General features: G+C 58.3%; 44 protein-coding genes and 3 pseudogenes. 19 read left to right on the plus strand and 28 right to left on the minus strand.

All coding sequences use genetic code 11. The annotated features are described in order from the left end of the window. Window positions 1–348 precede the first annotated feature (348 nt). The 4 genes from AC1Q6I_RS28540 to tal are packed head-to-tail and all read left to right on the plus strand — an operon-like array spanning window position 349 to window position 3,871. Entirely contained in the window at window positions 349–1,113 is a 765-nt protein-coding gene (locus AC1Q6I_RS28540) for an SDR family oxidoreductase (protein WP_102625121.1), read from the plus strand. A gap of 10 nt (window positions 1,114–1,123) precedes the next feature. Then, a complete protein-coding gene (locus tag AC1Q6I_RS28545) occupies window positions 1,124–1,924 on the plus strand; it encodes an SDR family oxidoreductase (RefSeq protein ID WP_069076475.1) in 801 nt (266 codons plus the stop codon). A gap of 45 nt (window positions 1,925–1,969) precedes the next feature. Then, window positions 1,970–2,923 carry a sugar-binding transcriptional regulator gene (locus tag AC1Q6I_RS28550; protein ID WP_102625120.1) on the plus strand — a complete coding sequence of 318 codons (954 nt, stop codon included), beginning with the start codon at window positions 1,970–1,972 and terminating at the stop codon, window positions 2,921–2,923. A gap of 24 nt (window positions 2,924–2,947) precedes the next feature. Then, complete coding sequence (gene tal / locus AC1Q6I_RS28555; protein WP_024076082.1) at window positions 2,948–3,871, plus strand: transaldolase; 924 nt, start codon at window positions 2,948–2,950, stop codon at window positions 3,869–3,871. 10 nt (window positions 3,872–3,881) lie between these two features. Here the strand turns inward: tal and AC1Q6I_RS28560 are convergent, their stop codons facing one another. From AC1Q6I_RS28560 to AC1Q6I_RS28575, 4 genes are all read right to left on the minus strand, one after another. Then, window positions 3,882–4,778: a hypothetical protein gene (locus AC1Q6I_RS28560; protein ID WP_102625119.1), complete on the minus strand. Its 897-nt coding sequence runs from the start codon at window positions 4,776–4,778 to the stop codon at window positions 3,882–3,884. After that, window positions 4,775–5,470 (minus strand): hypothetical protein, encoded by a 696-nt coding sequence (locus AC1Q6I_RS28565; protein WP_024076084.1) that lies wholly within the window; start codon window positions 5,468–5,470, stop codon window positions 4,775–4,777. Before AC1Q6I_RS28565 ends, AC1Q6I_RS28560 begins: the two co-directional genes overlap by 4 nt. Window positions 5,471–5,628: 158 nt before the next feature. After that, the gene (locus AC1Q6I_RS28570; RefSeq protein ID WP_024076085.1) at window positions 5,629–6,819 is read right to left on the minus strand and encodes a sugar transporter; all 1,191 of its coding nucleotides are present in this window, start codon (window positions 6,817–6,819) and stop codon (window positions 5,629–5,631) included. Between the two features lie 500 nt (window positions 6,820–7,319). Next, window positions 7,320–8,318 carry a bile acid:sodium symporter family protein gene (locus tag AC1Q6I_RS28575; protein ID WP_024076086.1) on the minus strand — a complete coding sequence of 333 codons (999 nt, stop codon included), beginning with the start codon at window positions 8,316–8,318 and terminating at the stop codon, window positions 7,320–7,322. Window positions 8,319–8,404: 86 nt separating this feature from the next. Here AC1Q6I_RS28575 and AC1Q6I_RS28580 point away from each other — a divergent pair, with 86 nt between their 5' ends. Further along, on the plus strand, window positions 8,405–9,193 hold the full coding sequence (locus tag AC1Q6I_RS28580) for an AraC family transcriptional regulator (RefSeq protein ID WP_024076087.1): 789 nt from the start codon (window positions 8,405–8,407) through the stop codon (window positions 9,191–9,193). Between the two features lie 126 nt (window positions 9,194–9,319). On the opposite strand, the gene AC1Q6I_RS28585 is transcribed toward AC1Q6I_RS28580, so the two are convergent. Next, window positions 9,320–10,333, minus strand: a complete 1,014-nt coding sequence (locus AC1Q6I_RS28585; RefSeq protein WP_024076088.1) for an ABC transporter substrate-binding protein — start codon at window positions 10,331–10,333, stop codon at window positions 9,320–9,322. Window positions 10,334–10,498: 165 nt separating this feature from the next. On the opposite strand from AC1Q6I_RS28585, the gene AC1Q6I_RS28590 reads away from it, so the two are divergent. Both AC1Q6I_RS28590 and potE read left to right on the plus strand, forming a co-directional pair. Further along, window positions 10,499–10,930, plus strand: coding sequence for a hypothetical protein (locus tag AC1Q6I_RS28590; protein WP_102625118.1), 432 nt, complete (start codon window positions 10,499–10,501; stop codon window positions 10,928–10,930). Between the two features lie 163 nt (window positions 10,931–11,093). Next, window positions 11,094–12,422, plus strand: a complete 1,329-nt coding sequence (potE, locus tag AC1Q6I_RS28595) for a putrescine-ornithine antiporter (RefSeq protein ID WP_102625117.1) — start codon at window positions 11,094–11,096, stop codon at window positions 12,420–12,422. Window positions 12,423–12,758: 336 nt separating this feature from the next. On the opposite strand, the gene AC1Q6I_RS28600 is transcribed toward potE, so the two are convergent. The 6 genes from AC1Q6I_RS28600 to AC1Q6I_RS28625 form a co-directional block, all read right to left on the minus strand. Continuing rightward, window positions 12,759–14,501 carry an ABC transporter substrate-binding protein gene (locus AC1Q6I_RS28600; RefSeq protein ID WP_024076091.1) on the minus strand — a complete coding sequence of 581 codons (1,743 nt, stop codon included), beginning with the start codon at window positions 14,499–14,501 and terminating at the stop codon, window positions 12,759–12,761. Between the two features lie 163 nt (window positions 14,502–14,664). Then, window positions 14,665–14,937 carry a DUF2160 domain-containing protein gene (locus AC1Q6I_RS28605; protein WP_102625116.1) on the minus strand — a complete coding sequence of 91 codons (273 nt, stop codon included), beginning with the start codon at window positions 14,935–14,937 and terminating at the stop codon, window positions 14,665–14,667. 10 nt (window positions 14,938–14,947) lie between these two features. Continuing rightward, entirely contained in the window at window positions 14,948–15,748 is an 801-nt protein-coding gene (locus tag AC1Q6I_RS28610; protein WP_003174634.1) for a carbohydrate ABC transporter permease, read from the minus strand. Between the two features lie 10 nt (window positions 15,749–15,758). Continuing rightward, entirely contained in the window at window positions 15,759–16,625 is an 867-nt protein-coding gene (locus tag AC1Q6I_RS28615; protein ID WP_024076092.1) for a carbohydrate ABC transporter permease, read from the minus strand. Then, window positions 16,622–17,719 (minus strand): ABC transporter ATP-binding protein, encoded by a 1,098-nt coding sequence (locus tag AC1Q6I_RS28620; RefSeq protein WP_102625115.1) that lies wholly within the window; start codon window positions 17,717–17,719, stop codon window positions 16,622–16,624. Before AC1Q6I_RS28620 ends, AC1Q6I_RS28615 begins: the two co-directional genes overlap by 4 nt. After that, window positions 17,719–18,813 (minus strand): ABC transporter ATP-binding protein, encoded by a 1,095-nt coding sequence (locus tag AC1Q6I_RS28625; protein WP_024076094.1) that lies wholly within the window; start codon window positions 18,811–18,813, stop codon window positions 17,719–17,721. The genes AC1Q6I_RS28620 and AC1Q6I_RS28625 overlap by 1 nt, the downstream gene beginning before the upstream one ends. A gap of 459 nt (window positions 18,814–19,272) precedes the next feature. On the opposite strand from AC1Q6I_RS28625, the gene AC1Q6I_RS28630 reads away from it, so the two are divergent. Then, window positions 19,273–21,090 carry a sigma-54-dependent Fis family transcriptional regulator gene (locus AC1Q6I_RS28630; protein WP_024076095.1) on the plus strand — a complete coding sequence of 606 codons (1,818 nt, stop codon included), beginning with the start codon at window positions 19,273–19,275 and terminating at the stop codon, window positions 21,088–21,090. Window position 21,091: 1 nt separating this feature from the next. Here the strand turns inward: AC1Q6I_RS28630 and AC1Q6I_RS28635 are convergent, their stop codons facing one another. The 3 genes from AC1Q6I_RS28635 to AC1Q6I_RS28645 form a co-directional block, all read right to left on the minus strand. Continuing rightward, the gene (locus tag AC1Q6I_RS28635) at window positions 21,092–22,024 is read right to left on the minus strand and encodes a FecR family protein (RefSeq protein ID WP_102625114.1); all 933 of its coding nucleotides are present in this window, start codon (window positions 22,022–22,024) and stop codon (window positions 21,092–21,094) included. Further along, window positions 22,021–22,563 (minus strand): sigma-70 family RNA polymerase sigma factor, encoded by a 543-nt coding sequence (locus AC1Q6I_RS28640; protein ID WP_024076097.1) that lies wholly within the window; start codon window positions 22,561–22,563, stop codon window positions 22,021–22,023. Before AC1Q6I_RS28640 ends, AC1Q6I_RS28635 begins: the two co-directional genes overlap by 4 nt. A gap of 390 nt (window positions 22,564–22,953) precedes the next feature. Next, window positions 22,954–25,071, minus strand: coding sequence for a TonB-dependent receptor family protein (locus AC1Q6I_RS28645; protein WP_102625316.1), 2,118 nt, complete (start codon window positions 25,069–25,071; stop codon window positions 22,954–22,956). Window positions 25,072–25,316: 245 nt separating this feature from the next. On the opposite strand from AC1Q6I_RS28645, the gene AC1Q6I_RS28650 reads away from it, so the two are divergent. Both AC1Q6I_RS28650 and AC1Q6I_RS28655 read left to right on the plus strand, forming a co-directional pair. Continuing rightward, on the plus strand, window positions 25,317–25,475 hold the full coding sequence (locus AC1Q6I_RS28650) for a hypothetical protein (protein ID WP_168233656.1): 159 nt from the start codon (window positions 25,317–25,319) through the stop codon (window positions 25,473–25,475). Between the two features lie 5 nt (window positions 25,476–25,480). After that, the gene (locus AC1Q6I_RS28655) at window positions 25,481–26,107 is read left to right on the plus strand and encodes a helix-turn-helix domain-containing protein (RefSeq protein WP_024076100.1); all 627 of its coding nucleotides are present in this window, start codon (window positions 25,481–25,483) and stop codon (window positions 26,105–26,107) included. A gap of 57 nt (window positions 26,108–26,164) precedes the next feature. On the opposite strand, the gene AC1Q6I_RS28660 is transcribed toward AC1Q6I_RS28655, so the two are convergent. From AC1Q6I_RS28660 to AC1Q6I_RS28675, 4 genes are all read right to left on the minus strand, one after another. Beyond that, window positions 26,165–26,668, minus strand: coding sequence for a hypothetical protein (locus AC1Q6I_RS28660; RefSeq protein WP_081730348.1), 504 nt, complete (start codon window positions 26,666–26,668; stop codon window positions 26,165–26,167). Window positions 26,669–27,147: 479 nt separating this feature from the next. Beyond that, on the minus strand, window positions 27,148–27,417 hold the full coding sequence (locus AC1Q6I_RS28665; RefSeq protein WP_102625315.1) for a hypothetical protein: 270 nt from the start codon (window positions 27,415–27,417) through the stop codon (window positions 27,148–27,150). 142 nt (window positions 27,418–27,559) lie between these two features. Then, complete coding sequence (locus tag AC1Q6I_RS28670; RefSeq protein ID WP_069076487.1) at window positions 27,560–28,309, minus strand: hypothetical protein; 750 nt, start codon at window positions 28,307–28,309, stop codon at window positions 27,560–27,562. Window positions 28,310–29,077: 768 nt separating this feature from the next. Further along, complete coding sequence (locus tag AC1Q6I_RS28675) at window positions 29,078–29,665, minus strand: TetR/AcrR family transcriptional regulator (protein WP_024076104.1); 588 nt, start codon at window positions 29,663–29,665, stop codon at window positions 29,078–29,080. Between the two features lie 189 nt (window positions 29,666–29,854). Here AC1Q6I_RS28675 and AC1Q6I_RS28680 point away from each other — a divergent pair, with 189 nt between their 5' ends. The 3 genes and pseudogenes from AC1Q6I_RS28680 to AC1Q6I_RS28690 all read left to right on the plus strand — a co-directional run bounded on the left by AC1Q6I_RS28680 (window position 29,855) and on the right by AC1Q6I_RS28690 (window position 32,747). Next, window positions 29,855–30,643: an SDR family NAD(P)-dependent oxidoreductase gene (locus AC1Q6I_RS28680; protein ID WP_024076105.1), complete on the plus strand. Its 789-nt coding sequence runs from the start codon at window positions 29,855–29,857 to the stop codon at window positions 30,641–30,643. Between the two features lie 117 nt (window positions 30,644–30,760). Next, window positions 30,761–31,759 (plus strand): annotated as a pseudogene (locus AC1Q6I_RS28685) (NADP-dependent oxidoreductase). A 175-nt stretch (window positions 31,760–31,934) separates the two neighbouring features. After that, window positions 31,935–32,747, plus strand: a complete 813-nt coding sequence (locus AC1Q6I_RS28690; protein WP_102625314.1) for an oxidoreductase — start codon at window positions 31,935–31,937, stop codon at window positions 32,745–32,747. 97 nt (window positions 32,748–32,844) lie between these two features. On the opposite strand, the gene AC1Q6I_RS28695 is transcribed toward AC1Q6I_RS28690, so the two are convergent. The 5 genes from AC1Q6I_RS28695 to AC1Q6I_RS28715 all read right to left on the minus strand — a co-directional run bounded on the left by AC1Q6I_RS28695 (window position 32,845) and on the right by AC1Q6I_RS28715 (window position 37,225). Then, window positions 32,845–33,306 carry an anti-virulence regulator CigR family protein gene (locus AC1Q6I_RS28695; RefSeq protein WP_024076108.1) on the minus strand — a complete coding sequence of 154 codons (462 nt, stop codon included), beginning with the start codon at window positions 33,304–33,306 and terminating at the stop codon, window positions 32,845–32,847. Between the two features lie 485 nt (window positions 33,307–33,791). Next, complete coding sequence (locus AC1Q6I_RS28700) at window positions 33,792–35,417, minus strand: methyl-accepting chemotaxis protein (protein ID WP_102625313.1); 1,626 nt, start codon at window positions 35,415–35,417, stop codon at window positions 33,792–33,794. A gap of 579 nt (window positions 35,418–35,996) precedes the next feature. Next, on the minus strand, window positions 35,997–36,329 hold the full coding sequence (locus AC1Q6I_RS28705) for a lysozyme family protein (protein ID WP_236645986.1): 333 nt from the start codon (window positions 36,327–36,329) through the stop codon (window positions 35,997–35,999). Window positions 36,330–36,366: 37 nt separating this feature from the next. Beyond that, complete coding sequence (locus tag AC1Q6I_RS28710) at window positions 36,367–36,582, minus strand: lysozyme family protein (protein WP_236645987.1); 216 nt, start codon at window positions 36,580–36,582, stop codon at window positions 36,367–36,369. Window positions 36,583–37,024: 442 nt separating this feature from the next. Further along, window positions 37,025–37,225, minus strand: coding sequence for a hypothetical protein (locus AC1Q6I_RS28715; RefSeq protein WP_024076110.1), 201 nt, complete (start codon window positions 37,223–37,225; stop codon window positions 37,025–37,027). A gap of 105 nt (window positions 37,226–37,330) precedes the next feature. Between AC1Q6I_RS28715 and AC1Q6I_RS28720 the strand changes: the two genes are divergently transcribed. Beyond that, window positions 37,331–37,531 (plus strand): hypothetical protein, encoded by a 201-nt coding sequence (locus AC1Q6I_RS28720; protein ID WP_176902627.1) that lies wholly within the window; start codon window positions 37,331–37,333, stop codon window positions 37,529–37,531. A 220-nt stretch (window positions 37,532–37,751) separates the two neighbouring features. On the opposite strand, the gene AC1Q6I_RS28725 is transcribed toward AC1Q6I_RS28720, so the two are convergent. Beyond that, complete coding sequence (locus tag AC1Q6I_RS28725; RefSeq protein ID WP_024076111.1) at window positions 37,752–37,952, minus strand: hypothetical protein; 201 nt, start codon at window positions 37,950–37,952, stop codon at window positions 37,752–37,754. 287 nt (window positions 37,953–38,239) lie between these two features. Here AC1Q6I_RS28725 and AC1Q6I_RS28730 point away from each other — a divergent pair. Continuing rightward, a pseudogene (locus tag AC1Q6I_RS28730) lies at window positions 38,240–38,488 on the plus strand (hypothetical protein); the annotation flags it as partial. A gap of 161 nt (window positions 38,489–38,649) precedes the next feature. On the opposite strand, the gene AC1Q6I_RS28735 reads toward AC1Q6I_RS28730, so the two are convergent. Together AC1Q6I_RS28735 and AC1Q6I_RS28740 are read right to left on the minus strand one after the other, a co-directional pair. After that, complete coding sequence (locus AC1Q6I_RS28735) at window positions 38,650–39,087, minus strand: methyl-accepting chemotaxis protein (protein WP_370694643.1); 438 nt, start codon at window positions 39,085–39,087, stop codon at window positions 38,650–38,652. Between the two features lie 105 nt (window positions 39,088–39,192). Next, window positions 39,193–39,963, minus strand: a pseudogene (locus AC1Q6I_RS28740) (PAS domain-containing protein); the annotation flags it as partial. Between the two features lie 271 nt (window positions 39,964–40,234). On the opposite strand from AC1Q6I_RS28740, the gene AC1Q6I_RS28745 reads away from it, so the two are divergent. The 4 genes from AC1Q6I_RS28745 to AC1Q6I_RS28760 all read left to right on the plus strand — a co-directional run bounded on the left by AC1Q6I_RS28745 (window position 40,235) and on the right by AC1Q6I_RS28760 (window position 43,336). After that, window positions 40,235–40,702 carry a thiol-disulfide oxidoreductase DCC family protein gene (locus AC1Q6I_RS28745; RefSeq protein WP_102625312.1) on the plus strand — a complete coding sequence of 156 codons (468 nt, stop codon included), beginning with the start codon at window positions 40,235–40,237 and terminating at the stop codon, window positions 40,700–40,702. After that, the gene (locus AC1Q6I_RS28750; RefSeq protein ID WP_024076114.1) at window positions 40,695–42,233 is read left to right on the plus strand and encodes a cryptochrome/photolyase family protein; all 1,539 of its coding nucleotides are present in this window, start codon (window positions 40,695–40,697) and stop codon (window positions 42,231–42,233) included. Before AC1Q6I_RS28745 ends, AC1Q6I_RS28750 begins: the two co-directional genes overlap by 8 nt. Then, entirely contained in the window at window positions 42,230–42,370 is a 141-nt protein-coding gene (locus tag AC1Q6I_RS28755; RefSeq protein WP_081329435.1) for a DUF2256 domain-containing protein, read from the plus strand. The genes AC1Q6I_RS28750 and AC1Q6I_RS28755 overlap by 4 nt, the downstream gene beginning before the upstream one ends. Before the next feature lie 630 nt (window positions 42,371–43,000). Next, window positions 43,001–43,336, plus strand: coding sequence for a hypothetical protein (locus tag AC1Q6I_RS28760; protein ID WP_069076494.1), 336 nt, complete (start codon window positions 43,001–43,003; stop codon window positions 43,334–43,336). Window positions 43,337–43,433: 97 nt separating this feature from the next. Here the strand turns inward: AC1Q6I_RS28760 and AC1Q6I_RS28765 are convergent, their stop codons facing one another. Together AC1Q6I_RS28765 and AC1Q6I_RS28770 are read right to left on the minus strand one after the other, a co-directional pair. Continuing rightward, the gene (locus AC1Q6I_RS28765) at window positions 43,434–44,093 is read right to left on the minus strand and encodes a hypothetical protein (protein WP_081329436.1); all 660 of its coding nucleotides are present in this window, start codon (window positions 44,091–44,093) and stop codon (window positions 43,434–43,436) included. A gap of 123 nt (window positions 44,094–44,216) precedes the next feature. Beyond that, complete coding sequence (locus AC1Q6I_RS28770; RefSeq protein WP_237141771.1) at window positions 44,217–45,842, minus strand: ATP-dependent nuclease; 1,626 nt, start codon at window positions 45,840–45,842, stop codon at window positions 44,217–44,219. Window positions 45,843–46,833: the final 991 nt, after the last annotated feature.

Here is a 46,833-nt window from a genome sequence, read left to right on the forward strand (position 1 = left end):
CCCCCGATGAGGGAGTGTCAGTAGATGCATCTGTAACTGAACCACTGCTATCGGGGGCAAGCCCCCTCCCACAGGGGATCTACTGTGATTTCAAAATTGGAGTTATCCATGCAGCTTTTCAGTCGTGGCTTTTGGCGAATGGGGACTCTGGAGCGCGGCGAGGCCACCCCGGTTTCGGTAATGGAAATGGCCACCGCATAACCAAACACCTGCACAGATCCCAATGTGGGAGGGGGCTTGCCCCCGATGAGGGAGTGTCAGTAGATGCATCTGTAACTGAACCACTGCTATCGGGGGCAAGCCCCCTCCCACAGGGGTTCCACTGTGATTTCAAGATTGGAGTAGTTCATGCAGCTTTTTAGTCTTCAAGACCAAGTGGCCTTTGTCACCGGCGCCGGCAGCGGCATTGGCCAGGCTATCGCCGTCGGGCTCGCCGAAGCGGGCGCGGATGTCGCCTGCTTTGATCTTCCGGGCAGCCCCGGCATTGCCAACACGGTAGAACGCATCCAGGCCCTGGGCCGTCGAGCCCTGGCCCTCAGCGGCACCGTCACCGAACGCGCCGCGCTGGATGCAGCGGTCGCGCGAACCGAACAAGAACTCGGCCCACTCAGCGTGGCCGTCAACTGCGCCGGCATCGCCAACGCCCAGGCCGCCGAGGACCTGGAACTGCAACGCTGGCAAACCACCCTGGACATCAACCTCACCGGCATCTTCCTCAGTTGCCAGGCCCAGGCCGCCGTGATGTTGCCACGGGGCAAAGGCGCGATCGTCAATATCGCCTCCATGTCCGGCAGCATCGTCAATCGTGGCCTGTTGCAAGCCCACTACAACACCTCCAAGGCCGGGGTGATCCACCTGAGCAAAAGCCTGGCGATGGAGTGGGCAGACAAGGGCCTGCGGGTCAATTGCATCAGCCCGGGCTACACCGCCACGCCGATGAACTCACGCCCGGAAGTCGCCGACCAGGTGAAGATCTTTGAACAGACCACGCCCATGGGCCGCATGGCCAGCGTGGACGAAATGGTCGGCCCGGCGATCTTCCTGGTCAGCCAGGCGTCGTCTTTCTGCACCGGTGTCGACCTGTTGGTCGATGGCGGCTTTGTCTGCTGGTAAGGAGCCCCTCATGTCGCAACGATTCAGCGGTAAAACTGTGGTGATCACCGGCGCCTGCCGTGGTATCGGCGCCGGCATTGCCGAGCGCTTCGCCCAGGAGGGCGCCAACCTGGTGCTGGCCTCCAACGACCTGGAGCGCGTGACCTTCACCGCCGACCAACTGGCCCAGGAATACCAGGTCGATGTCCTCGCGCTGGGCATCGACGTCACCCGTGAAGACGATATCGAAAAGCTCTACCGCGAAGGCCACGCACGCTTTGGCAGCATCGACGTGTCGGTACAGAACGCCGGCATCATCACCATCGATCACTACGACAAAATGCCCCGTGCCGACTTCGACAAGGTCCTGCAAGTCAACACCACCGGCGTGTGGCTGGGCTGCCGGGAAGCGGCCAAGTACATGGTCAAGCAAGGCAGCGGCCGGCTGATCAACACCTCGTCCGGCCAGGGCCGCCAGGGGTTTATCTACACCCCGCACTACGCCGCGAGCAAAATGGGCGTGATCGGCATCACCCAGAGCCTGGCGCTGGAGTTGGCGCGGCATAACATCACGGTCAACGCGTTCTGCCCCGGTATCATCGAAAGCGAGATGTGGGACTACAACGACCGCGTATGGGGCGAGATCCTCAGCACCGATGAAAAGCGCTATGGCAAGGGTGAACTGATGGCCGAGTGGGTCAAGAACATCCCCCTGCGCCGAGCCGGCAAACCCTCGGACGTGGCGGGATTGGTGGCATTCCTGGCCTCCGATGACGCGGCCTACCTGACCGGCCAGGCAATCAATATCGACGGCGGCCTGATCATGTCGTAAGGGTTTGGTATCCTCACCCACATTGATTTCACCACCGAGGCCTTCATGAGCCAGATCGAAGAACAGCGCCTGATCACCAAGATCGCGAGCCTCTATTACGAAGAAGGGCTCAAGCAGTCCGAGATTTCCGCCCAGCTGGACCTGTCCCAATCCTTTATCAGCCGCGCCCTGCGCCGGGCGCTGCAAGAAGGCGTGGTCAAGATCACGGTCATGCGCCTGCAAGGCCTGCACCTGGAGCTGGAAACCCAATTGCAGCGCCGTTATGGCGTGCGTCGGGTGATCGTGGTGGAAGCCACCGAACCGGGCAACGATGAAAGCATCAAGCAGGCCATCGGCTCGGCCGCCGCTCATTACCTGGAGACCAGCCTGTCACCCCAGGACCATATCGGTATTTCGTCGTGGAGCAGCACCATTCGCGCCATGGTCGGCCATTTGCATGCACAACCGGGCAAGCAAGGCGCCCAGGAAGTGGTACAACTGTTGGGCGGCGTCGGCAACAAAGGCGCCTTCGAAGCCACCCTGCTGACCCAACGCCTGGCCACCCTGCTCAACTGCCCGGCGTTTTTGCTGCCGTCACAGAGCATCGAGCAATCGGTGGAAAGCAAGCAGCGCATCATCGAAATGGAAGAGGTCAAGGAGGTGCTGCAACGCTTTGACAGCATCACCCTGGCGATTGTCGGCATCGGCGACCTGGAACCCTCGCAGCTGCTGCGCAACAGCGGCAACTACTACACCGAAGACATGCTGCGCCTGCTCGCCGAACGCGGTGCCGTCGGCGATATCTGCTTGCGCTACTTCGATGCCCAGGGCAAGCCGGTGCTGGAAGAAGATGAAGAATTCGTGGTGTCGGTAGCACTGCCCAAGCTGCGCTCGATCCACCGCGTGCTCGGCCTCGCCGGCGGGTTGAACAAGGTCCAGGCGATTCGTGGGGCGCTCAAGGGCGGCTACCTCGACATCCTGATCACCGACCTCGACACCGCCCTGGCGCTGAACCACTAACCCTCATTCTGGAGACTGCCGCTCATGACGTCCAAGCTCGAACAACTCAAGCAATTCACCACCGTGGTCTGTGACACCGGCGACCTGGAAGCCATCAGCCGCCTGCGCCCGGTCGACGCCACCACCAACCCTTCCCTGCTGCTCAAGGCCGCCGCCATCCCGGAATATGCCGAGCTGCTGCGCAGCGCCGTGGCCCATGCCAAGGGTGACGTGGGCCTGGCCTGCGACCACTTTGCAGTGGCGGTGGGTGCCGGCATTCTCAAGGTGATCCCCGGGCGCATCTCCACCGAAGTCGACGCACGCCTGTCCTTCGACGAAGACGCATTGTGGGCCAAGGCCAACCAGTTGATCGCCCTGTACGACCAGGCCGGGATCGGCCGCGACCGCGTGCTGATCAAACTGGCCTCCACCTGGGAAGGCATCCGCACCGCCGAGCGCCTGGAAAAAGCCGGGATCCAGACCAACCTGACCCTGTTGTTCTCCTTCGCCCAGGCCGTGGCCTGCGCCGATGCCGGCGTGTTCCTGATCTCACCATTCGTGGGCCGTATCTACGACTGGTACCGCAAGAACACCGGCCTGGACTACACCGGCGTTGATGATCCGGGCGTGCAGTCGGTGACGCGCATCTACAACTACTACAAGACCAATGAAATCAAGACCGTGGTGATGGGCGCCAGCTTCCGCACCCTCAGCCAGATCGAACAACTGGCTGGCTGCGACCGCCTGACCATCAGCCCGGACCTGCTGCAAAAGCTCGACGAAGACCAGGGCACCCTGGAACGCAAGCTGGTGCCAGGCACCGACGGCGAACCGCGCCAGCGGCTGACGCAGGCGCAATTTCGCTGGGCGTCGAATGAAGATGCAATGGCCACGGAAAAACTCGCGGAAGGTATCCGCCAGTTTGCCCGTGACCAGGAAAAGCTGGAGACCTTGCTCGGCGGGCTCTAAGCCCGCCCGGTCAGGGTGAAACCGCCTGCGCCGCGATGTTTTCGAATGGCATCGGTACCGACTTGATTGCGCCATCCAGGTTACGGTACCGGTGATACACACCGGCTGACGGCAACAGCCGACCGCGTTCAACCACACGGCGACCGTCCAGCACGTAACGCACCGTCTGCTCCCCTGCATCCACCCCCTCGCCCGCGCGCAGGTCTTGTGCAAGCACGCGCATGGTCTCGTCAATGCAGGCTTCGAGTTGCTCATTCACCTTGGCCCACTCCAGGTGGCCATCGTCGATGCATTGCGCACCACAGCTGCGAAACGGCTGCCCGACCACTTCAATGCGCCGTTGATACAGCACCGACCCGGCGATGTCCTGGACCTGTACCCGGTTGACCAGGGTAAAGCTGCCCCGGTCCGCGCTCAGCACCAGCTGCGGTTCGACCAGCACCAGCGCGCTGACCGGCCCCTGTGCCGCAGGCAGGCCAGCCGCCTGGCCGGTCTGTTGATAGCGTCGGGAAAAGGCCGCTTCCAGGTTTTGCTCACCGAGCAGCGTCGTCATCGGGCGTGCATCGTGTTCCGCACTATTGCGCGCATCGCGTTCGAGCACACCCGCGCCGGTCTGGGTATTAATGGCGCTGGCGATCAACAACCCCACCACGCCCCCGGCATTCACCGCGCTGCGGGTGACATTGTCACTGACTTGAGCGGCGTCCGCCGCGCGCTTGCTATCAATCACCATCGACGCGGTGACAAGGCCCTGCGCCGGCCACCGCACTTCGACCTTGGCGCCGTGGGCATTGATATAAGACAGCGCGGACGGTGTATTGAAGCCCGGTTCAGGCAGCGGATGCTGGGCGCACGCCCCCAGCATCAGGCCGCTGACAATGAGCAAGGCACTGCCCAGGACCTTCATTGGGCGAACGGAGTGATGACCAGTTGACGGCTGCTGTCCACGGCCTGGTAGTAGGCGTTCGACAAGTTGCTGAAGTTGGGTTGGTCCCACTCACCCTGCGCCGGCTGAGTCACGGCAAACGGCTTGTACCAGAGCAGGTGATTGTCACGCAGGTCGACCACCAGGCCGATACCGCCCACTTGCGGGGTCGGCACGCTGGTAGGCACCACGCTGTAGTAGGTGCGGTATGCGCCACTGGCGGTGTAGGAGATCAACAGCAGGCGATCCACGCCGTACTTGGCTTGCAATGGCGTCAGGTCACGGCCGAAGAAGCCTTCGCGGAATTTGGTTTCCTTGAACTTGGCGAGGTCGATCGACTCGTCCACGCGCTTGGCCTTGTAACCCTTGGCCACCAGCTTGGCGACGATTTCATCGGGAATACTTGCGGCGTCCTGCAGCTTCCAGGTACTGACGTGGGTGCTGAGTTTACTGTTGACACCCTTGTTGATCGCCAGGTCCAACAGCCCCTGATTGCCACCGAGCACCAGCTCCGAGGGCGGCAAGGCAGTCATGGCCACACCAATGGTCTGGCTCTTGTCGTTCCAGAACTGGGTGTCGAGTTCAACCGGCTTTTGGATATTGGCTGCGCAACCAAACAGGCCGGAGCAGATGAAAAACAGGGCGATACAGTTTCGGAACGTGCGAAATGCCACGGGAAAAGTCCTTTTAAAGAGTGGATTGCCGGCAGTGTCTGACGAGCAAATGCCATCACCATGCCATCATTGGCTGGGGATATTAAAAGCAGGAAAAAATGGCGTCAACTTAATAACAGTGTGGGTGTTCGAAGGCGACCAATGGTCGCCCGCGGCGATCAAGCCGGCGTCTGCGCTACACCCTGCCCAAAGCGCCTGATTGCCAGGCAATACCCGATCAACGCCACCGCTGCCAGCAACCCGCCCGCCGCGCCGATCCAGGCGAAGCCGAATTGGCTGCCGACCCAACTGCCCATCAGCGCGCCACCGCCAATACCAATGTTGTAGATACCGGAAAACATCGCCATGGCCACATCGGTGGCGTCCGGTGCCAACACCAGCACTTTCGACTGCATGGCCAGGCCGAAGCCCATGATCGCCATGCCCCAGAACACACTCAGGCCCACCAGGTACGACTGCGCACCACTCAATGGCAGCAACAGCGCCAGGCACGCCGCGAGCAGGAACACCGCACCGATCACGAACAGATGGGGGTTGAAGCGGTGTACCAGGCTGAACAGCAGCGAACCGAGGATGCCCGCACCACCGAACACCAGCAGGAACAGGGTGACCACATTGCCGCTCAGGCCCGCAACGCCTTCAACGAAAGGTTCGATGTAGCTGTAGGCGGTGAATTGCGCAGTCACGGTCATGGCAGTGAGCACATACAGCGCCACCAGCGCCGGGCGCTTGAACAGCAGTGGCAGGCTGCGCAACGAGCCGGAGTTCTGGCTGGGCAACAGCGGCAAGGTGCGCGCCAGCCAGAACACCAGGGCGGCGGCGAAGGCGGCGATCACCAGGAACGTGGTGCGCCAACCCATGGCTTCACCGAGCAGGCGGCCCAGGGGAATGCCGAGGACCATCGCCAGGGACGTGCCGGTGGCCAGCAGGCCGAGGGCTTGCACCTGCTTGCCGGCGGGCGCCAGGCGCACGGCGAGGGAGGCGGTGATCGACCAGAACAGCGCATGGGACAAGGCAATGCCAATACGGCTGACCATCAACAGGCCGAAGCCAGTGGCCACGCTGGAGAGGATATGGCTGGCGATGAACAGGCAAAACAACACGATCAGCAACTTGCGCCGCTCGATATTGCGGGTCAGCAGCATCACCGGCAGTGACGTCACCGACACCACCCAAGCGTAGATGGTGAGCATCAGGCCAACGCTGGCAATCGGCATGTCGAAGCTGGCGCCGATGGCGCTGAGCAGCCCGACGGGGACGAATTCGGTGGTATTGAACACAAAGGCGGCCAGCGCCAGGGCGATGACCGGTTGCCAATTGGCTTGGGGGGTTGCGGCTGAAAGGCTCATTGAACGGTACGGCACTCTGGCGATGATCGAGCGGCCACCCAGGAGGAGCGCCGCCGCCCAGCATTCTATAGGTTTCTCGGGCGGCTGTTGACGCTGATCCCAGGCATTCGTCGTCCGATCCCTCATGGCGAGGCCAGGGCCATCACGTCAGCGAGCAACGCCATCGGCTTGCCGAGCTTGCCCCTCCACGGGTAACGCGGGTGGTAATAACGCCCAGCGTGACAGGCCGCCTGGGCGCCGGCCAGCGATGCAGCGCGGTGCCCATTGAAGCGAGTGCCACGGCTGGCGGGGGACTCCCCGTCGCGTCAATCACCGCAGCACTGCGCGCATTTGTCGCACACCCTGTGCCCGGCCAGCGCGCGCCTGAACTCAAGCGGCCCTTGACCGACAACCTGAGCCGCCCTACAGCCGGGAAAGATTCCCCACCCACGACCCCATGTTGATGCACATGTCGACACGGCTGACCGAGCGGCTATTTTCGTCGGCGCCTGGTCATGGGATCACGGATCCACCTGCCCCATCATTTCCGGGATGCTTTCCGGCCGGTTGGCATAGCGCTGCGCCAACGCCGCACAGACCATCAACTGAATCTGATGGAACAGCATCAACGGCAGGATCAGCACCCCCATGGTCGCCCCGGCGAACAGCACCTGGGCCATCGGCACGCCCGTCGCCAGGCTCTTTTTCGAGCCGCAGAACAAGATGGTGATGCGGTCTTCCTGGTTAAAGCCAAACACCTTGCCCAACACGGTGGACGCCAACAGCACCAGGCCCAGCAACACGCAGCAGGCCACCACCAGGCCGCCCAGTTCCCACAGCGGAATCTGGTGCCAGATACCTTCGTTGACCGCCTCGCTGAACGCCCCGTACACCACCAGCAGGATCGAGCCCTGGTCGACGAATTTCAGCCAAGCCTTGTTACGCCCCACCCATGCGCCGATCCAGCGCCGAGCGATCTGCCCGGCGATAAACGGCAGCAGCAGTTGCACACTGATCTTCAAGATCGCATCGAGCGTAGAGCCGCCTTCACCGTGGACATTCATCAACAGGGTCACCAGCAACGGCGTGAGGAAGATGCCGAACAGGCTCGACGCCGCCGCGCTGCAAATCGCCGCCGGGATATTGCCGCGGGCCAGGGAGGTGAAGGCAATCGCCGATTGCACGGTGGCCGGCAGCGCACAGAGGTAAAGCATGCCCATGTACAGGTCTTTGCCGATCAACGGCGACAACACCGGCTTGAGCGCCAGGCCCAGCAGTGGGAACAGCACGAAAGTCAGGCTGAATACCAGCAAGTGCAAGCGCCAGTGGCCCGCCCCGGCGACGATGGCCTGGCGCGACAGTTTGGCGCCATGCAGGAAAAACAGCAGCGCGATCGCCAGGTTGGTCACCCAGCCGAAGGCCACGGCGGTCTGGCCACTGGCGGGTAGCAGGGAGGCGAGGATCACCGTGGCGATCAGCGTCAATGTGAAGTTGTCAGGCAGAAAACGGGGGCGAGTCATAAGCAGGATCTTCCGGGGGTTGCCAAGAGCGTCACCGCGACTCTAACGTAACGCCTTGTTACCGACTAACGCCAATGAGCCAGTAAATGCCGCCTAAAGGACATGACAAAACCGTGCGCCGCAGCGTGCCCGGGCTTTCCAGCCTGCCACGGCCGGTGTATGGGCGTACCGAATCGCTGCCCAATCGCGCCCTCACCCGTCGGCACAGCCACCCGTGGGTGCAATTGTCCTACGCGATTTCCGGGGTGCTGGAGATCCAGACCAGCGCCGGCCGTTTCGTCGCGCCGCCTCAGCGCGCGGTGTGGATTCCGGCGGGCATGCCGCACCGGGTGTACAGCTCCCCCCACACCGAGATGCGCAGCCTCTACTTGGATTGCCGGGTCACCGCCTGGGCCGCCGAACGTTGCCAGGTGCTGGAGGTAAGCAGCCTGTTGCGTGAGCTGATTCGCAGCTTCAGCGCGTTGCCGGTGGAATACGCCGAGGACGGCCCCGATGGTCGCCTGGCCCAGGTGATACTGGATCAATTGGCGGCGGCGCCCCAAGTGGATTTGATGCTGCCATTGCCCCTCGACCCCAGGTTGCGCCAGATCTATCGCAGTTTGAACCTGCACCCGGAACAGCAGACGACATTGGGCGATTGGAGCGGGAAGCTGGGGGTCAGTGAAAAGACACTGAGCCGCTTGTTCGTGCGTGACACCGGCCTGACGTTTCGGGCCTGGCGCCAGCGTTTAAGGTTATTGAGCGCCCTGCCCGCCTTGGAGCAAGGCGAGCGGGTCACAGATGTGGCGTTGAGCTGTGGCTATGAGTCCACCTCGGCGTTTATCAACGCGTTTCGGCAGCAGTTCGATGCCACACCCGGTGAATTCTTCCGCTGACACTAATGTGGGAGGGGGCTTGCCCCCGATGGCAGTGGAACAGTCAGCTTATCTGTAGCTGACCCACCGCTATCGGGGCAAGCCCCCTCCCACAATGTTGACCGTACTTCCAATGGGGATCGACGTTCAGCTGCCGTTGCCGCCGTGGGCCTCTTCGAAGAAGTAGTCTTTCCAGCTCGCCGCCTTGTTTTTCAGCACGCCGAGCTCATGCAATTTCTCGGCATAAATATAGGTCCGCTGCGGCACGATGGTGAAGTCGATTTCCGGGTCCTGGACGATTTTCTCCACCAGGTCCAACGGCAGCTTGGATTGCTCGACGCGAATATACGCCTTGGCCGCCGCCGGTTTGTCAGCCTTGATGATCGTCTCCGCCTCCGCCAGGGCGTCATAGAACGCCTTGTAGGTCTTGGGGTTCTCGTCGTGGAATTTCTGCGTGGTGTAGAGCACGTTGAAGGTGGCCGGACCGCCAAGGATGTCGTAGGAACTGAGCACCTTGTGTACGTTGGGGTTCAACAGTTCCTGGTACTGGAACGGCGGGCTGGAGAAGTGCGAATTGATCTCCGAACCGCCGGCAATCAGCGCCGCCGTGGCGTCGGGATGGGCCAGGCTGATGGAGATGTCATCGAATTTCTTGTAGTGGGCGTCGCCGAACTGCTTGGCGGTTTCGATCTGCAAGGTGCGCGACTGGAAGCCCACGCCGGCGGCGGGCACGGCGATGCGGTCTTTCTCGGTGAAGTCCTTGAGGGTCTTGACCTTGGGGTTGTTGGACAGCAGGTAGTTGGGCATCGAACCAAGGGAGGCGATGGCCTTGACGTTCTGTTTGCCCTGGGTGCGGTCCCATAGGGTGAGCATCGGCGGCACACCGGCCGACACCACGTCCAGCGCGCCGGCCAGCAGCGATTCGTTCATGGCCGTAGCGCCGGAAATGCTGTTCCATTCCACCTGGATATCCAGGCCCTGTGCCTTGCCGTGTTTTTCGATCAGGTGCTGGTCGCGCACTACATCAAGGATCAGGTAACCGATGCCGAACTGCTGGGCGATACTGATCTTGCCTTCGGCCTGGGCGCCGGGGCTGAGTAACGCACCGGCGGCGGCCAGGGATGCGGCCAGGAGGGTCAGGGAGGAACGTTTGAAAGTCATGGAGGGCTGCCGCGTTTTCGAGGAGGTGATGAAGCCTAGCGGCGGTTTTTAAGAGCGCAAAAGAATATCGCGATCTATTGTTATGCAAATCATCCCCAAATCGGCGCCCGGCTGCTATTGTGCCGCGCTTTGAAAAGCCGCCTGATACCTGCGAGGAAATGGACGTTGAACACTGACGAAAAAATGACCGGGGACCTGTTCGAGGTGGATAAGCGCCTGTCACTCAAGCCCGTGGTGGACTTCAACGCCTACCTGCGCAGCGCATTTGGCGATGGCCCGTGCACCTGCGTACGGTGTGCGGCCAGTGGCGGCGATGAAAGCAGCTATGAACAGCAACACACGTTCACCTTCGACGCTAAGCCGACCCACCGTCGCTTTGCGTCCACGGCCGGCAGTGATGTGCTGTTGATGCTCAAGAAAGCCTGGTTGTCCTACACCAAGGCCGAGCTGCCGTTGAGTGGGGTGCTGGCAGTGGAGACGGTGAATGAGTTTGTCGAACCGCCACTGCACAGGCGTTTGGTCCCGTTGTTCCTGGCCAGTGGCTTGGTCAAGGACCTGGAAGGTGAATGGCGCCTCCAGCCACAGACGATGGCCTGATCCCGAGGCCCCGAACCACCGACCAAGGGGGCGCCCCACCTGAGTCCATTGCAGTATGACAGGCGCGGAGGTTGACGCAGGCCAAAGGACGCGCCGAATGTGTCCAAACCATGGCTCCCTCGCCACAACGACAGTGCTCGCTATTCAACCCCAAGGAATACCGATGTCCACACCCAGTAAAAAGATGAGCCTGCTGGGCCTGACCGCCCTGGTCGCGATCAATATGATGGGCTCGGGCATCATCATGTTGCCGGCCAGCATGGCGCAATTGGGGGCCATTTCGTTGCTGTCGTGGGGTGTCACGGCGGTCGGTTCGATGGCAATTGCCTACGGCTTTGCCCAATGCGGGCTTTTTTGTAAGCGCAGCGGCGGCATGTCGGCCTACACCGAAGAGGCCCACGGCAAGTCCGGGTTCTTCATGTGTTCGTTCCTGTATTTTCTCTCGCTGATCATCGCCAATGTGGCGATTGCGATTTCAGCGGTGGGTTATCTGTCAGCGTTTATCCCCTGGCTGGGCAGTGGGCCGATGCCGTTGTTTATCGGCAGCCTGGCGTTGATCTGGCTGACCACCGCGGCCAACTTCGGCGGCCCACGCATCACCGGGCGCATCGGCGTGGTGACGGTGTGGGGCGTGGTCCTTCCGGTGGCGGGGCTGTGCGTGATCGGCTGGTTCTATTTCCGGGCCGAGGTGTTCACCGCGGCATGGAACCCGCACGGACGCTACCTGTGGGACGCCGTCAGCGCGAGTATTCCCCTGACCCTGTGGGCCTTCCTCGGCATGGAGTCGGCCGCCCAAGGCTATGACGCGGTCGAGAACCCCGAGCGCACCGTACCGCTGGCGTGCCTGCTGGGCACGCTGGGGGTCGCGGTGGTGTATGTGCTGTCGACGTCGGTGATCCAGGGCATCGTCCCCAACGCTGAGCTGGCCGCCTCCTCCGCGCCGTTTGCGCTGGTCTATGCGCAGATGTTCAGCCCCTGGGTGGGCAAGCTGATCATGGCGCTGGCGGTGGTGGCTTGCATCGGTTCGCTGCTGGGTTGGCAATTCACCCTGGCGCAGACGGCCAAGATGTCGGCGGACCAACGCCTGTTTCCACGCTTTTTCAGCCGGGTCACCCAGGCCAATGCGCCGGTGCTGGGGCTGCTGGCCTGTGCGACGTTGCAAAGCCTGATCGCCTTGTCGACCATCTCGCCCAGCGCCAGTGCGCAGTTCAGCAAGCTGGTGAACCTGGCGGTGGTGACCAACCTGGTGCCCTACGTGACCGCCCTCAGCGGCTTGCTGGTGATGATGCACAAGGCGCGCGCCAGTGCGACGGTACAGGCGCGGAACACGCTGGTGGTCGTAGTAGCCGTGGGGTATTCGCTGTATGCGATTTACGCATGCGGGGAAGCGCCGGTGTTTGGCGCGATGCTGGTGTTGGCGCTGGGGTATCTGTTGTATGGGTTTCTGGCCAAGCGGTTTGTTGGGGAACCAGCAGATCCACCCGAGGCCTGACGATCCCCTGTGGGAGATGTCGAGCTTTAGCGAGGCTTCGAAGGCGGTGGTGTTGTTGGCAGGTGTGTTGGCTGACACTCCGCCATCGGGGGCAAGCCCCCTCCCACATTTTTACCGAGTACACCAGCCACAACATCGGTCGGTTCCAAGGCAGCAAAAGACAGAACAAAACCAGACCGAAATTTACCGGATATATGCAGATCCAAATGTGGGAGGGGCGGTGCGACAATTCGACTTGCCCCCGATGGCGCCGGGTCAGTTAACCAATAGGTGACTGACACGCCCTCATCGAGGGCAAGCCCCCTTCCACCGTTTTTACCGCGTGTTCCGGAATGATTATTTACGCGCGGCCTCCCATTGCTTGAGCAGGTCGCCGTAGGCCACGGTCTCGCCTTTAGGCTTCTCGTTGGCCAGTTTTGGTTTCGGCGCGCCCGGCTGGTCGAACCAGTATTGCGCGTCACGCTCAGGGTTCATTTTCGGGCCGCATACCGGCTGCACTTTGGAGCGCTCCAGGCGCGTCATGATCGCGTCTTGCTCCTTGGCCAGGTTATCCAGCGCCTGTTGCGGGGTTTTCTCGCCGCTGGCGGCGGCCGCGATGTTGCTCCACCACAGTTGCGCCAGGCGTGGGTAATCCGGCACGTTGGTGCCGGTCGGGGTCCATTCCACCCGGGCCGGGCTGCGGTAGAACTCAACCAGGCCACCGAGTTTCGGCGCCAGGTCGGTCATGGCCTGGGAGTTGATGTCGGATTCCCGAATCGGCGTCAGGCCGACGATGGTTTTCTTCAGCGACACGGTTTTCGAGGTCACGAACTGAGCATAGAGCCAGGCCGCAAGTTTCTGCTTCTCAGGCGTCGACTTGAGGAAGGTCCAGGAGCCCACGTCCTGATAGCCCTTCTTCATGCCCTTTTCCCAATACGGCCCGACCGGCGATGGCGCCATGCGCCATTTCGGCGTGCCGTCGGCGTTCACTACCGGCAGGCCCGGCTTGGTCATGTCGGCGGTAAACGCGGTGTACCAGAAGATCTGCTGGGCGATATTGCCCTGGGACGGCACCGGGCCGGACTCGGAGAAGGTCATGCCCGCCGCTTCCGGGGGGGCGTAGGCTTTCATCCAGTCCACGTATTTCTGCGTGGCAAACACGGCGGCCGGGCCGTTGGTATCGCCGCCACGGGTCACGCTGGAGCCCACCGGGTGGCAGTCCTCCACGCGAATGCCCCACTCATCCACCGGCAAGCCGTTGGGCAGGCCCTTGTCGCCGCCGCCGGCCATGGAGAACCAGGCATCGGTGAAGCGCCAGCCCAGGGACGGATCCTTCTTGCCATAGTCCATATGGCCATAGATGCGCTTACCGTCGATTTCCTTGACGTCTTCGCTGAAGAACTTGGCGATGTCTTCATAGGCGGACCAGTTCACCGGCACGCCGAGGTCATAACCGTACTTCTCCTTGAACTTGGCTTTGAGTTCCGGACGCTCGAACCAGTCGGCGCGGAACCAATAGAGGTTGGCGAATTGCTGGTCGGGCAACTGGTAGATCTTGCCGTCCGGCGCAGTGGTGAAGGAGATGCCGATAAAGTCCTTGATATCCAGGGTCGGCGAGGTGAAGGCCTTGCCTTCGTTGGCCATCAGGTCGGTGATCGATTCGGTCTTGCCATAGCGAAAGTGCGTACCGATCAAGTCCGAGTCGTTGACCCAGCCGTCATAGATATTCTTGTCGGACTGCATCTGGGTTTGCAGCTTTTCCACCACGTCGCCTTCCTGCAGCAGGTCGTGGGTCAGCTTGATCCCGGTGATTTCACTGAAGGCCTTGGCCAGCACCTTGGACTCGTACTCATGGGTGGTGAGGGTTTCCGACACCACGTTGATCTTCATCCCACGGAACGGTTCCGAAGCCTTGATGAACCACTTGAGTTCCTCAAGCTGCTGGTCGGCCGTGAGGGTCGAGGGTTTGAACTCGCTGCCGATCCATTTTTTCGCCGCGTCTTCGTACGCATCGGCCCAGGCCGTGGCGCTCAAACCGCTGAGGGCCAGTACGGCGGCCAATGAAATGCTATGTCGCAGCTTATTGTTTTTATTCAACATAGAGACCTCCTGGTTAATTTCAAAAAGGACTACAAACGCCACAGCCCCCCTGTAGGAGCGAGCTTGCTCGCGAAAAACCCGACGACACCGCGTACATCCAGAATGCCCGCGTTATCGTTGGCGATTTTCGCGAGCAAGCTCGCTCCTACAAGGTGTCGAGGCACTAGCCCCAACGCATCACACTCAACAGCCATACCAGGGAGAGCGCGGACGCCACCCAGATGCTCCAGTCGGTTACGCCAATCACCAGCAGGTGCAGGTAGGCGCTTGCGAGAAGACCGATAAACAAGCGATCACCACGGGTGGTGCTGATCGGCAACAAACCGCGCCGAGGGATACTCGGCGAACGCAGTTCCCAGGTGGTCATGCCCGCCAGGATCAGGGCAATGCCGCCAAAGAACAGCGCCGTAGGGGTGGTCCAGGCCATCCATTCCATCATCGACTCCTCAGACCCGGCCCAGGGCAAAGCCCTTGGCCACGTGGTTGCGAACAAACCAGATCACCAGCATGCCCGGCAGGATGGTCAACACCCCCGCCGCCGCCAGCACGCCCCAATCGATCCCCGACGCCGACACCGTGCGCGTCATCACCGCCGCAATGGGCTTGGCGTTGACCGAAGTCAGGGTGCGCGCCAGCAGCAGTTCGACCCAGGAAAACATGAAGCAGAAAAACGCCGTGACGCCGATGCCGGAGCCGATCAGCGGGATAAAAATCTTCACGAAGAATTTGGGGAAACTGTAGCCATCGATGTAAGCGGTTTCGTCGATTTCCTTGGGCACGCCAGACATGAAGCCTTCGAGGATCCACACCGCCAACGGCACGTTGAACAGGCAGTGGGCCAAGGCCACGGCGATGTGCGTATCGAACAGGCCGATGGACGAATACAGCTGGAAAAATGGCAGCAAGAACACCGCGGGTGGCGCCATGCGGTTGGTCAGCAGCCAGAAGAACAGGTGCTTGTCACCCAGGAAGCGGTAACGCGAGAAAGCATAGGCCGCCGGCAACGCCACGCTCAGTGAAATCACCGTGTTCAGGCTCACGTAGTACAGCGAGTTGAGGTAACCGGTGTACCAGCTCGGGTCGGTAAAGATCACCTTGTAGTTGGCCAGGGTGAAGTCCTGCGGAAACAGCGTCAGCCCGCCGAGGATTTCGGTGTTGCTCTTGAAGGACATGTTCAATAGCCAGTAGATCGGCACCAGCAGGAACAGGATATAAATCAGCAGGGGGATGACTTTGCGCTTGCTCATGCTGGCGACCTCAGCGGTTGGCGTCGGAATGGGTCATGGCGGTGTAGAACAACCAGGACACCAACAGGATGATCAGGAAATACACCAGGGAAAACGCCGCGGCCGGGCCCAGGTCGAATTGGCCTACGGCCATCTGGGTCAGCGTCTGGCTGAGGAAGGTAGTGGCGTTACCCGGCCCGCCCCCCGTGAGGACAAAGGGCTCGGTGTAGATCATGAAACTGTCCATAAAGCGCAGCATCACCGCGATCAGCAGCACGCTTTTCATCTTCGGCAATTGGATATGTCGGAAAACCGCCCAGGCGGATGCGCGATCGATCCGCGCCGCCTGGTAGTACACATCTGGGATGGCCCGCAGCCCCGAATAGCACAGCAGCGCGACCAGCGACGTCCAGTGCCATACGTCCATCACCAGCACCGTGACCCAGGCGTCCAGGGTATTGGCCGCGTAGTTGTAGCTGATGCCCAGGGCATTGAGGCTGTAGCCGAGCAAACCAATATCGGCGCGGCCGAAAATCTGCCAAATGGTGCCGACCACGTTCCATGGGATCAGCAAGGGAATGGCCAGGATAATCAGCACCAGCGACGACCAGCGGCCCTTGGTCGGCATGGTCAGGGCGATGGCGATGCCCAGGGGGATTTCGATCAGCAGCACGCAGGCCGAGTAGATGAACTGGCGCAACAGCGAGTCATGCAGGCGCGGATCGAGCAGCACCTGTTTATACCAGTCGGCGCCGACAAAGTAGCGGCTGGACTGGTCGAAGATGTCCTGCACCGAATAGTTGACCACGGTCATCATTGGGATCACCGCGCTGAACGCCACCAGCAGGAACACCGGCAACACCAGCCACCAGGCCTTGTTGTTCTGCACCTTGTTCATGGCAGCACCTCCAGCAGGTAGTCGTCGGCATACACCATCAGCCACTGCGCGGGAAAGCTGATGGACGCCCTGCCCTCCGGCACCGGTTTGTCTTCGGCCAGACGCACTTTCAGGGTGGCGTCGTCGAGGTTGAGGGTCACGATCTTGTAGGTGCCGAGGTCTTCCACATGGGTGACGTCGGCCTGCAGGGCGTCAGGGTTGTGCTCATCCCACACATGGACAAATTCCGGGCGGATGCCGACCTGCAGCTTCGTGTAGTCCGTTTCGGAAATGCGCTGCTGCAAGGCCTCCGACAACGGCAGATACGTACCGGCAAAACGCACCCCGCCGGCTTCGGCCTGCACTTCGATCAGATTCATCCCCGGGCTGCCGATGAAATAGCCGACAAAGGTGTGGCTCGGCCGTTCGAACAGGTCCCGTGGCGTGCCGAACTGCACGATCTGGCCGCCGTACATCACCGCGATCTTGTCGGCAAAGGTCGACGCCTCCAGCTGGTCGTGGGTGACGTAGACCATGGTGATATTGAACTGCTCGTGGATCTGCTTGAGCTTGCGCCGCAGTTTCCATTTGAGGTGCGGGTCGATCACGGTCAGCGGTTCATCGAAGAGGATCGCCGATACGTCATCGCGCACCAGGCCACGGCCCATGGAGACTTTCTGCTTTTCGTCGGCAGTGAGGTTGCGCGCCTTTTTGCTCAGCAGGTTTTGCAGGTCGAGGACTTCGGCAATTTCCTGCACCTTGCTGTGAATTTTCGCCTCGGCCATACCCTGGTTTCGCAGGGGGAAAGCCAGGTTGTCGAACACCGTCATGGTGTCGTAGACCACCGGGAACTGGAACACTTGGGCGATGTTGCGTTTCTCCGGCGTCAGCTCGTTGACCACCTGTTGGTCGAACAACACCTGGCCCTCCGAGGGGCTGAGCAACCCGGAGATGATATTGAGCAGGGTCGATTTGCCGCAGCCCGACGGCCCGAGCAAGGCGTAGGCACCCCCCTGCTCCCACACGTGGTTCATTGCCCGAATGGCGTAGTCCTCAGGACCGGCCGGCGTAGGGCTGTAGCTGTGCGCCAGGTTCTGCAAATGGATCTCGGCCATCAGGCAACCCTCGCGACACGGCGCCCGGGGGCCTGGACCAAACGGCCCTGGCCATCGAACACAAACAGTTTATGGGTGGGGATATACACGCGGATCGGCGCGTCGACGTCGTACTCATGCACGCCCGGCAGGTGCAGGACCAATAGGAAGTGTTCACTGCGCACATGCAGGAACGTTTCTGAACCGCTGATCTCGGCGACTTCCACGGTCACCGCCAACTCCAGGTCATCGTCGTTGCTCGGTACCAGGCTGATATGGCTGGGGCGCACACCAAAGCGGAACTCGCCTTCGCCGATGGGGCGCAGGTCGACATTCAACGGAAAGTGCACGAAATTGGCGAAGCTCACCTCGTTACCGCTGATACGCCCCGGCATCAGGTTGATCGGTGGTTCGGAAAACAGCTCGGCGGCCAGCACGGTTTGCGGCTGGTGATAGACCTCGGCGGCCCTGCCGCTCTGGATCACTCGGCCTTCGTGAAGGATCGTGGTGGTGCCGCCCAGGGCCAACGCCTCGTTGGGCTCGGTGGTGGCGTAGATGGCAATGGTATGCCGCGCCTTGAACAGCTCGCGCATTTCCTGACGCAGCTCTTCACGCAGTTTGTAGTCCAGGTTCACCAACGGTTCATCGAACAGGATCAGTTCGGCGTCTTTGACCAGGGCGCGGGCCATGGCCGTGCGTTGCTGCTGGCCGCCAGACAGTTCCAAGGGGTGACGCTGGAGGAATTTCTCGATGCGCAGCATCCTGGCGGTTTCGAGCACCTTGCTCTGGATCAGCTCGTCGGACACACCGGCCTGGCGCAACGGCGAGGCGATGTTTTCGAATACGGTCATGGTCGGGTAGTTGATGAACTGCTGATACACCATCGACACGTTACGCAGACGCACCGGTTTGTGGGTGACATCCACGCCGTTCATCAGGATGCGGCCGCTGTCGGGCTTGTCCAGGCCGGCCATCAGGCGCATCAGGCTGGTCTTGCCGGACAGCGTGCGGCCCAGCAGGACGTTGAAGGAACCGGCTTCGAATCGCAGGTTGGCGTCGTCGATCCAGGTCTGGCCTTCGACAACGCGGGAGACATGTTCCAGGGTCAATGACATGACACGCCCTTTTTATTATTGGAATGAATCTGGCCAGTCCTCAGAGCGAGTTTCATGCCAAGACGGCAGGTGCTTGATTCACAAGGCAGTGGGCTGAACGTGATGTTCAGGAACGAACAAAAATGAACAGATCGGGCTGAACAATTGAACAATCCTGGGGTTGACAATGAACAGTTATGAACAACACTCTTTGAACCCGATGGAACGATCGACACAGGTCAAATGTGGGAGGGGGCTGCCAGTCAGTTAAGCGTACATGGCCTTCTGTAGGAGCGAGCTTGCTCGCGAAAAACCTCAACGATCACGCGTGTTTCCTGAATCAACGCGGCGCCTGTGAGTTCTTCGCGAGCAAGCTCGCTCCTACAAAAAAGCCTTAGGGCTTACCCCCTCCCCCATTTTGTCCCCGTTGCATCGGGTAAATAGTGCAAGACCCCAAAACAATAAAAAGAAGGTCGCCCCATGGCCGAACCCTTGGCTCACGACACCTTAATCCAGGAATCCTGGCGCCGCTGCCGTGCGTACGGCCTGGACCACCAGAGCCCCCCCAGCTTCGACCAGCTCCCCGCCGAAGGCATCAGCCAGTTGCTGGAAAGCCAGCATTCCCTGGTACAGACCACTCATCAGGAAGTGCTGCCCTACTACGAGAACATCCTCAGCAACTCCAACTGCCTGATCATGCTGGCCGATAACCAGGGCCAGGTCCTGACTTCGTGGGGCACCCAGCGCTTTATCGAGCCCAAGCTGGCCCGCGGTTTCAGCGCTGGCGCCAGTTGGATGGAGCGCTCCAGCGGTACCAATGCCATCGGCACGGCGCTGGCCTGTGCCCAGGCGGTGCATATCGAGCACGATGAACACTTCTTGAAAGCCAACCGTTTCATGACCGGCTCCGCGGCGCCGATCTTCGATGCCCAGCGTGAAATCATCGCCGTGCTGGATGTGTCCAGCGACAGCTACCTGCCGCCCTCGCACACCCTGGGCATGGTCAAGATGATGAGCCAGACCGTGGAGAACCGGCTGATCCTCAACCTGTTTCGCGGCGAGCATTTTCAGCTGACCTTCAATACTGGCCTGAGCAACCTCGACAGCCAGTGGGCCGGCCTGCTGATCTTCGATGAAAGCGGCCAAGTGCTCTCGGCCAACCGCCGCGCCGACAACCTGCTGGGCATCAGCCTGTCGCGGGTGATGATCGACAGTTTGTTCCAGGTGTCGTTGCTGGAATTGCTCAATCAGCCGGAGGGGTTGCCGTTCTCGTTGCAGGCGGCGGGACGCAATCGCTTCCAATGCGTGTTGAAACGGCCCAAGCAAACGCCGGTGCAGGCGCGCGTGTTCAGCGAACCGATACCGCCCAAGCCCGTCGCGATGGGCCTCAAGACCTTGCATTTCGGTGAAGCCCGCGTGGAAAAAGCCGTACGCCAGGCCGAGCGGCTGCTGGAAAAAGATATCCCGCTGCTGATCCACGGTGAAACCGGGGTGGGCAAGGAGGTGTTCGTCAAAGCCCTGCACCAGGCCAGCTCGCGCAGCCGGCAGGCGTTTATCGCGGTGAATTGTGCAGCCATTCCGGCAGAGCTGGTGGAATCGGAACTGTTCGGCTATGAAAAAGGCGCGTTCACCGGCGCCAATCAGAAAGGCAGCATCGGCCTGATTCGCAAGGCCGACAAAGGCACGCTGTTTCTCGATGAAATCGGTGACATGCCCCTGCCGACCCAGGCGCGTCTACTTCGGGTATTGCAGGAACGTTGCGTGCAACCCGTGGGCAGCAGCGAGTTGTTCCCGGTGGACTTGCGCATCATCTCCGCCACCAACCGCGCACTGCGAGAGCTTGTGCAGGCCGGGCGTTTTCGTGAGGATTTGTACTACCGCATCGGTGGCCTGACCTTGGAACTACCGCCCCTGCGCGAGCGCACCGACAAGCGCGCGCTGTTCCAACAGCTATGGCAGCAGCATCGCGAGCCGACCCAGTGGGCCGGGCTCAGTCCCGAGGTGCTGGCGCTGTTCGAGCAGCACCCTTGGCCGGGCAATTTACGCCAGGTCAGCAGCGTGTTGCAGGTGGCCCTGGCCATGGCCGAAGAACAGCCGATCCGCGCGGAGCATCTGCCGGACGATTTTTTTGTGGATTTGAACCTGACGGCACCGCTGCCGGCCACTGAATACCTGGATGAGACCCTCGACCTGAAGCAACGCCTGAAGGCAGCAGGCGGGAATATTTCCCACCTGGCACGGGAGCTGGGAGTCAGCCGCAACACCTTGTACAAGCGCCTGCGGCAGAACGAAGCCTGAGCTAGCGAGGTTTGACCACCACCAGCAAATCCGTGAAGTACTCCACCCGGATCGGCAGGTTGTCCGCCAGCGCTGAGAGCGCGGCTGCACTGTCGTCCAGCTTGAATACGCCAGACACTCGCACATCCCGCAGGGCCTGGGCATCGAAGCGCACCACCCCATGACGATAGCTGGCCAGGGTTTGCAGCACCTCGCCCAGCGGTTGGTCGTTGACCTTGAGCAGGCCGCGGGTCCAGGCGTCCGGGTCGGTGTTGGCGATGGCTTGCGCGGCCTGGGCATGGCCGTGGTCGAGGATCGAACGCTGGCCAGCAGCGACTTTCACGCTGTCTGCGCCCTCGCCTTTGACCGCCACGGTGGATTCGATCACCGTCACTACCGTCGTGCCGTCCGCTGCGCGCTTGACCATATAACGCGTACCCAGTGCGGTCGCCGTACCTTGATCGGTACGCACCACGAACGGCCGCTGCGCATCCTTGGCCACGTCCACCCATAACTCGCCCTGCAGCAATTCGATCACACGCTGGTGGCCGTCGAATTTCACGTCGACCGCCGAGTTGCTGTTGAGCTGCAATTGGCTGCCGTCTTCCAGGGCGATTTGACGGCGCTCACCGACACCGGTGCGTTGGTCGGCCATCCATACCGGCAAGTGCTCAAGGCCCAGCCAGCCACACAGCAATACGCCGAGCAAGCCCACCACCTGGGCACCGCGCGCGCGTTGCGGGGCGAATGCGCGGTTCAAGGCAATCCGCGCCGGTTGCGCCGGCAAGGTGTCGAGGCTGCCCCACAGGCTGCGCATGCGTTCGATGGCCACCGCGTGGCGAGGGTCGGCCTGGCACCAGGCATTGAAGGCTTGGCGGTCGGTGTCGCTGACATCTTCGTCGTGCAGGCGCGTCAGCCAGTTCGCAGCCTGCTGGATGATCTGCTCGGAACTCATGCCAATGGGTCTGCCGCATGCAGGCTGTGGTAGCAATGCACCAGCGCCGTGGAGATGTAGTTTTTGACGGTGCTGGGGGATACGTCCAGGCGGGTCGCGATCTCGTTGTAGGTCAGCCCATCGAGGCGGCTCAACAAGAAGGCTTCGCGCGCCTTGGCGGGCAAGCCGGCGAGCATCTCGGCGATGCGCTCCAGGGCTTGCAGCGCCACGTGGATCGCGGCCGGATCGGGCATGCCTGCCTCTTCGCACTGGATTCCCAGGGCCTCCATGTAGGCTTTTTCAATACGTCGGCGACGCGCGCCATCGATCAACAGGCGCCCCGCCGTTGTCGCAAGGAACGCACGGGGTTCCTTGATGTTTTGCGGCTCGGCCAGCATCAGTACGCGGATGAACGCGTCATGCGCCAGGTCGGCAGCGTGCTGGGAACAACCGAGTTTTTTGCGCAGCCAGCCATGCAGCCAGCCGTGGTGCTCGCTGTACATTGCCGTAAGGGTTTGCTGACGCACTGAATCGCCCAGCGCGGCCGGAATGTCATGCATGCGCAAAAACTTCTCAAATGGGAAATATTACCAATTGCGCAAACAATGCCAGTAAAACGATATCGGGGCAAGGGGGCTCACACTCTCTAAAAGCACCGCGAACCCAATGTGGGTGGCTGCACTAAGCGCGACGGGGACCTCTGTGGCGAGCGGGCTTGCCCCGCGTTGGGCTGCGCAGCAGCCCCAATAAGGCCACCGCGTTTATCCAGGCATATTGAATCGCCTGGTTTTGGGGCTGCTTCGCAGCCCAACGCGGGGCAAGCCCGCTCGCCACAACAAGGCCGCTCGCCACAAGAATGCGGTCGACTGGAATGGTTTATGCGAGGTTACAAACCGGGGACATCGTTTACATTTCTAACCGGGGCATGGGCCTCCCCCATGTTTGCACTCTTAGCGCCAGCTCCATGACACCCCGGTATAGATGCCACGCCCGTCGCCCGGTGTGGATCGGGCCACGTCCAGGCCCTTGTCGTCGTAACCGGGCGTGACGGTGTTGGCGTAACGCCGGTTGGTGAGGTTGCGCAGGTCGACCCAGGCCTGCCAATCCTGCTTGGGCGCGTCATAGCCAACGGTGGCACCCAGCAAGGTATAGGCGGCGGCGTTGTAGGAATTGGCGTAGTCCACCGCCACCCGTGAGGAATGCTCGGTGTTGAGGCTGGTGTAGAAGCCGGTCGGATGGCTGTAGCGCAGTTGTGCCTGGTAATAGTGCTTGGGGATGCCCGGCAACGTGTTGTCGCCGAAGCGCTCATCGTCGCGGTAGTGGAAATCGCTGAAGGTATACGCCTGGCGCAGGGCGAGCGCGCCGTTGCGGCCACCGTCCCACAACGGGCTGAGCAGGCTCAGTTCCACGCCCTGGTGCACGGTGGGGCTGGCATTGGACTCTGCGACGATGGCATTGCGGGTCGAGGTCTGCGCCTGGGTTTCCACGGTGAGCAGTTCGTGGCGCACTTCGGAACGGTACAGCGCCAGGTCCCACTGGCCGAACCCTGCCTCCCCACGCCCACCAACTTCCAGCGTGGTGGCGGTCTGGTTTTTCAGATTCACGCCTTCGCGTTGCAAACCTGTGGCCGCACCACTGCCTGCGGGGAAGTATTTGTTCGACCCCCAGATCATCGACCAGGCATGGGGTGGCTCGACCGAGCGACTCAGGTTGCCGTACACCTGCAATTGCGGGTTGAAGTCATAACGCAGGCCGATGCGTGGCGCGTAGTCCCAGTCATGTTGACTGAGCGGTGCCTGGCCTTCGGGATAGGTGACTTGGGTTTCGCGGCGAGTGTAGATCGCGGCAAGGCCAGTGGTCAGCCACAGGTCCGGGACCAGTTCCAGCTCGTTGCCGAGGTGCAGCACGGTGTCGGAGCCCAGGTAGCTGTAGTCGCGGGTCTTGGTGCCGGGGGCAAAGGTGGCCGTATTGCCAGCGGGCGTTCGCACGTATTCCGACGCACCATTGTTCGGCATCGCCTGGGTGGTGCGCAGGCCGAGGGTGGTGGTGCTGGCATGCCCGAACAGCGTGTCCTGGCGGATGTATTTCAGGGTGCTGCTGATATCGGTGTAGGCGACTTTCAGGCGATTGGTGCCTTCACGCAGGTCCATGGGGTAGTCGTGGTAGGCCAGGCCGACTTCGAGCCGCGAGGTATCGTCCAACTGCAGCGTGGTTTTGTTGGCGATCCAGGTGGAGCCGGGTTGCAGGCGCTTCGAATCGCGGGCGGCGTTAAGGCTGTTGGCGGCACGCGGATCGTGGTTGATCTGGTCGCGCGTAAGCTTGCCGGGCGTCTCATTGGTGGTTTCGCGGTAACGGAAGTAAAAGCGCGTTTCCAGGTCCGGGTTGAAGCGATAGCCGAAATTGGCCGCGACCCCTTTGCCGCTGCCGGTGCTCTGGTGCTGGTAACCGTCGGACTCTGAACCGGTGAGGCTGATGTAGTAGTCGGCGTCCCCCAGCACCTGGCCCGAGCTGATCTCCCGCTGGCCATAGCCGCGACTGCCCGCCTCGTAGCGCACTTGCAACTTGGGCGCGTCGTAGCCGGTGCGGGTCACATAGTTGACTGAACCACCCAGCGCCAATGCGCCTTGATCGAACCCATTGGCGCCGCGCAGCACTTCGACACGGCTTTGCCACAGCGGGTCCTTGAGTTCATAGGGCGTACCGCCAGGCCCGGTGAGCGGCAAGCCGTCGAACATTTCATACAGCCCCGAGGCATGGGCACCCGGGCTGCGATTCAGGCCCGAGCCACGGATCGACAGCTTCACGCCTTCGTTATTGGCCACCTTGGCGTACACCCCAGCCTGGTACTTGAACACGTCTTCATTGGTGCTCACCCGCCCCTGCTGCACGCTGTTCATGTCGATGTAGTTGGTGCCGCCAGGCACGCTCTTGAGCTGCGCCTGAGCCACTTCGCCCGCGCTGGCTTCGCCGCCGGTGACTTCGACCGGAGCCAGTTGCAGTTCTTCGGCTTGCACCAGTGAAGTGAGGGTCAAGGCGGCAAACAGCAGCGGAGGTTGACGCAAAAGCATGGGGAGTCCTTTGAATTCGGGGGCGTGGAAGCCAGGGCCTGGCACGCGAACAGTGATGGGAAGGCAAACCGGTGCATCAGGTCACGCCTGATTAACGGACCAGAGCCTTCCCACAACAGCATCGGACGGGGATTATTTTTAAGTCCAAAATCGAATTAACAAATGCAAACTCAGTATTTATAGAAATAACCGGCAAGCATTACTGTGGAGCCACTGAGTCACCCACGCATCACGAGACCGCCCCCATGCACACATCCGCTACCGTCATCGACTTCACCCTCCACCGCAAACGCCGCCAGGCACGAGCTGCGGCCGAGTTGATGTGGGCGATGTACGCAGCGCGTGCCGGGTTGATGCTGTTCACCGCCCAAGCTTCCCTGCCCAGCGACACTCGCCGGGCGTAAGGCCGATGAGTTTTCTGCACGTGATTCCCGAAGCACCTGAACCGCTGCCCAAGCCCAGCAACGACGATGACGTCATCAGCCTCTGCGTGGCGCATAACCTGCAACGCCTGCGCAGCAAGCGCCACTTGTCGCTGGACGGCCTGGCACGTGCCTGCGGCGTCAGCCGGGCGATGTTGGCGCAGATCGAATCCGGGCGCAGCGTCCCGTCGATCAAGGTTCTGTGCAAGATCGCCAAGGGCTTGAAGGTATCGGTGGCGGCGTTTTTGGAAGACCGCGCGTTTGAAGGGGTTGAGGTACTGCCGGCGCAACAGAGTAAGCGCCTGGTGAGTGCCGACGGGGCCTTCGTCAGCCGCGCGTTATTTCCCTACGATACGGCGCGCCAGTCCGAATTCTATGAGATTCGCCTGCGCGCCTTGGGCGAAGAAATTTCCGCAGGCCACGGCCCGGGCATCCAGGAAAACCTGGTGGTGGCCCAGGGCGTGCTGGAGGTCAGCGTCAACGACGAGCGCTATTTGCTTTCCACTGGCGACTCGATCCTGTTCTATGCCGACCAGCCCCACCGCTACCGCAACCCATCGGACAGCGAGGCGGTGGCGTTTCTGGTGATCACCTATCCGGAACGGTTGGATTAATTTGCGCCAAAAAAAACGCCCCGGATAATCGGGGCGTTTTTCAGCATGCAGAACCTGTCAGCAGGTGCAGCACATCATCGGCATGCCGTTGCAGCTCATCATCATCGGCATGGCGCAGTCGTTCATCATCTTGTTCATCAGCATGCAGCAGTTGTTCATCATGTCCATGCTCATGCCTGGCATCGGCATCATTTTGCAGAGCATGCCGTCAGCCTGCATCGTGCATTCCATCACGCACTTCATCATCGGCATCGACATGCCCATAGGCATCATCATCGGCATGTTCATGTTCGACATCATGGCCATGGCGTCGGCCGACATGCACATCATCGACAGGTTGGCACACTGCATCATCATGGGCATGCCACAGTTCATCATCATCGCCATCATTTCGGCGTTGGTCTTGAACTGAGCCATATCCATGCCCGCTGCCGGCTTCATGGTGCACATCATGGCGTCGCTGGCCATTTCGCACTTCATGGTCGCCATCATCATCGGCATGCCCATCATCGGCATCATTGGCATGGAGGTGTTCATTGGCATCTGCATGGCATTCATCATGTTCGAAACTCCGTAATCGACAGGAAATGAGTAAGTTCTGGGGCCGATTCTAGAGCGCGGGTGTCACGACGCAAGAAGGTGATCCAGCAGCGGAAAATGACGTTTGAGCGGGTTTCAATCGGATAATGCAGCCCTCCTTGTTGCGATAACGTCGATTACAACGCTGCAACTTCCAAGGTGGCTGCTATCAAATCAATTACATCGCAATAGATATTCGATCGGGCAATAGCCCCATTCCTGAAGGAAATAAACGATCTAACTGGCGCGAACAAATTCTGGCGAGGCGTCACACCGGGCGGTGCTGCAATTCCAGGGTGATACTGACCCGCCGCGTGAAGATGATCAGGATTTCCACCCTCTCCAGGTTTTCGAGCTATTTGGGCAGGACGTCCCACCCATCCCTTGCCTCGACGCCGACGTGCAACTCGGGCAGCGACGAGGCGACTCAAGACATTGCCGACCCAAGCTGAGCCCGGCGACTAATCGGCAGACGGCTCCAGTGCGCGCATAAAATCGTCAGCCTCTGACCCCGCCGGGAATCTGAAACCCTGCATTTCATCGGTGGCCAGGATGTCGCTGAGCACGTCACGCAATTGCATCTCCGTCGGCGAATCTCGCAGCACCGTGTGCGCGTTCAACAGCAGCTCGGCAGCAACCCCATGGACACGCGCGGCGTCGATCACCGCATAGAGCATAAACCGCAGGCGAATCTCGCGATCAGTGGGCCAAACCGTTTTTCGCTTACCCAAGGTAGGGCCTCATATTTAAGAAAAATCCGAGGCTATTGCCGACCGGGAAGCGTTTCAAGTTGCGAGATGCAAGATAGGCCATTTCCTACAGAGGAAACGGAAGCACCGCACTATCTGGCGCAGAGCGCAAGGTCGGGGGATTTCATTGCACCGGCAGGAAATTCATCAATAACAGGCTTTGCGCATAGTTAAGGCCAATACGTCGGTAGCGCTCATCGAGCATCTGGGTCAGCAGGTCGAGGCGCGCGACGATCTTGCCGAACTCCACCGCAAAACTGAGGTTGCTGCCCTCCTCCGAGATCTCGTTAGAAAACAACAGCAGCACGCCATTGGCATCCTGGCGTTGGCTGAGCAACCAGGTTGCCTTCTCGATGTTGCGCGCAGCGTTATTGACGAACTGCGGATTGATCGAGTCGGAAATGTAGAACTGCGTGCGCCCACCGTGTGCGGTGACGAGCATGCTGCCAATCGCGTAGATAAACGCCCCCACCCGGTCGCCGCGAAACTCAGGGCTCAAGGAATAGCTCAATGCCGCCAGGTCACGACGATCCCCCAGGGCGGGCAATGGTTGACGATTCTCGATGGCCTTGCGAATTTCCCGCGCCGCGCTCACCGCGTCCGGGTACCCCGATTGACGCCACTGGTTGGGGTTACGCAGATAAAGTTTGTTCATCAATAGATACAAGCTTTGCAGGTTGTCGCGCATGCCCAGGGTGGCCATACGATCGACGCTGGTCTGGAAGAATTCATCGGGCTTGCCGTTACTGAATTGCTTGGCGATATCGCGTCCCTGCTGCTGAGTGCAAGCGCTGGCACACCCCATCAACACGACCGCCAGCAGCAACGGCCGGCGCGTCCAAAAGGCGGTAAAAACAGGCAAAGTACGCGGCATCGGCACCCGATCTAGTTGTTCTGGCCACACGCAGTATGAGTGTCGCTGGCACAACGATAGATCCAGAAAACTCGAAAAAGTGCAGAGGGGCGGCAGAAAACCCGGCGCCGGGCCGGGTTCGCTGGGCTCAAGCGCTTGAATCAGTTGTCAGGATGCTCGCTCGCCAGCGAGTTGACGGCGTCGACATCAGACATCTCTTCTTCAAGTGGTGCCCTATCCTCTGGGGGCAATGCTCGGCAGCCTGGGCCGGCACGAACAGTGCTGGAGAATCTCATCCCTACAGGACGTGGCCGCCAGGAACCCGCCGAAAACGGCTGGCTTGGATGGGAGATAGACAGCCAGGCTACGTCGAACGCCCGGCATTACGGTCATGTTGTTTTTTTACGCCTTTCCCGCCCCTTCGTTCATATTGATGGTGAATAAACCAGACGACCAAGAGCAGTCCTGACAGACCGATAATGAACAACAACAGCTCTATTGCGGCACCTTCATGTGAAAACATGTTTCGTTCCTCGTCCTGAAGTATCGCGCCTCAAAAACGGGCGCTTCCGAAATTGTTAGTAACAATTCATACATTTTCAGGGTAGACGCCAACGTCGGAGGTGACAACCCCAAAAACCTCAGAACCCTTGATCTAGACACGTCACTCGTCGAAAAACCTCCGCACCCATCGCTCGAGGCAGGGCAACCTCCACGCAATGAGGGGGGGGGGGGCATTGCCGCAGCGTTACTGACGTCGGCAACTCGCTGGGACCGTGTCCCAGCCACTTACAGGCTGTTTTTCTCACTCAATGGCAATGATGCAATGATCTCAGCGCGGCACGTTTCCAGTATTTCATCGGCGAGAGACGAATCATCCGGACACGCCCGTGACAACATGACGGCACCGATGGCATGTGCCAGCAAGTTGATCATTTTTGCCCGAACGTCTTGCCCCATCGTATCCAGCCCCTTCAGGTACTTTTCCTCAAGTGCTGCCAGCGTGCTCTCTAATCCGTCCGCAAAGGTCGCCTTCAGCTCATTTGACTGACGAGCAGCGTCACCACATAGCGCTGCCATCGTACAACCCACTCCCCTGCCGTCCCTGTGATCCCTCGACACGTAAAGATTTACAAACCCGGGAAGGTCGAGATCGCAGGTACTCGTGAGAGATTTTGCAAGACTGTTTTCTGCGGCTTCAGCCATCAAATCGGCCTTAGAGCCAAAGTGCTTGTAAAAGCCGCCCTGAGTAAAACCGGCAGTCGCCATGAGTTCTGCCACACCCACACCATCATAGCCACGCTCACGAAACAGCTCTGACGCCGTCTCCACAATATGGGCTCGATTGGCGAGCGATTGCGTCTTGGTGATCTTCATTTCGCGCCCCTGGGACTCCTGAACAATGGCCTGACTATACTCTGATGTCGATCGCAATCAAAACCGTTGACAGCATTGATTATGATCGACATCATAAAAACACCGCCGCATGTCTCTGGGGCTGCGCGCAGGGCTGAACAGCCCTGAAAACTGCATCGCTTATCCACGTCCACTCAAGAGCATTCATTTATGAGCATCCCTGAAACCGTACTGATTACCGGCGCCTCGACAGGCATTGGCGCAACCTACGCCGAGCGTTTTGCCCAACGTGGCCACAACCTGGTACTGGTTGCCCGCGACAAAAGCCGGTTAGACGCACTGTCCTCCCGGCTGCGTGAGCAACACGGTGTTTCCATTGACGTGATCCAGGCTGACCTGACTCAAACCAGTGATCTGATCACCGTCGAAGCTCGCCTACGTGATGACGCCCGTATCGGCATCCTTGTGAATAATGCCGGAGCCGCGCAATCGGGCAGCTTCATCGAGCAATCCACCGACAGCATTGCCAACCTGGTCGCGCTCAACACCACCGCATTGGTACGCCTCGCCAGCGCCATCGCCCCACGCCTGGCACACGCCGGTAATGGTGCGATTATCAATATTGGCTCGGTCGTGGGGCTGGCGCCGGAATTCGGGATGAGCGTCTACGGTGCGACCAAGGCGTTTGTCCTGTTTCTATCGCAAGGGTTGAGCCTTGAACTCTCGCCCAAAGGCGTCTACGTGCAAGCTGTACTCCCCGCAGCCACCCGTACGGAAATCTGGGAACGTGCAGGTATCGATATCAATACCCTGAGCGAAGTCATGAACGTGAGCGACCTGGTCGATGCTGCGCTGGTGGGTTTTGATCGTCGCGAGCCGGTGACCATTCCGCCGTTACAAGACGCCGCGCGTTGGGATGCTCTGCAGTCTGCCCGCCAAGGTTTGCTTTCAGAGATTCGCCAATCGGTAGTCGCCGAGCGCTATCAAGCCCAGGTGTGATTGCCACGCTGCAAGCGGTGATACGCATACGTTGAGGTAAAGGCGCTTGCTGCAAAGGTTCTAACATTACGTTGGGGTGCGCATGCTGCCAGCCCATTGAAGCCAGAGAACTGAAGCATGAAAGCCTTCCTGATCGACCGCTACGGCGAGAACCATGGACATATTGGCGAGGTACCGGTACCTGAACCAGGCATCTACGACGTGCTGGTCAAAGTACATGCCAGTAGCGTCAATGTGCTGGATTCGAAGATTGCCAAAGGCGAATTCAAGCTGATCCTGCCGTATTCATTCCCTTTGATCCTGGGTAATGACCTAGCCGGCGTCGTGGTTCGCGTGGGGTCGGGCGTGCAGCACTTCAAGCCGGGTGACGAAGTCTAAGCACGCCCACCCGAATCGCGCATTGGCACCTTTGCCGAGATGATTGCGGTGGAGGAAAGTGCCCTTGCGCTGAAACCCAACAATATCACCCTGCAAGAAGCGGCTTCTCTTCCCTTGGTTGCACTGACCGCCTGGCAGGTGCTGGTTGAAACAGCCCGGTTGAAGAAAGGGCAAAAAGTCTTTATCCACGCAGGTTCCGGTGGAGTCGGCACAGTGGCCATCCAGCTTGCAAAACATCTGGGCGCCTTTGTTGCGACGACGACCAGTACAAGTAACGTGGCTTGGGTTAAGGCGTTGGGAGCAGACGTCGTCATCGACTACACGCAGCAAAAATTCGAAAACGTCTTGCGCGACTACGATGTCGTATTGAGCAGCCTCGGCCCGGTCGAACTGGAAAAATCACTCAGTATTCTCAAGCCTGGCGGCCAGCTTATTTCTATCTCTGGGCCACCGACGGCGGAGTTCGCAAAAGAACAGAAGCTGTTCTGGGGGCTGGGTTGGGTAATGCGCTTGTTGAGCAGCGGCATACGCAGAAAAGCCCGCAAACAGAACGTCAGTTATGCGTTCGTGTTCATGCGTGCGAGCGGCGCTCAGTTGAAGAAAATCACTGCGCTTGTCGAGTCTGGCGTTATCACACCTGTCATCGACCGGACCTTCCCTTTCGAGTCAACGGCTGAGGCCTTGAGTTATGTGGAACGGGGCAGAGCCAAAGGTAAGGTGATCATTAAGCTCATATGACTACAACGAGTACTCGATAACTGAAGCTCAGGGCGAGGGCTCATGTCTTTTGCCGTCAGACGTGTGCGAGCAACACCGCCAACAGTAGTCTGGCGCCCATTAATGCTGGAGCAATAACGTTGAACTCACACCTTGCTATAGCCGAAAGCAACTCACGGACACACTGGAGCACCCAATGAAAACCTCTTCCGAAAGAACCGCGATAGTGACCGGTGCATCATCCGGGATTGGCCAAGCGACTGCCGAGGCTCTGCTGCGTGCTGGGTATAGGGTATTTGGCACGAGTCGCAAGGCTGGTGCCAGTCCAACGCAGGTGTCCATGCTCACCTGCGATGTGACAGACGACAACTCTGTCAGTGCTCTCGTCTCCAGCGTGCTCGCCCAGACCGGGCGGATCGATCTGTTGGTCAATAATGCCGGCATTGGCCTGCTGGGCGGTGCAGAAGAGTTCTCGATCCCACAGGTGCAGGCATTGTTCGATGTCAATCTGTTCGGCGTAATCCGTATGACCAACGCGGTATTGCCTTCGATGCGACAACGTGGCCAAGGGCGCATCATCAATATCGGATCTATTTTGGGATTAATACCCGCGCCCTACTCCGCTCATTATTCGGCGGTCAAGCACGCTCTAGAGGGCTATTCGGAATCCCTTGATCACGAGGTTCGAGCCTTCGATATTCGCGTCTCGGTCATCGAGCCGGCATTCGTGCGTACCGTTTTCGATCAAAACAGCATTGAACCGGACGCGCCGTTGAAAGAGTACGATCAGGCTCGATCAGGGTTCCGGGCACTACTCGGCGAGGTGATGCCAAAAGCCGATCTTCCTGACGTCGTGGCAGCGGTCATAGTCAAAGCGGCGACCGATTTCCAGCCTCAGCATCGCTACACGGCCGGCAAGACAGCGCGACAAATCAGTCTGCTGCGCCGCTTTGCCCCCGCAGGATTCTTCGACAAAGCCCTGCGTAAGCAATTCCGCCTGCCGGTTTGAGCAACACGCCCTGGTGTCCGCGACTATCGGGCTAACACTCAGGGTTGAGGGCGAGCATTACTGAGCAGGGCGACGAAATCATTGAAGCGTTATCGCCTTAATCGAATGCTCCGTTGAGCACCTCGTAAATTATGCCGGAGGCAATTGCCACCAGTATCAAATCGGTGCCCGCTTGTTGCCACTCGTAGCCGTCGTAATGGGGCAACCTGCCTAGCAACCGGCCATCCAGCTTCTTGGCGATGCCTGGAGGAAGAGGTTTTCCCCTAGCCAGGTTCTTTTGTATTCCGGGCGGCAGTGACGGACCTGGGCGCCAATAGTCACGATAGCCACCAACCACCCCCAATACGCCGCCCCGGTCAATGCTAGGCCCGCGCGCCCAATCATCCCCGCTCGAACCTTTCCCCTTGTTACCCTGGTTGCCATGGCCTTGGCCACCTTGGGAGTTGCCTTTTCCATTGCCTTGGCCCTTCCCATTACCAGGGTCGGCCACAGCCGCCACAGAGCCAACAGCCAAAGCAAGGCAGGTAACAGCGGCTACAAGCGAGCGAGATTTAAACATGACCGTTTTCTCCAAAAGGGATTACCCCTTGAAAGGTAGACGGTATTGTCGGTTTTAGTTTCGCCTTCTTCCGACTCGCTGCATCCGGTGGTCAGGGCGGCGCCTATCTGGGGTAAGACGCGTGCCCCTCCGTCGGCTGGCTCGGCATATACCGGTCCGGGCATCGGCGGGCATGCCCTCTTCTGCCACTACCAGCAAGGCCCGACCGAGTAACCGAGACGGTTTACCGACGTGGCGCGCAGATCGTAAAGCCATCCGGCTAACCGTAACTCGCCACGAGTTGCGGCAACTGCCTGAAATGATGCGGAAACGATCATATTTTCAGAGGGCGGCGGTACCAGCCCCCAGAAACGCAATAGCCCCGCAGTGCGGGGCTTTCATTTGAATCTTGGCGGGAAACCAGGGATTCGAACACTCGCAAACGTAATCACCTCCGATGAGGGTGCGACTGATATGGCAAGTACAGGCCAGGACAACGACGCATGTCATACCTTGAAGCGCGCCACCAGATGATTGAGTTCAATAGCCAGGTTGGCCATCTCACTGCAGGCGCTGGCGGTCTGATTGGCACCTGCCGAGCTCTGTATCGACAGTTCTCGGATGCTGGTCAGGTTCTGGTCTGCCTCGCGGGCCACCTGAGCCTGCTCTTCGGAGGCGGTGGCGATCAGCAGGTTGCGATCATTGATCTGGGCTATGGCCTCAGCGATTTGCTTGAGCGACAGGTCGGCATTCTGCGCCACAGAGATTGAGCTGCTGGCCATCTGGGCACTGACGTTCATGGCGCCCACTGCCTGGGTCGAGTCCGCCTGAATCGCGCTGATCATCTGTTCGATTTCCTGGGTCGACTGCTGGGTGCGGTGGGCCAGGGCACGCACTTCATCAGCCACCACCGCAAAGCCGCGACCTTGCTCGCCCGCGCGGGCAGCTTCAATAGCAGCGTTAAGCGCCAGCAAGTTGGTCTGCTCGGCAATCGCGCGAATCACTTCGACCACCTTACTGATGTCCTGAGCTTTGCCTGACAAGGCTTTGACCTGGTCACCCGTGCTGGCCACGTTGCTGGCCAGACTTTCGATGGCTTTGAGGGTCTGCGCCACATTCTCGATACCCGAGCGCGTGAATTCCATGGACTCGCGGGAAGATTGGGCGGCGGCGTCGGCATTACGTGCCACCTCGTCCACCGCAGCGCTCATTTCGGTCACTGCCGTCGCGGCCTGATTGACCTCATCGTTCTGTCGCACCAACCCGCGACTGGCCTCTTCGGTTACAGCAGTCATTTCTTCAGAGGCTGACGCCAATTGGGTGGAGGAATCGGCGATACGAGCGATGGTTTCCCGCAGGTTGCCCTGCATCTTCGCCAAAGCGGCCAGCAGGCGACCGGCTTCATCACGGCCAATGATCACGACCTCCTTGGACAGGTCGCTGCCGGCGATGCGCTCGGCCACGGCCAACGCATCGCTAATGGGCGTCGTAATGCTGCGGGTCAGCATTGCAGCCAGCACCACGGTAAGTATGACGGTCGCCACCAGCAAGCCAATCACCAGCGTCACACCATTGCTGTACGTCGCGGCAGCATCCAGACCTGAACGCTTGGCGCCCTCATCGTTGAAGTCCGCAAGCTTGTTCAGGTTGTCTTGCAGGGTATTGGTCATCGGACTGATGCGGGTGTTGATCAGGGCAACAGCTGCGGCGTCATCACCACTTCGCAACAAAGGTTCCAGCTCATCCAACAGCTTGAAATACTGCTGCACATCGCCTTCGACTGCCCGGTAGAGCTCATTCTCTGCCGGCCCGGTAACCAAGGGCTCGTAATGGCTGATGGTGTCCTTCAGCGTACTGCGGTAGCCGCTCAACGAAGCGATGCGGGTTTGGCGCTGTTGTTCGTCAGTGGTCACGGTGATACGGATACTTTCCAGACGCAGACGCAAGACGCCCACCTGCATCTTGCCAATCTCACGGATGCTCGCCATCCAATTAGTTTCGACATCTTGCTCCGACTCTCGAAGCTTGCCCATTTGCATCACGGCGACAATGCCCAGAGCAAAAACCACTAGGACAATGAGTGAGAAGAAGGCGGCAGACCTTGGAGCCAGATTCATATTCCTGATGTTCATTTTTATCTCTCTGAGGAAGGTCGGTACAACATGGACGCTACTTCGGCAGCCAACATCCGTAAAAGTCGAACAATGCCGCCAACGCATCCACCGGCTCGATTTCTCGTGACTTCGGAACCTGAAATTCACAAGCGGAATCAGTCAGCTCGAAGAATTGATGTCATATAAAGATCGTTGTAGTTCAGCAGGCTGGCACTCCTCACGCGAAACCGGGCAAAAGCTGCAGAATGGATGGAGTCTGTTTGCTCACTGCCTGTCTCCCGCTCATAACCTGTCGCCTCTGGTGGACAGGTTATGAGCCCCTGGCCAAATAGTGGCTTATTGACACCAATGCAACCATCAGATCATCCCTATTCAAATGTAGGAATACTGGAAAAGCGGTTAGGGAAATCCCTACTCCAATGCGCGGGTCACAAAGTGTCGAAGGTCAGTTTTTGCTAGCGACCAACCAAAGCTGATCTGGCCTATCTGACCAGGCAGAAACTCAGAACTCTGATGCGAACAGAAGCCGGAGAAAACAGCCTCGGGAAATTGGTTAGGGAGATAACAGAAAGGGACGTGCGCCCCCACTCCAAATACTTACTGATCAACAAGCACGGGAAACGGATGACGAAGGGTATGTTGCGTTTGCGCTGGGACACTTTCCGTAATGCCGTCATGACAGTGCTCCCCCGCCAAGCGGTACTGCTGGATCAGATCATCAAGCCGGTATTCACACAGGCCATACCCTGCACCAGGCAGGCTTACCCAAATATTCCGGCACTTTTCGATTGCGGTTCCGACCCGGCCTGCATGCACGTCCGGTAGTGCGCGGCATTCGCGGATGTGCTGCAGAGCCAGCAGGTCCTGGCTGATCGGGCTGAAGTCCGACAGGGTCAGCAGCGTTCGGCAATACGGCCAATCTTTGAGCATCTGCTGGTACCGGCCCGAGGCATTAGATGTCAGCCCCTTACTGTTGATGACCTTCGAGCGTCGTCCCTTTGCGAAGGGGGTGATCACTGAAATCCGTGAAGATCTCAGGCTTCCTGTCGATGCCCGTCACGATGACGTCGTAGCCATCCAGGGCGGTGGCCGGCGATGTGCTGGTCCCTTCGGACCAAGTGAGCATATCGAGGAAGGCCAACGCGTCACGACTGCCCGCTTGGATAGCTGAAATTCGTGCCATTGTCTTTTCTCCAGGCGAAAAAAAACCGCATACAAGGCGGGATCAAGGGTAAAAACCAACTCAGTTGGATAAGGTTGGCAAGATGCTGTATTCAAACGAATTTGGCCAAAGACCCCGTCGCGACAAGAAGTTCCGCTCCGTTATTAATTGACAGCCTTTGTGTAGGGGCACATCGCTATCATCTTCGCCAAATTAACCCTACAAGGAACGCGTCAATGGTGTTGAGACCCACCAAAACTACCAATCACCACGGATGGGTTTGGGTCTACAAAAAGATAAGAAGCTTCGGCTTCTCTCGATTTACAGCATTTTACCGGACGTCCCTCTATGTCCTTCGAGGAGACACGGGGTCATTTAAATACAAGCATGGTTGGTCAAAATTTCGTTTCCGCCGTTGATCAATTCCGATCAAGCTATGCTGGTTTACTGTCAGCCTGCTCGATTACGGAAACATCGATGGGGCCGTGAAGGTATCACCAACAAACCGGCCACCTGCAGCGAAAGCGGTAGCCCCCCCGGCAAGAATGCCAACACCGAAGGTATGCACAAAACCTTCTGAGTTGGTGGCGATGATGGCGGCGCCAGCGATCACCCCGGCGCCGCCCACTATCCATATGTTTTTGCTCGGCGACTTCAGTTCCATTGCAGCGATGCTCCCTGTTAAGAATGCGCTGAGTTTATCGCCGCGACCTTCAATAAGAATCTTTCTCGCTGCATCCGGAGGCCGGCGCCTAACTGGAGATAATCCATGGACGGCCAGTTCTACCTGCAAGACAGCCACAGTCACGCCTACGTCGGCGACGGCTTATCGTTCTGGGGCTTTGGTGGCTCTGGGTACGTCACCCACCTGGCAAAGGCCCAGGTGTTTACGCGGGACGGCGCTTGCGATCACCGCGACACCGACATCCCGTGGCCCAAGGCCTACGTGGATGCCAGAGCGCGAGAGTAGGTGTTGACTGCCAGTATGTGACGCTGAGCGAAGCGCTGGACCAATACCCCGACGCAGCTGAGTTTTACATCCAGAAGCCGCTTGCGGTCGGTTCATAAGCGACGCGCAGCGCTACCGGGAAGACCGCCGCAACTGCGGAAGAAGCAACACGCCTTAATCCAGCTCCATGCCGGTCCCCCGTAATACCCCTATCGCCGAACAGCACCAGACGGCGAGGCTATCAGCGCTTATCGCGAGCTTCGGGATTCCTTGCATTGCAGATAAACATGATCCCAGGAGCAATAAAGATACTCCAATAGCCATTTATGCTTGGATACAAAAGCGGCCCGAATACCCCAGTGACAAGCAAAGCGAGCCCTGCCCATAACCGCTTACGCGGCGTGAACCACTCGCGGAACGCTTCAAGCTTTTTACCGGCCATTACCCACGTCCTTGTTTGATAAGCAGCAAAGCATATCACCCAGTTCAACGAATCACGCCAACCGGCGAGGATCCCCTATGTCCGCACAGCAGAAGCCCCCCCTTCGATTTCAAAACCCAATACGGACTCGGCTTCAACCCTCAGGACAATGAGATCGTTGTCGACTTCTTTCTGTGGTGGAGGCGGTGGCGCCGGGACAAGGCAAACAACGTGCGTGGCGCCCTTGAGACCATCGGCGAGAACGCCGGCCACATCAAGCAAGGTCTAGCCCAACTCAGAAAGCTTCCATGATTCAGCCACTATTTGATTTTGATCTCAAACGCGCCTCACGCGAGCACTACATAACAGATAAAGCTGCGATCAATTTTCCACACGTGGGGAGTACAGCTGGCGGCTGGCATTTTCTATCGTACTTCGACCGCAAGACCGAGGTGTCGATGGTGTCGCTGGCAGGTATTCACTACCCAAACACCACCGGTTTTTTTGGTGACTCGGGCGTCATTGACGTAACTGAACAACTAGCCAAGCGTGGTTGGTTTGCCGGATGTGACTATGACTGGTAACGAAGGCCAAAGCTCAACGACAACCCTAACAAGCCCGAACCGTCGATCTCGCCAAGCATGTGTTGTTCCCCCTCACTTTGCACACACTCGACAACTCGCTAGGGGCGAACTCCAACGCAGTACGATTGAGCGTGCTAAGCCACCTGAGTCGCAAACTTACCAACCGCTTCAACAACTTTCTTGGCTCCGTCCTGAATTTCAACAATAACTTGCCCTGCCTGCGTGGCTAGCTCAAGACCTTGCTCAGCTTGGGACTTACTGTTCGCCATCTCCGCTATAGTTTGATCCACCAGCTTCTGATTTTCCAAAACAACTGATGCGATTTCCTCAGTCGCCGTGCTGGTGCGCCCGGCCAATTGTCGAACCTCATCCGCGACGACTGCAAAACCTCGGCCTTGCTCACCTGCGCGTGCAGCCTCAATCGCAGCGTTCAATGCCAAAAGGTTCGTTTGCTGAGCAATACTACTGATGGTCTGAATGATCGAACTGATTAACAGCGACTGCTTTCCAAGCGCTTCGACGCCACCCGAGGCAGCCTGCATATCCCCAGCGACTTTGCGCATGGTGTGCATAGTGTCGTTAACCACTATCGCACCACGTTGAGCAGTAACGTCAGTCTGCTGGGAGATTTCAAATGCCGTTTGTGCAGCATCACTGACTTGGTGTTCACGGGCAACCTGTTCGGTAATAACCGTTGCAAACTTAACTACCTTGCGTAGTGTTCCTTCGGTGTCGTAGACCGGGTTATAGCTCGCCTCCAGCCATACCGTCTGACCCCGACTATCAACACGTTGGAATCGGCCAGCGACAAACTCACCCTTGTTCAACGTCAACCAAAAATCCCTGTATTGCTGGGAAGAAGCCTCCTCTGGCCGACAGAAAATACGATGATGACTTCCTTGCGCTTGTCCCAGGCTGTAACCCATCGCTTTTAAAAACTGCTCATTCGCCGTGATTACATGCCCGGATAGATCGAACTCAATGACCGCCGTCGAGCGCAGTAGCGCGTCAATGAACGATGCGTTTTCCGATGCCTTTTCCACTCTGGACGTAATGTTCGTCGCATAGCCTGCGATATGACTCAACCGGCCAGTCGCATCAGCTACGGGTTGCCAATGAGCATGAATCCACACTAATGAGCCGTCAGCATGCAGGTACCTGTATTCATCAGATATCGACTTACCGGCGGCGACAGCCGCCCGAAAATTGTGAAAACAGGGAAGTTTTGAAACGTACTGCGGAACAATGTCGGCCATGGCACGACCTATAAGCTGATTCTGGGTGTACCCCAAAGCCTGTGCAAAATTGTCGTTGCAGGTGGTAATTGCAAAATTAGTATCGATACTCAGCGTCAGCATTTCACGGTGTAGGCCATCACGCAGTTGGCGCAACTCCGACAACTCAGCTGTTTGAGCCTCAAGCTGATTCTTGATTTTTTTATTGAACATGGAAAACCACCTGTTGGGTGTTAAAAGGTTTATCGGCGTGATCAGCAACACGTTTAGCTATCAGACGAACGAAAAGCAGTGAGACGACGAACGTCACAATCAGGTCGGCAAGCTGCTGTGGCCACACGTCTCAGCTCCAGCCCCAGAAACAAACCTGAAATCCCGGATCAGGCACCGCTTGGAACCTGATTTCGCCTCGAGGATTAGGCCTGGTTGTCATCGAAGTTTTTTGAGCATATCTTGTCTAAAAACTTATACAAGGTATCAGTAGTTGTACAAGAATGAGCAGTGGCCACTGACGCTTTATTTCGACGGCGAGTGCCCTCTTTGCGCCCGGGAGATCAAGATCCTAAATGTGCGAGCAGCACCGGATCGTCTCCTGTTTGTGGACATCAGCGATCCTACCTTCGAAGCAAAATCTCTTGGGTTCACGCTCGTTGAAATGCAGTCGATACTGCACGCCAGGTTGGGCGATGGAACCTGGGTCACTGGCTTAGACGCGACGCTTTGGAGCTGGCGAGCAGCGGGCCTTGGTATCTGGGCGGAGCCGTTATCATGGCGTTCGACTAGACCACTTCTAAACCTTGGCTATCACCTATTTTGTCGCTTGCGTCCGCATCTAGCATGGCTGCCCCATCCTGATGGCAGCGTTCGGTGTCGCGATGAGGGCTGCGTAGTGCCTGATACCAAACGCGCCACTGGCAGCAAGACGTCGCCTGCAAGAGGTAATGATGAATAAAGCTAGCAGCCTTCGCCTGATCCTAGGTGATCAGCTGTCGTTCGATCTCGCCTCACTACAGGCCGTTGATATCGAATGCGATACCGTGCTCATGGTCGAGGTGATGGAAGAAGCCAGCCATGTTCCTCATCATCCGCAAAAGATCACCCTTATCTTCAGCGCTATGCGCCACTTCGCCGAGGCGTTGCAGCAACGGGGAGTCAAGGTGCAGTACGTAAAGCTCGATGACCCAGAAAATACTGGATCGGTGCCTCGCGAGTTAGAGCGGTGGCGCGCACTTTTGCGACCGGATGAAATCCACATCACCGAGTGCGGCGACTGGCGCTTGGAGCAATCGATAAAGGACTGTGGTTTAGCGATAAAATGGCATTCGGATTCTCGCTTTCTCTGCTCCCGTGCCGAGTTCTTTACCTGGGCGAATGGCAAAAAGCAGCTGCGCATGGAGTTCTTCTATCGCGAGATGCGCCGCAAGAGCCGGCTATTACTCAATGGGGACGGTAGCCCGGTCGGAGGTGCATGGAACTTTGATGCAGAAAACAGAAAGGCTTTACCCAAGGGCGTAAGGCCTCCATCACCCGCACGTTTTACTCCTGACGCAATTACCCGAGATGTTCTTGCGTTAGTTGCCAAAAATTTCGCAAGCCACTACGGCACGCTCGACACATTCGACTACCCGGTAACCCATGCCGAAGCTCAGGCCCTCTGGGATTACTTCCTCGACTGGGGCCTGGCAGCCTTCGGCGACTACCAAGACGCGATGGCCTGTAACGAGCCGTTCCTGTTTCATGCCCGAATAAGCGCCGCGCTGAATATTGGACTGCTGGATCTTCGTCAGCTGTGCAGCGATGTTGAATCGGCGTACCTGTCGGGCAGCATTGCGCTGAACGCTGCCGAAGGTTTTATTCGACAACTGATCGGCTGGCGGGAGTATGTCCGAGGCGTCTACTGGCTGAAGATGCCTGACTATGCCGACGGCAACGCATTCGGTAATTCGCGGTCGCTCCCAGAGTTCTACTGGACGGGCGACACGCAGATGAATTGCATGCGCCAAGCCATCAACCAGAGCCTTGAGCATGCCTACGCTCACCACATTCAACGTCTCATGGTGACTGGCAATTTCGCCCTGCTGGCAGGTATCGCACCGAGTCAGATATGTGAGTGGTATCTGGCGATCTACATGGACGCTTTCGATTGGGTGGAGCTGCCCAATACACTCGGCATGGTTATGCACGCAGACGGCGGATATCTAGGCTCGAAACCCTACTGCGCGAGCGGGCAGTACATCAAGCGTATGTCTGATTATTGCCGTGGCTGCGCATACAAAGTAAGCGAAAGCACGACAGGCGATGCCTGCCCGTTCAACTCGCTCTATTGGCACTTCCTGATGCGCCACGGCGACCGCCTTCGCGGCAACCAGCGCATGGCCATGATTTATAAAAACCTCGACCACATGGATGAATCCAAACAGCAGGCGTTATGGCGACGCGGCGAGTTGTTACTCGCAAAACTGGATGAAGGTCAGTCGTTTTGAAAAAGAGTGAGCTCCCAGTCAAAACCTGCATGACGTGTGGCCTACCATTTACTTGGAGAAAGAAATGGGCGCGCTGCTGGGAGGAGGTGCTCTACTGCTCGGAGCGTTGCCGGCGCAACAAAGCAACGACGCGGTGAAAAGAAATAGAGGGCATTCGACAGACCCTTTGGTGCACCTGATAAGGCTATCTGTTATGAATGAAGAAAGATCGAGCAGCTGCATCCATCAGATGCTCAGAGCATATGCCTTGAAGAAAAGTCAGACATGGCTCCATGTCATAGCGTCCAAAATTGACTCAATCGTTTTTCAAGCCGAACCTGAAGGAGGACGCGAAAATTATCAGCATCATAGCTCGAAAGAACGCGCTCCATTTCCAGCCTCCACAGAAGCGCATGAGCGACACCGTCCACTGGCGGCGCTTCGGTCGAAGTATTTCCGACAAACTGGAAGTTGGAATCTCGACACACACAATGGATCGCCGGGCGCAAGCCGGTAAGCTTTGCATTGGAGGACTTCCAAAACGCATTGGAGCAGTTCACTCAGTTGTCGAAGACGAAGCCAGACAACCATTGCGATGACCCCTTAAGCCCTCAATAGCCTAGCTTAAGTTGCATCATTTTTATCGCTATCAGGCCCACTACCACGTTGAAATGTTGTGACCACGTAGCACGAATTCACAGTGGCCGTACATGCTCCCAGAGGACACGCTGGAGCCGCCATCCTAGTAGAATTCGTCGAGCTGATTACTGCCCACTTTGAGATGTTCTATGAGCTCTGAATTAACTGAAGAAGAAATGCGGCGTGCCCTATTCGGTACGCCTCAGCCCGAAGAGCAGATATCTGCTCCTCTAGTAAATGAGCCTGTGGAAGAAATTGTGCTCGCAAAACCCGTTGTCGCTCCAGCAGCCAAGAAGAAGCTGGCGAAAGCATTTACGCCCAGGCTGCGGGTCACGCTACGGGTTGGAAACGAGTTCGAGGGAAAAATGACCGAGTTGATTCACGAGTCTGATACGTTGAGCTCGTTGCTCGCCGAACAAGATGCTGTGAAGGCTGCCAAGAAGAAATACAAATACGTGGAAGTGCTATCCGTTAAATCGATGTAGAAAATCCAATTGTGCCCATGAGTTGAAAGGTCGCGCGTCTAGGACGTCCTCTTATTTTGAACGAGCAAGCCCCTCTCGGCCCTGCTCTCTGCCTGCATCAACTCGGCGGAGTTGTCGACGAACAGCCCGTCACTTGGGGGTAAGTCTGGCAAACCAGCATAATTTTGTTTTTGGGTTCAAAGCCATGATCAATCATGCAACGCTGCACTTCTGCAGTGCGCCCGATGCTTGCGACGTCCAGATTCGACCCAAGTGGCTTCGCATAGCCGCACGCATACATCACCGGCAGGGCTTCGCTGTCATTAGCTACCTTGAATGAAAAATGGCGTGACGCTCCCGCTCTACGCCATGAGACCTGCATACGTTCATCCCGGCCTGAATTAGGCTTGATTGGGTGAAATGCTTCGTCTTCGACAAACGGTAACGCTTCGAGCTGGGACAAGCTGAGCGGCCTCCCCTGCCTTTCTTCAACACAGGCCGGCATATTCTTCATTATGTCGCAGTATTCAAAGCCGTCTTTTCGAGTAAAACCGCGACGCTGCATGCACTGAAAGTGGATTATTTGTTCGTTTATTGGGAAATGGTTTTGTGGCCCTGCCACAGGGTCGCCACATTCTGCCATTGCGGCTTTAACGCCCTCTACAGAGGTAGAAGCGCGTTTCCATTGGGTGAAAGACGCCGGTGGCGGACACCCGGTGAGTAAAAGTACCGATGAGATCAGGACTGGGATGGTCATTATCTGAGATTTGCTGAACATATTTTGCCCTTAATTTATGCCAGGCTACGCCAATGGCGCCCAAGTCTTTTGGGGGTATCAACTGAGATCACATCTCACCGAATTGAACGACACCAGGCAGAAGCTTTGCTGCGAGACGCGAGGTTAGATAGCTCGCATCCAATCTAGGGTGCTACGGAAAACGGGAAACTCTTGGTCAATGACCTCCGGCTGCCAGTTCCGGATATTGTCTTCTTGAGCAATGATAGCTGCCTCTCCCTTCTCCTCGATATTCAATGCGTCCTCAATGCAGCCCATTGGCCAGACCCAGGTTGCAAAGCCCTTCATTGCCTCGTGCGCAGCATTCGCAAGCGCATGGCCGTCAGCATTTTTCGCAAAGGCAGCCCAACAGTCAGACGCTGAGCCGGTTTTTGAATTCTGAGGCAATCCGTTTCCACCGATCAGAAACCCTTCAGTTTGGCCGACCACTAGGAGCACAGACCTGACTTTGTCCATCTCTTCGCATTCCTTCGGTAGCCAAGGCCCTCTGGCATGAGTGAATGCAAAATCTAAATCTGCAATCACGCCGCATTTGATACCCATTGCTGTGAGGACAGAAAAACCTTTGGGAATCGAAGTACAACTACCGAGAGCAACAAAACAGATCCGTTCGAGCTCAGGCCTGACTCCGTAGAGCTTTTCGTAGATTAGTGGTAGCAGCCTCTGATCAGTCTTGCCCTCGCAGAGAATTACCTTTTCAGCAAAATATATCTCAGCGATATTTCCGAGCTCAAAAAGGGTTCGGGATTGTGCTTGTGCCTCTGCCATAGCTTGCGCAACCGCCGCGCCCATCGGAATGCGAACCTCGGAACCATTCTCCCGAGATCTGCGCACTATAACCGTCTCAGGCGCGTTATCCCTGCTTACCATCAAGGGCGAATGGGTTGTGAACACGACTTGGTAGCCGGATTTCGAAAGCACATGCAGTGCTTCCCTAAGGCCTCTGACGCCTTGAGGGTGGAGGAAAATCTCAGGTTCATCGATCAGTAGGAGGCGACGGGCAAGGTCTTGATCGCGTGTTTTACGGATGTCGGCCAGAAGCCGGATCAAGGCCATTTGTATCGCACGCTGCGCACCGCTACCTAAAGTGTCGAAACGCCTGGTTTGACCGGATATCTCGTCGGTCACGTTTAGATCACCGCTCTTGAAAAACTCTTTAACGTCGATTGACGGTACGTCTAGGTTTAACGATAACCCAGGGAAGAAGCTTGAGAGGGCATTAGTGGCGCTGGTATCGAACTCAGCCAGCAGAGGGGATCTGTTCTCACCATCAGCCCCCAATATATTCCTGACCGCTGCGAGTGCATCCTGTACTTCTTGGTGGGCAGTGAGGATGGGAGCCATGATTTCATCCAGCAACCCACGAATTGTGCTGCCAGCTTTGCCTTTGCCTAAGTCTTCCTGGACATCATCCATTGCGCGGATATGCAACGCTTCGGGTAACAATGCCGAAATGGCTTGAGGCAGCCCTGTCGGATAGGAACGCCAAGAAGAAGGGAGACCTTGCTCATCTAGATCAGCATTTTCCCAGACTTCAGTGGTCGGCTTTGTCGAGCCTGAAGCCGAAATCCTTATCCAAAGGTCACCGTTGATGCAATAGGGGGTAATCGCCGCTTGATGTTTGGCTTCAGGGATTTGTGCAATCAGCTGAGCTGTAATCCCTGACACGCAGGCGCTGATGATGATTGGCTGCTTTAGGGTCACTGGAATTGTTGCACTCTTAGAGACCACCTCATTTTATCCAGGGAGTGGCACGCCCTACCCCATCTCTCGTCCGAAAAAACACAAAAAAAGGGCCTAGATTTTCATCTAAGCCCTTGATTTTGTTGAGTTCGTGGCGGGAAACCAGGGATTCGAACTCTTATACAAGGTTCAACCCACTTCTCCTCTTCCTTCCAAAATAATGCCCCAGACCGTCCAGCGTGTCAACACCAGCAAATCCGGGCTCTTAGCTAAGTCAGGGTTGAAATCCGTGATGAAAGATTGAGCCCTCCGTAAGATGCAACTCGTTGCACCTTACGAGTTGCGCCTTAGCCGTGTGGAAAATCGCGGACAGAGAGCTGATGGACGCTGGTGCTGGTGCGCGTGCTTTGATCTTGTAGCGCGCGCAGCTCGACGACAGCCAGTGAGCTTACGTGCCTCGACCGATGCACTCTCTCAGTTATCTAGACGCCCCAGATGCTCGCTTCGTCCAGACAGCCTTGCGCCATCGCTGGCCATCAGTCTGGATATAGCTTACACAGAGCTGGGATTCTTGAATCACCACCGGTACCAATGAATGAGCCAGGTCGTAGGCTGTGCATTTTCAGTGCTTGTCCCCCTGAGCTGTCTTGTCACGGCTCAGCGCCTAACGCTTACCATCTGAAAAATGTCTCTGAAAGCTCAACAGCTGCAGAACCCTGAGGCCCTCGACGCCACGCCAGGATGATCCGTCCGTCACAATTGGACTTTCGTCCAACCGCAGTTTTTGCCACGCATCCTACGCGGCAAGCGTATTGTTATCTCTGTTGCGCCATTCAGTATTTTACAAGAATTGACACAAATCAAAGCATATTAACCACATAGAAAAATCAGGACAGCACGTTAATCAACCCCACAACCAAAAACCTACCCATTCAAAATAAACAACCGAATCACCGCAATTACCCTAAGGATGGTCTGAAGTAGCCATGTATTTCCCCGGCATACCACCTAGCGCAACTTTTAAACTCGCCAAATGATC

Source organism: Pseudomonas sp. MPR-R2A5, assembly GCF_058793055.1.

What these genes read in the sequence shown, in the direction of transcription:
- AC1Q6I_RS28580 (WP_024076087.1), top strand. Translation starts at nt 8,405, where the DNA reads ATGCCGCCTAAAGGACATGACAAAACCGTGCGCCGCAGCGTGCCCGGG.
- AC1Q6I_RS28725 (WP_024076111.1), bottom strand. Translation starts at nt 37,952, where the DNA reads ATGGCCGGTAAAAAGCTTGAAGCGTTCCGCGAGTGGTTCACGCCGCGT.
- AC1Q6I_RS28605 (WP_102625116.1), bottom strand. Translation starts at nt 14,937, where the DNA reads ATGGAATGGATGGCCTGGACCACCCCTACGGCGCTGTTCTTTGGCGGC.
- AC1Q6I_RS28765 (WP_081329436.1), bottom strand. Translation starts at nt 44,093, where the DNA reads ATGTTCAGCAAATCTCAGATAATGACCATCCCAGTCCTGATCTCATCG.
- AC1Q6I_RS28645 (WP_102625316.1), bottom strand. Translation starts at nt 25,071, where the DNA reads ATGCTTTTGCGTCAACCTCCGCTGCTGTTTGCCGCCTTGACCCTCACT.
- AC1Q6I_RS28650 (WP_168233656.1), top strand. Translation starts at nt 25,317, where the DNA reads ATGCACACATCCGCTACCGTCATCGACTTCACCCTCCACCGCAAACGC.
- AC1Q6I_RS28575 (WP_024076086.1), bottom strand. Translation starts at nt 8,318, where the DNA reads ATGACTCGCCCCCGTTTTCTGCCTGACAACTTCACATTGACGCTGATC.
- AC1Q6I_RS28585 (WP_024076088.1), bottom strand. Translation starts at nt 10,333, where the DNA reads ATGACTTTCAAACGTTCCTCCCTGACCCTCCTGGCCGCATCCCTGGCC.
- AC1Q6I_RS28705 (WP_236645986.1), bottom strand. Translation starts at nt 36,329, where the DNA reads ATGCTCAAAGATTGGCCGTATTGCCGAACGCTGCTGACCCTGTCGGAC.
- AC1Q6I_RS28540 (WP_102625121.1), top strand. Translation starts at nt 349, where the DNA reads ATGCAGCTTTTTAGTCTTCAAGACCAAGTGGCCTTTGTCACCGGCGCC.
- AC1Q6I_RS28700 (WP_102625313.1), bottom strand. Translation starts at nt 35,417, where the DNA reads ATGAACATCAGGAATATGAATCTGGCTCCAAGGTCTGCCGCCTTCTTC.
- AC1Q6I_RS28750 (WP_024076114.1), top strand. Translation starts at nt 40,695, where the DNA reads ATGAATAAAGCTAGCAGCCTTCGCCTGATCCTAGGTGATCAGCTGTCG.
- AC1Q6I_RS28660 (WP_081730348.1), bottom strand. Translation starts at nt 26,668, where the DNA reads ATGATGAATGCCATGCAGATGCCAATGAACACCTCCATGCCAATGATG.
- AC1Q6I_RS28695 (WP_024076108.1), bottom strand. Translation starts at nt 33,306, where the DNA reads ATGTTTAAATCTCGCTCGCTTGTAGCCGCTGTTACCTGCCTTGCTTTG.
- AC1Q6I_RS28655 (WP_024076100.1), top strand. Translation starts at nt 25,481, where the DNA reads ATGAGTTTTCTGCACGTGATTCCCGAAGCACCTGAACCGCTGCCCAAG.
- AC1Q6I_RS28760 (WP_069076494.1), top strand. Translation starts at nt 43,001, where the DNA reads ATGAGCTCTGAATTAACTGAAGAAGAAATGCGGCGTGCCCTATTCGGT.
- AC1Q6I_RS28690 (WP_102625314.1), top strand. Translation starts at nt 31,935, where the DNA reads ATGAAAACCTCTTCCGAAAGAACCGCGATAGTGACCGGTGCATCATCC.
- AC1Q6I_RS28710 (WP_236645987.1), bottom strand. Translation starts at nt 36,582, where the DNA reads ATGGCACGAATTTCAGCTATCCAAGCGGGCAGTCGTGACGCGTTGGCC.
- AC1Q6I_RS28670 (WP_069076487.1), bottom strand. Translation starts at nt 28,309, where the DNA reads ATGCCGCGTACTTTGCCTGTTTTTACCGCCTTTTGGACGCGCCGGCCG.
- AC1Q6I_RS28550 (WP_102625120.1), top strand. Translation starts at nt 1,970, where the DNA reads ATGAGCCAGATCGAAGAACAGCGCCTGATCACCAAGATCGCGAGCCTC.
- AC1Q6I_RS28640 (WP_024076097.1), bottom strand. Translation starts at nt 22,563, where the DNA reads ATGCATGACATTCCGGCCGCGCTGGGCGATTCAGTGCGTCAGCAAACC.
- AC1Q6I_RS28720 (WP_176902627.1), top strand. Translation starts at nt 37,331, where the DNA reads ATGGACGGCCAGTTCTACCTGCAAGACAGCCACAGTCACGCCTACGTC.
- AC1Q6I_RS28630 (WP_024076095.1), top strand. Translation starts at nt 19,273, where the DNA reads ATGGCCGAACCCTTGGCTCACGACACCTTAATCCAGGAATCCTGGCGC.
- AC1Q6I_RS28680 (WP_024076105.1), top strand. Translation starts at nt 29,855, where the DNA reads ATGAGCATCCCTGAAACCGTACTGATTACCGGCGCCTCGACAGGCATT.
- potE (WP_102625117.1), top strand. Translation starts at nt 11,094, where the DNA reads ATGTCCACACCCAGTAAAAAGATGAGCCTGCTGGGCCTGACCGCCCTG.
- AC1Q6I_RS28735 (WP_370694643.1), bottom strand. Translation starts at nt 39,087, where the DNA reads ATGCACACCATGCGCAAAGTCGCTGGGGATATGCAGGCTGCCTCGGGT.
- AC1Q6I_RS28620 (WP_102625115.1), bottom strand. Translation starts at nt 17,719, where the DNA reads ATGGCCGAGATCCATTTGCAGAACCTGGCGCACAGCTACAGCCCTACG.
- AC1Q6I_RS28610 (WP_003174634.1), bottom strand. Translation starts at nt 15,748, where the DNA reads ATGAGCAAGCGCAAAGTCATCCCCCTGCTGATTTATATCCTGTTCCTG.
- AC1Q6I_RS28560 (WP_102625119.1), bottom strand. Translation starts at nt 4,778, where the DNA reads ATGAAGGTCCTGGGCAGTGCCTTGCTCATTGTCAGCGGCCTGATGCTG.
- AC1Q6I_RS28615 (WP_024076092.1), bottom strand. Translation starts at nt 16,625, where the DNA reads ATGAACAAGGTGCAGAACAACAAGGCCTGGTGGCTGGTGTTGCCGGTG.
- AC1Q6I_RS28600 (WP_024076091.1), bottom strand. Translation starts at nt 14,501, where the DNA reads ATGTTGAATAAAAACAATAAGCTGCGACATAGCATTTCATTGGCCGCC.
- AC1Q6I_RS28625 (WP_024076094.1), bottom strand. Translation starts at nt 18,813, where the DNA reads ATGTCATTGACCCTGGAACATGTCTCCCGCGTTGTCGAAGGCCAGACC.
- AC1Q6I_RS28545 (WP_069076475.1), top strand. Translation starts at nt 1,124, where the DNA reads ATGTCGCAACGATTCAGCGGTAAAACTGTGGTGATCACCGGCGCCTGC.
- AC1Q6I_RS28715 (WP_024076110.1), bottom strand. Translation starts at nt 37,225, where the DNA reads ATGGAACTGAAGTCGCCGAGCAAAAACATATGGATAGTGGGCGGCGCC.
- AC1Q6I_RS28570 (WP_024076085.1), bottom strand. Translation starts at nt 6,819, where the DNA reads ATGAGCCTTTCAGCCGCAACCCCCCAAGCCAATTGGCAACCGGTCATC.
- AC1Q6I_RS28675 (WP_024076104.1), bottom strand. Translation starts at nt 29,665, where the DNA reads ATGAAGATCACCAAGACGCAATCGCTCGCCAATCGAGCCCATATTGTG.
- AC1Q6I_RS28635 (WP_102625114.1), bottom strand. Translation starts at nt 22,024, where the DNA reads ATGAGTTCCGAGCAGATCATCCAGCAGGCTGCGAACTGGCTGACGCGC.
- tal (WP_024076082.1), top strand. Translation starts at nt 2,948, where the DNA reads ATGACGTCCAAGCTCGAACAACTCAAGCAATTCACCACCGTGGTCTGT.